The sequence below is a fragment of the Thermus tenuipuniceus genome, assembly GCF_002964845.1.
GTDB classification, from domain to species: Bacteria; Deinococcota; Deinococci; order Deinococcales; family Thermaceae; genus Thermus; species Thermus tenuipuniceus.
On sequence record NZ_KZ672967.1, the window covers coordinates 1 to 46,566 of the forward strand.

Consider the following 46,566-nt stretch of genomic DNA (forward strand, 5'->3'; position numbering starts at 1 on the left):
CCTCCACGTGGAACGCCTGCGCACCCTACCCCGCACCCACGACCTGCTGGCCCTGGCCGAGGCCCTGGGAGCCCCTGAAGGGGTGGTGGAAGGAGCCCGCCTCGTCACCCCGGACTACACGGTGAGCCGTTATCCGGACGCTGCCGGCACCCTGCCTGCCCGGCTTTACGGCAGGACCCAGGCGGAAGCCCGCCTGCGGGTGGCGGAGGAGGTGCTCACATGGGCGGAGAGGTCCATTGGGAAAAGCTGAGGGAAGCCCTGGCCCAGGCCCCTCTGCCCATCGCCCTGGCTCTGCTGTTTGGCTCCCGAGCCCGGGGAGAGGCCCTGCTGGAAAGCGACTGGGACCTTCTGGTGGTCTCCCCTGCCTTTCGGGGCATGGACTACCTGGAAAGACTCCTTCTCCTCCACCGTACTCTTCCCCTCCGCCACGTGGAGTATGTGGCCCTTACCCCGGAGGAATGGGCGGCCCGGCAAGGGGAGATCGGGGTGGTGGGGGAGGCGGCCCGGGAAGGGATCGTCCTGCTGCAAACCCCTTCCCCGGCCATCCTTCCCCAAGACCCAAACCCCTAGGCTAGAGGCATGCACGCCCTGGTCACCGGGGCCACGGGGTACGTGGGGGGCTCGTCCCCCGCCTCTTAGAGGCGGGGCACCGGGTGTGGGTCCTGGTGCGGGAGCTTACCCGCCTGGAAGGCCCCCCTTGAACGGGGCGGGTGGAGGTGGTCCAGGGGAGCCGCGAGAACCTTCTGGCCCTGCAGCGGGCCCTTGAGGGGGTGGAGGCGGGAAGGCTTCTGCGCCTCTGGCTGGAGATGCGCCTGCCCGGCAAGGCCTGGCTGGAGTGGCAGGCCCTCCCCAAGGGAGGAGGTTCCCGGCTGGTGCAGACCGCCTACTTTGACCCCAAGGGCCTCACCGGCCTCCTCTACTGGTGGCTCCTCTACCCCTTCTACCGGCGTATCTTCAGCGACCTGGCGCGGGCTATCGTGCGAGAGGCGGAGGCCGCCGCAGCCAAGCCTCCATGACCAAGGCGTGGGGCAGGGTAAGGGCAAAGACCGCCGCCATGTAGGGCGCCAGGGGGTTGCGGAAGAAGGGGTAAAGGGCCAAGGCCAGCTGGCTGCCCGGGGGGGCCACCCAGGAGGTGGCCATCCGGTTGGGGTACAGCTTGGCCGACCTAATCGCCAAGCCCATCTACGGCCTCCTGGTCTTCGCCATCGCCCGGGCCAAGAGCCTCGAGGAGGGCTTCGGAGCCGAAATTAAGGCCGCTTAGGCCTAGAGGGGCAGGCCTGCCCTTGGGCCCCTTGCGGGCCCACGTTTCTTTGGGCTACAAAGCCCCTCTTGGAAAGGGTGTAGTTTTCAGGCATGCGGGTTTTGGTGCTGGGCGCCACTGGGGGCCTGGGCACGGCCCTCTCTCGGCTCCTCCGGGGGGAGGAGCTGCTCCTTTCTGGGCGGCGGGCGGAGCCCCTCCAGGCCCTGGCAGCCGAGGTGGGAGGCAAGGCCCTCCCTGTGGACCTCGAGGACGAGCTGGAGACCAAGGCGCTCCTGGAGGAGGCGGGTCCCCTGGACCTCCTCCTCCACGCCGTGGGCCAGGTGGGCCGGGCAGGGGTGCGGGAAATAGGGCGGGACCTCTTGGAGAGGGCGCTCAGCTCCCACCTCCTCACCGCCGCCTTCGCCCTCAAGCACGCCCGCTTCCGCCCGGGGGCGAGGGCGGTCTTCTTTGGAGCTTATCCTGCCTACGTGCGGGTGCCGGGCTTCGCTGCTTACGCTGCGGCCAAGGGGGCCCTCGAGGCCTACCTGGAGGCCGCCCGCAAGGAACTGCGGCGGGAAGGGGTCCACCTGGTCCTGGTACGCCTCCCGGCGGTGGCCACGGGGCTTTGGGCTCCCCTGGGCGGCCCTCCTAAAGGGGCCCTAGCCCCCGAAGAGGCAGCAAGGCAGGTGTTGGAAGGTGTCTTCAGGGAACCTCCTCCAGAAATCCTGGAGCTTTAGGCCATGACAGAGGAAAGAAAATCCACGGGAAAAAGCGCCCCCTACCGGGCCTTCTTCTACCCCATGCACCTGGCCCTCTTGTGCGTGGGGAAGAACTTCATGCCCATGGCCTGGTGGACCCCCGTTTCCAAAGAGCCCTTCCGCTTCCTCTTCGCCATGGACCGGGAAAACCACACCCTTATCCTTCTGCGGGAGCTGGGGGAGGCCGCTCTCACCTTCCTTTCCTGGGAGGAACGGGACTGGGTGGTGCGCTCGGGTTACCTCTCGGGCCGTAGGGTGCGCAAGGCGGAAAGGCTCGGGGTGGACCTGCGCCCAGCCCGGAAGCTCCGGCACACCCAGGTGCCGGAAGGGGCTTTGGCGGTCTTTGAACTGGAGGTAATGGAGCTACCCCTGGAAGGGGACCGCGCCCTCTTCTTGGGGGACGTGGTCCACGCGGAGGGGTCCCCCCAGGCTAAAGAGCGGCCTATCCTCTTCCTGGGCTTCCGGGACTACGCCACCCTGGGGGAGCGCTGGAGGTTTCGGCCGTGAGGCGGCTTCTCCCCTTCCTCCTCCCCCTTTTGGCCCTGGCCCAAGCTCCTTACCGGGTAGAGGGAGAGGCCCGCTACCGGGGCTTCTACCCCCTAGGGAGCTGGGAGGGTCAGAACCTCACCGCCCGGGGAGAGATCCTGTGGGACGGCGAGCGGGCCTCGGGCCAGGTCTGCCTGGAACAGGCTGCCTGGGACTCAGGCATCCCTGAGTGGGACAAGAAAGCGCTGGAAATCCTTAAGGTCAAGGATCACCCTAAGGCCTGCTTCTATCCCCAGAGGACCCGTCATGAGGGAAACCGCTTCGTGGTGGAAGGGGAGCTGGAGCTGGCGGGAAAGCGGCGGCCTGTGCGGGTGGAGGGAGAGCTCTTGGGAGACCCGGCCAACGGGCTTTTCCGCGGGAGCTTCCGCACCCGTTTCCCCGAATGGGACCTGGAGCGCCCCCGCTTCCTCTTCCTGGAGGTACGGGACGAGGTGGAGGTCTACTTGGAGGCCAGGGTACGCCGATGATCCGCCTGGGCTACCCCTGCGAGAACCTGACCCTTAGGGCCAGCACCAACCACACCCTCCGCCTGGCCTCCCTTACGGAGGAGAGGGTCCAGGCCAAGGTAGCGGAGAACCTGAAGGACCTGGAGCGCATCCTCCGCTGGAACCGGGAGGCGGGCTTCGGCCTCTTCCGCATCGGCCAGCACCTGGTGCCCTTCGCCTCCCATCCCCACTTCCCCTACGACTGGGCCAAGGCCCACGGGGGGGAGCTCGGGCGGCTTGGGGCCCTGGCGCAAGCCCTAGGCCAGCGGCTCTCCCTCCACCCCGGGCAGTACGTGAACCCGGGAAGCCCAGACCCCCGGGTGGTGGAGCGCTCCCTAGCCGAGCTCCGCTACTCCGCGCGGGTGTTGACGCTCTTGGGGGTGGAAGACGGGGTACTGGTCCTGCACCTGGGCGGAACCTACGGGGATCGGGAAAAGGCCCTCCGGCGGTTCGTAGCCAACCTGCAAGGGGAGAGGGAGGTCCTGCGTTTCCTGGCCTTGGAAAACGACGAGCGCCTTTGGAGCGTAAAGGAGGTCCTAAGGGCCGCAGAAGCCTTAGGGGTGCCAGTGGTGGTGGACACCCTGCACCACGCCCTAAACCCTGGCCAGCTTTCCCTGGAAGAAGCCCTAGGCCTAGCCTTCCTCACCTGGGGGACTCGGCCCAAGGTGCACCTGGCGAGCCAGGATCCCAGGAAACGCCCCGGAGCCCACGCCTTCGCCGTGGCGGAGGAGGACTGGGAGGCCCTCCTCCAAGCCCTCCCCGGCCCGGCGGACGTGATGGTGGAGGTCAAGGGGAAGGAGCAGGGGCTTCCCGAGAAGGCAAGGGTTTACCTCAGCCCCCAGGCCACCCCCACCGCAGCCCACGCCACAGAAGGCCGCTCCTTCTGAGCTGCAGCCCCTCACGGTGAACCTCCACGAAAGCCGGGAAAGCCTTCGCCCCAAGGATGTCCCGCCGGGAGTCCCAGGAGACATCTTTCCCCTCTATACCTGTGTTAGCCTTATGGCAGGGGTAAGGAGGTGAGCAGTGATACCGGCCTTCCAAAGCGCGCGCAGCCAAACCCAGTGGGCCCTGGAGTTCATCCGCCTGGTCATGCTCCTTCTGTGCTTGGTGGGATGGGTGATGTATCCGGTGGAGCTCCTCCTCCTGGACCACTGGACAGAAAGCTGGCAGAGTAAGATTCCCTTCTTTGTAGCCATCCCAGGGTTTATTTTCACCCTGTGGGTGCTCTTCGACCGGAAAACACCCTGGGTGAGGTGGGCCTTCATCCTCACCATGTGGGCTTCGGTGTTCACCGGTATGCTCGGGGCCTACTTCCACTTGCTCTGGAACTTTGAGGGGGAGGTGGCCTGGGAGTTTGAGGCTGCCATGGAGGCCGTGGCGGGAAGCCGCCCCGTCTTGGCGGCCCTGGCCTTTACCCACATAGGGGTAACCGGGCTTCTGGCCATCTACCGGGCCAGGTAGGAGGTGAGGTATGATCGAAGCCCTCATCAAAGCCAAAACCGAGGAAGAAAGGCTTTTGGAGTTCTTGCGGTCCACCTTTCTCCTCATCGCCCTGGTGGGCTTTGCTTTCTACAGCATGGAGCACTGGGTGCTGGACCACTGGACGGAAAGTTGGCAGAGCAGGATCCCCTTTTATGTGTCCCTGGTGGGCTTTCCCCTCACCCTTCTCATGTTCTTCCACCGGGGCAAGTGGGTTCGCTACCCCTTTCTACTCTGGATGCTGGTAACCGTGGCCACAGGCATCCTAGGGGCTTACTATCACCTACTTTGGAATGCCCAGGATGCTGAAGTAAGCCTTTGGAGCCTTAAGGGGTTCCTGGAAGCTTTTGAGGGAAGCCGCCCGGTTCTTGCGGCTTTGGCCCACACCCATGTGGGGGCAGTGGCCTTCGTGGTGGGGATAACCGTACGCGACTAAAAGGGGGTAGGCGATGAGAAAAACTCTGGTCTGGCTTCTGGTCCTTGCCCTAGGCGCGGCGCTGGCGCAGGCACCCAAGGTGGACGGCAGGGTCGCAAGCGGCGAGTACGCCAAGAGCCTCAAGCACGAAAAAAGCGGCATCACCCTGCACTGGAGCATCGTGGGGGACACCCTGTATTTGGCCCTCGAGGGCAAGAGCAAGGGTTGGATCGGCATTGGCTTCCTGCCGGAGAAGACCGACAAGAAGAAGGGGGCGGACCTGTACCTCTTCTATATGGAAGGGGGCAAGCTGGTGGCCTTGGACACGTACCAGGTGAAGCGCACGGGAGCCCCGGTAGCCGACGAGAAGGAAGGAGGGAAAAACTCCATCCTGGCCGCTGCGGCCACCTACGAGAGCGATACCTGGGTGGTGGAGTTCAGCCGCAAGTTGAAAACCGGGGAAGCCACCGACGTGGAGATCACCCCGGGGAAAAAGCTAATCGTCCTCCTGGCCCATGCGTCCAAGATGGACCCCAAGGAGGAGCATAAGAAGACCGAGCGCTGGTACCTCGAGGACTTCGTCTTCTAATACCACCCCACCCCCCCCTNATGAGGAAGGGGTATAAGGACTCCACCCCTCGGGCCTGGAATCCCCTTCCAGGCCCAATGCTTTATCGCGGTATAGATACCCTTGACTTTTACAGGCTCATAGGTATCATAAAGGGCATGAACCGGCCGCAACCCACCCAACCCCTTTGTCTCGTTTATCTCGGTCTTTTTCTCCTGGCGACCCTGGGTCTTTCCTACGCCGTTTGGCTAGCTTCCGGTGTCAGGCTGGTCCTGGCCTTCTGGGTAGCCATCCTCCTAGGACTAGCCCTTTTTCACGCCAAGTTTGGCTTCGCCTCGGGGTTCCGGCGTTTCCTCCTCACGGGAGAAAGCCGCTTATTGAGGGTCCACTTTCTCCTCTTTGCCCTCACCAGCCTGCTTTTCTTCCCCTTCCTGGTCCAAGGGGAAGCCTTTGGCCAGGCGGTGCAGGGGTTTGTGGTACCCGTCGGGATCGCCCTCGCCGTGGGGGCTTTCCTTTTCGGTATCGGCATGCAGCTTGGGGACGGGTGCGCCTCCGGTACCCTCTACCACACGGGAAGCGGGGACAGCCGGGGGATTTTGGTCCTCTTGGGCTTCATGGTGGGCTCTTTGCTGGGGGTCTACCACCTTCCTTACTGGCAAGCCCTTCCCGCCTGGGACCCAGGTAGTGCCCTCACCTGGTTTTCCTCCCCCTACCCGGGCCTTCTCCTCTGGATAGGCCTTTTGGCCTTCCTCTACCTTCTGGTTTCCCGAGTGGAAAAAAGGCGCACGGGCCAGGTGGTACCTCTCTGGCAACGGGAAGCCACCCACCCCCTCCTCGGCCCTTGGAGCCTGGTGGGAGGTGCCGCAGTCTTAGCCTTAGGAAGCCTCCTTATCCTCCTATTACTGGGCCGCCCCTGGGGGGTAACAGCGGCCTTCGCCCTTTGGGGAGGCAAGCTGGCCCAACTTTTGGGGATCCCGGTGATGGATTGGGCCCTCTTCAACAACCCCGCCTTCGCTGAAAAGCTAGAGCAGAGCATCCTGAAAGACCCCACCAGCGTGACCAACTTCGGGGTCTTCCTGGGAGCCTTCCTGGGAGCCACCCTGGGCGGGGCCTTTAAGCTTCAGGACCTGCGCCGCATCCCCTGGACCACCCACCTGGGGGTCTTCCTGGGAGGGGTGCTCATGGGCTACGGAGCCCGGCTGGCAGGGGGTTGCAACATCGGAGCCTACCTAGGGGGCACTGCCTCCTTCAGCCTCCACGGTCCCCTTTGGGGGGTCTTCGCCCTCCTGGGCACAGCCCTGGGGGTGCGGTTTAGGCCCGCCTGCCGCCTGGAGAACGAAGGCAGGGCGGGAAAGGGCCTGCCTAGCACTTGAGGTAGGTGGGAAGGACCTCCTCCAGGGCCTTAGGCGCCGGGAGGAGGTCCTTTAGGGCTTCCGGAAAGGGAGCGGTGTTCCCCTCCTTCAGCATGAGGTACTGATCCTGGGTGATGGGGGCAAAGGGCAGGCGGGACAGGAGGGGTACGGCCAGGTCCATCAGCCGAAGGGGTATGGGGAGAAAGGGTTTCCTCCGGCCCACAACCCCCATGCAAAGCCCTAAAAGCTCCCGGAAGGTGTACTCCCTTGGCCCCACCAGGTCAAAGGTGCCCTCGAGGCCCCTCTCCAATGCCTGGGCGAAGACCTCGGCCACATCCCCCACGTAGACGGGGCGAAAGCGAAAGCTTCCATCCCCAATCAGGGGCACGAAAGGCCAGGGCCCGCAGACCAAGCCCCTCAGGACCTGGCCAAAGAACTCGTCCCCGGGGCCGAAGATGAGGCTAGGGCGGAAAATAGCGTAGCTCAGGCCGCTACCCCGCACCAGTTCCTCGGCCTCCGCCTTGGTTTCGTAGTAGCGGCTACCCGTGCCCCGTCTGGCCCCTAAGGCGGACATGTGAAGGATGCGGTTCACCCCGGCTTGCCTTAAACCTTGAAGGAGGTTTCCCACCCCTTCCACATGAACCTGGCGGAAGGTCTGGCCCCTTTCCCGGATGATCCCCGCCAGGTAGATGGCGGCCTCCACCCCCTCCAGGGCCGGCACCTCCCGGGTAATGTCCCCAGGGATATGGACCGCTCCCTGGGGAAGGTCCCTAGGGGTGCGGGAAAGGACCAAGGGGGTGTGGCCCCGTTGCACGAGCCGGGCCACCAGGTGCCGGCCCACGAACCCTGTTCCCCCCACCACCAAGACCCGCATCTAGGCCGCCTCGAGGATCCCCTGGGCCTCCTCCTCCAAGCCCTTCAGGTTCAGAAGGTAGACCTTGCGGTAGGCGGTGGCGATCAGGCCCTCGTACCGCAGGTCGGAAAGAATCTTGGACACCGACTCCCGGGTGGAGGCGGTGGCATCGGCAATTTCCTCGTGGGAAACGGTGACGAAAAGGCCCTGTTCATCCCTAAAGGAAGCAGGGGTGTCCGCCAGAAACAGAAGGTACCGGGCAATCCGGGCCCTGAGCTCCCCCGACTGGAGGTGGGCCTCATAGGCCTGCACCCGCCGCATCTGCCGGGCCAGGTTACGGGCCACCTGGTGCAGGGCCTCATGGTTCATCCCTTTGGGATCCAATCCCTCCACCACCGCCTCGGTCATGGCCTCGGCGGCATAGCGATAGCGCCGGCCCTCTAGGGCCTCCTCGCCGAAATAATCCCCGGGCAAGACGTGGCGCAAGGTGAGGGTGCGCCCATCAGGAAGGAGCTCCACAATGCGCACCAGGCCCGACTGCAATCGGTACAGGGTGTCCACCCGGTCACCGGCCAAGAAGACCGCCTCCTTGCGATTTAGCCTCTTCATGCCTCCTCCTCCAATGCCTGGGGCAAAGCCTCTAGGTCCGACGCGTAGGTCGCCCCTAGGCGCCGGGCCGTCTCCGGGTCCGCCCCTTGCCCCCCCAGGAACACCCTGGGGGCAAGGCCTTTTAGGGAACCCTCGGGAAGGGCCTTAAGGGTATCCGGGAGGAGGGCGGAAAGCACCACGGTCCGCGCCCCCAGTTCCCGGGCAAGGGCCTCGAGGTCGGAAAGGGGCGTGTCGGGCCCCAGGTACAAGGCGGGAAACCCCCGGCGGCGCAGGTAGTAGGCGGCGAGCATAGCCCCGAGCTCATGCCGTTCCCCCGGGGGGGTGGTGACCAGGATGGGCGCCCCCCGGGGGTAGCCGGCCAGGTCCAGGAGTTCCTGCAGGCGGGAGCGGAGAAACTGGGTGGCCAGGTGCTCTTGGGCCACACTGACCTCCCCCCGGTGCCAGCCCTCCCCCACCTCCCGCAAAACCGGCACCAAGACCCCGCGCAAAGCCCCTTCGGGCCCCAAAAGTTTCACGGATCGGCGGAATAAGGCTTCTGCACGGGAAAGGTCTGCCGCCAAAAGGGCGGCAAGGAGCTCCTGGGGAAGCTCCCCCGGCCGTGCCTCCTGGGACAGGAGACGGCGGATGGCTGCCTGGGGGGTAGCCCCCTCGTCCAACCAACGGCGGATGACCTTGAGGGCCTCCACGTCTTCCGCCCGGTACAGGCGATGGCCACCCGGGGTTCTCTCCGGCTTGGGGAAGCCGTAACGCCTCTCCCACTGCCTGAGCACCTCGGCGGAAAAACCGGTCAGGGCCTCCACCTCGGAGATGGTGTACACCCCGGAGCGGGTCATACCTCTAGGCTAGCCGGTCGGCCAACTTTTGTCAAGCTTATGTACAGGTTTAAAATGTGTGCGGGACAAAACTCCTTCACGGGCCAAGGGCTAGCCTGGTGTAAAGATGGATCCCGACTGGAAATCCCTATCGGGCCTTATCCGCCGGCACTCCACCACCTTTTACCTGGGAAGCCTCCTCTTCCCCCCCACGGAGCGCAAGGGCGCCTGGGCGGTGTACGCCGCCTGCCGCCTGGGCGACGAGGCGGTGGACGGGCCCCAAGGAGGCCAGGAGGCCCTGGAAGCCTGGTGGCGGGGGGTGGAACGGGCCTACCGGGGGCTTCCCAAGGAGGAATGGGAAAAAGGCCTGGCCTGGGCCCTGGAGCGCTGGCCCATTCCCCAGGAGGCTTTCTGGGACATGCGCCAGGGCTTTGAGCGGGACCTGGGCCCCGTGCGCCTGCAAACGGAGGCCGAGCTCCTCACCTACTGCTACCAGGTGGCGGGTACCGTGGGGCGGATGATCGCCCCCATCGCGGGAGGGAGCAAGGAGGTGGAGGAGAAGGCCATCCTCCTTGGCCAGGCCATGCAGCTCACCAACATCCTGCGGGACGTGGGGGAGGATCTGGGAAGGGACCGGGTCTACCTGCCCGGGGAACTCCTGGAGCGCTACGGTGTCCACCTGGCCCACCTGCACGCGGGGAGGATCACCCCGGAGTACCGGGCCCTCATGGCCCACCTGGAGGGCCGGGCCCGAAGGCTTTACCACGAGGGATTGCAGGGCCTCACAGGCCTGCGGGTGGGCCGGGCGGCCATCGCCCTCGCCGCCTTGCAGTACCAAGGCATTCTGGACAAGCTCAGGCTCATGGGCTACGACAACCTCAACCAACGGGCTCACCTCAAGGGTTGGGAGCGCCTGCGCCTCCTTCCGCGGGCCTTTCGCCTCTCCCAAAAGGGGCTTCCGGCTACGGAAGCCTGAGCCCTCTGCCCGTAGACTCGTTCCGTGTACCTGGTTTGGCACAAGGGGAATTTGCGGCTTGCCGACCACCCGGCCCTCCTCGAGGCCCTAGCCCAGGGCCCGGCGGTCGGCCTCGTGGTGCTGGACCCCAACAACCTTGCCCAAGCGAGCCCAAGGAGGCGGGCCTGGTTCCTGGCCAACGTGCGGGCCCTGAGGCGGGCCTACCGGGAGCGGGGCGGGGCCCTTTGGGTGCTCCAGGGCCCCCCCTGGGAAAAGGTGCCCGAGGCGGCCCAGGCCCTTAGGGCCAAGGGGGTCTACGCCCTTAGGAGCTACACCCCCTATGGGCGCTACCGGGACGAACGGGTGCGGGAATCCCTGCTTGTCCCCCTCCATCTCCTCCCCGCCCCCCACCTCGTCCCCCCCGACCTCCCCAAGGCCTACCGGGTCTACACCCCCTTTAGCCGCCACTTCCTGGGGGTGGATCCACCCCTACCCGCCCCAGACGCCCTGCCCCAAGCCCCGGAGGAAGGGGAGGTGCCGGGGGAGACTCCTGACATCCCCCTGCCCGAGCCGGGGGAGGAGGCGGCCTGGAGGCGTCTTGAACGCTTCTTGGAGGAAGGGCTTTCCCGCTACCACCGGGAGCGGGACCGGCTGGACGGGGCGGGGGGCTCACGGCTTTCCCCCTACTTCACCCTGGGGGTCCTCTCCCCCCGCCAGGCCGCCTGGGAGGCCCTCAAGCGGGGCGGGGAGGGGGCCAGGAAGTGGGTGGCGGAGCTCCTCTGGCGGGACTTTTCCTACCACCTCCTTTACCACTTCCCTAGGATGCGGGAACACCCCCTGGATCCGCGCTTCGCCTCGCTGCCCTGGCAGGAGGATGAGGAACTCCTTTCCGCCTGGTACTGGGGCAAGACGGGGGTGCCCCTGGTGGACGCCGCCATGCGGGAGCTCCACGCCACCGGCTTCCTCTCCAACCGGGCCCGAATGGCAGTGGCCCAGTTTGCGGTGAAGTACCTCCTCCTCCCTTGGCAGAAGGCGGAGGCCCTCTTCAAGAACCTCCTCCTGGACGGGGATACCCCGCAGAACCTCCAGGGCTGGCAGTGGGCGGGAGGCCTTGGGGTGGACGCCGCCCCCTACTTCCGGGTGTTCAACCTGGTGGAGCAGGGGCGGCGGCACGACCCCGAAGGGGACTGGCTCCGCCGCTGGGCGCCGGAGTACCCCTCCTATGAACCCCAGGATCCCGTGGTGGACCTCCTCGAGGCCCGCAGGCGCTACCTGGAGCTGGTCCAGCGGCTAACCCGAGGGTAGGCGGGGCTACACCTCTTGGGAATCTGGATAGAGTAGACTCAGCCCATGTTCCAGGTGCGCGATTCCCAAAAGGCCCTTCGGGCCATCGCCTTTGTGCGCCACGGCCTGGTGGCCCTCTTCCTCCTTCTGGCCCTTTTCCGGGAAGAAAAGATCCTCTTCCTGGGCCTAGCCCTCCTGGCCTTCCTCATGGCCCGCACGGGCTACTGCCCCCTCATCCGCCGCTAAGATGGCCCCATGACCGCCACCTTGAACCTCAAAAAAGCCCTGCCCGACCTAAGGCGGCTCCGGGAAGACCCCCTCTCTACCCTCTTGGCCTGGGGCCGGGCCCACCCCCGGCTGCACCTGCCCCTTCCAGGGATGCCCCTCCACCTGGTCTTCGACCCCCAAGGAGTGGAAAAGGTGCTCCACGCCACCGACCACAAGGCCACCTTCCAGTACCAGGAGCTTTCCCGGCTTACGGGGCGGGGCCTCCTCACCGACTGGGGGGAAGCCTACCAAAGGGCCCGCAAGGCCCTCAAAGACCCCTTCCTCCCCCGGAGCGTGGCGGGCTACCGGGGAGCCTTGGTGGAGGAGGCGGAGGCTTTTTTCTCCTCCTGGCGCCCCAGGGAACGGCGGGAGCTGGACCACGCCATGCTGGCCCTTTCCCTGCGCTTCCTGGGCCGGGCCCTTTGGGGAAAAGCCCTACCCGAGCGGATTGCCGAGTTGGCCCTCTCCGCCCTGGAGCGGATCGTGGAGCGGATGCAAAACCCCTTCTCCCGGCTGGACCTCCTGGCAGAGTGGCGCTTCCATCAACACAGAAGGGCCCTGGAGGAAGCGGCCCTCCCCCTACTTTCCGAGCCCCCCCTCTCCGCTCTCCCCCGGGAAAGGGCCCTGGCCGAGGCCAAAACCCTCCTGGTGGCGGGGCACGAAACCACCGCTAGCGCCCTCACCTGGAGCCTCTACCTCCTCTCCCACAGGCCGGACTGGCAGGAGAAGGTGGCGGAAAGCGAGGCCCACGCCCTGGCCGCCTTCCAGGAAGCTCTGAGGCTTTACCCCCCTGCCTGGATCCTCACCCGCAAGGCAGAGGCCCCCCTGAACCTGGGGAACGAAGAGGTCCCCCCGGGCACCACGGTGGTCCTCTCCCCCTACGTGACCCACCGGCTCCACTTTCCCCAGGGCGAGGCCTTCCGCCCCGAGCGTTTCCTGGAAGGACGGGGCACCCCTTCCGGGCACTACTTCCCCTTCGGCCTGGGAAGGCGGCTCTGCCTGGGGCGGGACTTCGCCCTCTTAGAAGGCCCCGTGGCTCTCATGGCCTTCTTCCGCCGCTTCCGGCTCTCTCCTTTGCCCACGCCTAAGGTTCACGCCGGAGTAACCTTACGGCCCGAGGGGGGGCTTTGGGCCACCCTGGAGGCCGCATGACCTACCTGGGGTTCCACCTCATCCTCCTCCTTCCCCCCTTGGCCCTGCTCCTCCTCTGGGCCCGGCCCAAAGCCCCAAGGCTTTGGGCCTACCTCCTCATGCCCCTCATCGCCCTCCTCTACACCACCCCCTGGGACAACTACCTGGTCTGGAAGGGGGTCTGGGGCTACCCCGAGGGGCGGGTGCTCCTCCGCATCGGGTACGTGCCCTTGGAGGAGTACCTTTTCTTCCTCCTCCAGCCCCTCCTCACCGGGGCCCTCCTCCTCCAGCCCCTCCTCACCGGGGCCCTCCTCCTCCGCCTCGCGGGGGAGCCCCCAAGCCCGGGCCCGGGCCTTGCCCGGGTGGTGGGGGGTGGGCTATGGCTCCTCCTGGCCGCCTTGGGCGTACTGCTCGTGGCCCTGGAGGGCCGCTACCTCTACCTGGGCCTCATCCTGGCCTACTTCGCCCCGGTCTTCGTCCTCCAGTGGGCCTTCGGGGGGGATCTGCTCTGGGCCTGGCGGAAGCCCTTCTTCCTTGGAACGGCTCTCCCCACCCTCTACCTCTGGCTCGCCGACTTCTGGGCCATCACCCTCGAAGAAATTTGGTGGATCTCCGAGGCCCATACCCTGGGGGTAAAGGCCTGGGGCCTGCCCCTGGAGGAGATGGCCTTCTTCCTCTTCACCAACCTGGCGGTGGTGCAGGGCCTGCTCCTGGCCTGGCACCCCGAGGCCCTGAGGCGCCTGCGATGAGGCTGGACCCAAAGCGCCCGTTCCCCTGTCTGCTTAAGGCCCTGGTGGAGGGAATGCTCCAGGCTTCCTTAAGGGGGAGCCTCCGGGGGGTCTATCTGCGGGGGGAGGTGCCGCCCGGTCCCCTGGTCCTGGCCATGAACCACCACAGCCACTTTGACGGCCACCTGGTCTGGTTTTTGGGAAAGCACCACCGCCGCCCCTTGAGCCTCTTGGTGGCGGAGGAAAACCTGAGGGCCTTCCCCGTCCTGGTCCTGGCAGGGGCCCTCGAGGCGGGACGGGTGCGGGAAGCCCTGCGGCGCCTCGCCAAGGGCGAGTGGGTGGCGGTCTTCCCCGAAGGGACCATGCGCTACCCCGGCCCCCTGGGCCCCTTACGCCCTGGGGCGGCCTGGCTCTCCGCCAAGGCCGGGGTACCCCTCCTCCCCGTGGCCTGCCGGGTAGCCCTGCGGGGCTTTGAGCACCCCGAAGCCTTCGTGTGGGTGGGAAAGCCCCTTCCCCCGGAGGGGGATCTGGAAAGGGCCCTGGCGGGCCTCCTGGCCGAGCTGGACCGCCTGCTGGCGCAAACCCACCCTAGGGCGCTCCCCGAGGGCTTCCGGGAGGTCCTCCGGGGGCGGCGGAGCCTGGAGGAGCGGGTACGCCCCCTGGTGGAGGCTGTGAAGCGGCTATGAACCCCCCAAGCGACTTTTTCTTCGGGGTGTTCCTCTTCCTGCTCCTCCGCCTCTTGTCCCTTTTCTACAACCTTTCGCGCTTTCCCCGGCTCACGCCCGCGCCTACCCCCAAGCGGCCCAGCGCCTCCCTCCTGGTCCCCGCCCGCAACGAGGCGGAAAACCTGAGGCGCACCCTCCCCAGCCTCCTGCAGCAGGGGGCCCTGGAGGTCCTGGTCCTGGACGACGGCTCGGAGGACGGCACCGCGGAGGTGGCCCTGGAGCTGGGAAGGGGCTACCCGGGCTTCCGCCTCCTAAAGGGCAAACCCCTTCCCTCAGGATGGACCGGGAAGAACTGGGCCTGCTGGCAACTGGCCCAGGAAGCCCGGGGAGAGGTCCTGGTCTTCACCGACGCGGACGTGCGCTGGGAAAAGGGGGCCCTAGGAGGGCTTTTGCAGGCCCTGGAGGGGGTAGACCTCCTCTCCGCCTTGCCCCAGCAGGAGGCCCGGGGGGCCTTGGTGACGGCTACGGTACCCTTTGTGATGGGGGGCTTTTTCTCCTTTCTGCCCCATCCCCTCCTCGAGGCCCTAAGGGTGGCCAACGGCCAGGTGCTGGCCTTCCGCCGGGAGGCCTACTTCGCCCTTGGAGGGCACCAGGCGGTGCGGGCAGAGGTGCTGGAGGACGTGGCCCTAGGCCGGAGGGCGGGGCGGTTCCGCCTGGCCCTGGGCACGAACCTCTTCGCCGCGGAGATGTACCGGGGCTACCGGGAGGTGGTGGAGGGCTTTGGCAAAAACTTTCTGGAGATTCACCTCAAGAACCCCGTAGTCCTTTTGGGAAGCGCCTTCTACCACCTCTCCCTCTACACCCTTCCCTGGCTTTTTGGCCGCTTGGAGCTGGGGCTTTTGGGCCTCGCGGAGAGGCTTCTGGTGCAAGCGGCCCTGGGGGGCCCCCTCTGGCCCGCCCTCCTCACCCCCCTTGCCCCAGTCGTCCTCCTCCCCGCGTACCTGCGGGCCCTCCTACCGGGCAAGCGCTGGAAGGGGCGGGTCCTTTAGCAGTGTGGGCCCGGCCCAACTTCTCCTTCCGCCCTTCCGGGTAAACTCCTGCCCATGCGGGCTATCGTCATCGGAAGCGGGGTGGGCGGGCTTTCCGTCGCCATACGCCTGGCGGCCATGGGCCTCGAGGTCCTGGTCTTGGAGAAACTGGACGACCCCGGGGGTAGGGCCCGGGTACACCGGGCGGAGGGCTTTACCTTTGACATGGGCCCTACGGTGATCACCGTGCCCCCTTTCCTGGAGGACCTCTTCGCCACCCGCCCGGGGGACCCTAGGCTTTACCCTGATTTCCCAGAGGAAGAGGGCCTCACCCACACCACCCGCTACGTGAGGCTTGTCCCCCTGGACCCCTTCTACCGCATTCACTTCCCCGACGGCACCCACTTTGACTACAAGGACGACCGGGAGCACCTCCTAGGGGAGATCCGCCGCCTGGCCCCGGAGGACCTGGAGGGCTACCTCCGTTTTGAAGAGGCGGCCCGGGCCATCTTCCAACGGGGCTTCTTGGAGCTGGGCTTCACCCACTTTGGAAGCCTCCTGGACCTTCTCAAGGTGGCCCCTGACCTCCTCAGGCTGGATGCGGTCCGCCCCCTTTTCACCTTCGTGAAGAAGTACTTCCAAAACCCCAAGATGCGCCGGGTCTTCTCCTTTGAAAGCCTCCTCATCGGCGGCAACCCCCTTGCGGTCCCCGCCATCTACGCCATGATCCACTTCGTGGAGCGGAACTGGGGGGTGCACTTCGCCATGGGGGGCACGGGGGCCCTGGTGCGGGGCTTGGTGCGCAAGCTGGAGGAGCTGGGGGGAAGGATCCGCTACGAGGCTCCCGTGCGCCGCATCCTCACCCGGAAGGGCAAGGCGGTGGGGGTGGTCCTGGAAAACGGCGAGCGCCTGGACGCTGACCTGGTGGTCTCCAACGCCGACTACGTGCACACCTACGGGGAGCTCCTGGCCCCGGAAGACCGCTTTTGGCATGGGGACTGGCGCCTAAAGCGCACCCGGCTTTCCATGAGCCTCTTCGTGGCCTACTTCGGCTTCCAGGCCCGGGGGGACGAGGGAGAGCGGCTCCGCCACCACAACGTCCTCCTCTCGGAGCGGTACGAGGACCTACTCAAGGACATCTTCGGGCGAAAGGTCCTCCCCGAGGACTTTGCCCACTACCTCCACCTGCCCACCCTCACCGACCCCTCCCTGGCCCCCCCAGGGCATCATGCCGCCTACACCCTGGTGCCCGTGCCCCACAACGGAAGCGGCCTGGACTGGCGGGCGCTAGGCCCCAGGTACCTGGAGAAGGCCCTTCGCTACCTGGACGAGGCGGGCTACCTGCCCGGGCTCATGGACCGCCTGGTCTACACCCACTTCGTCACCCCCGACTACTTCCAGTGGACCCTCAACAGCCACCTGGGCAACGCCTTTGGCCCCGAGCCCGTCCTTTGGCAGACCGCCTCCTTCCGGCCCAGGAACCGCTCGGAGGACGTCAGGGGCCTCTACCTAGTGGGCCAAAGCTACCAGCCAGGGGCGGGTCTGCCCAGCGTGATGATGTCCGCCAAGATGACCGCCAGGCTCATCGCCCACGACCTGGGCCTGGAGCGGGCCCCAAGGGCCCTCCTGGAGGCCCGGGCGTGAGCACCCTGGCAAGGAAGCGGAAGCACCTCGAGGCCTGCCTCCACGGGGAGGTGGCCTACCAGCGGACCACCACCGGCCTGGAGCGCTACCGCCTCCGCTACCAGGCCCTGGCGGGCCTGGCCCTTGCCGAGGTGGACCTCACCACCCCCTTTTTGGGCAAGGTCCTGAAGGCCCCCTTCCTGATCGGGGCCATGACCGGGGGGGAGGCTATGGGCGAGAGGATCAACCTGGCCCTGGCCGAGGCGGCCGAGGCCCTGGGGGTGGGGATGATGCTGGGCTCAGGGCGCATCGTCCTGGAAAGGCCCGAGGCCCTAAGGAGCTTCCGGGTGCGCAAGGTGGCCCCGAAGGTACTCCTCATCGCCAACCTGGGCCTGGCCCAGCTCCGGTGCTACGGGCGGGACAACCTTCTGCGGCTGGTGGAGATGCTGGAAGCCGACGCCCTGGCCCTGCACGTGAACCCCCTGCAGGAGGCGGTGCAAGGGGGGGACACGGACTTCCGGGGGCTTCTGGAACGCCTGCAAGCCCTCCTTCCCCTCCCCTTCCCCGTGCTGGTGAAGGAGGTAGGGCACGGCCTTTCCCGGGAAGCCGCCTTAGCCCTAAGGGGGCTTCCCCTGGCGGCGGTGGACGTGGCCGGGGCTGGGGGGACGAGCTGGGCAAGGGTGGAGGAATGGGTCCGCTATGGGGAAGTGCGCCACCCGGAGCTTTGCGAGATCGGCCTTCCCACAGCAAGGGCCATCCTGGAGGTGCGGGAGGTCCTCCACGAGGTACCCCTCATCGCCTCCGGGGGGATCTACACGGGCACGGAGGCGGTGAAGGCCCTGGCCCTGGGGGCCGACCTGGTGGCGGTGGCAAGGCCTCTCCTGAAGCCGGCCCTGGAGGGCCCAAAGGCCGTGGCCGCCTTCCTGGAGGATTACCTGAAGGAGATGCGCACCGCCCTCTTCGCCATCGGGGCCAAGACCCCTAAGGAGGCCCGGGGGCGGATTGAGCCCGACTACCCCCTGGGGGCTCCGGGCCCAACGGGGACCACCCGAGGAGGGTGATCCGCTCGGCCTCGAGGGTGCAGCGGGGTTCATGCATAACCGCTCAAGTACCCCGTTGGGGCTTGCGCGCCAACGAGGCCCAAAAAGCCATGGGCAAGCCGCATCCGCCCTTGCCGGTAGGGCACCCCCTATGCACGGGCACTTGTCAGGAGCTTCTAGCCTCCATGAGGCCCCTGGGGTAGGGCTCAAAGAGGGCCTGGCCCTCCAGGTACTCCTCCCCCTGCCGCAGGGCCCAGGACCGGAGGAGGGCCAGGGGGGCCTCGAGGGGCACCCTTTCCTCCCGGAAATCCGCGAGAAGGTCCAGGAAATGGGCCTTTTCCTTAGGCGAAAGAACCCCTTTAAAGTGGCCAAAGGCGTGGAGGAGGGCATCCGCCATGGAGGGCAGGCGGAAGGGAAGGCGGGTGGCCTGCAAGAACCCCTCCTCGTACGCCCGGCGCAACGCCACAAAGGGCCTGCCCTTCCCCTCCGCCAGGAGCCGGCCCAAAGCCCGAGCCGCCGCCTGATGGTGGGCGTGTAGGAGAAGTTTGTAGCGGGCGTGGAAGGCCATAAGGCCAGGGAGGTCCTCCACCGCCCTAAGCCGGGCCAAGGCGAAGATGCGGGTGAGGAAGTGGGCCCGGAGGCGGGCGTTGGTCAGCCTGCCCTCATCCTCCTTGGGGAGGAGGGGGAAGGCCCTTTCCACCGCTTGGGCGAAGAGGCCAGCCCCTTTGCCTACCACCCCGCCGCCCACAGCGTGAGCGTAGACCTTGGCGTCTTTGAGGGCGCAGGAGGGGGAACGGTTTTTCAGGATGAACCCCTCCACCTGGCCCAAGGAGGCGAGAAACCTCTGGCTGAATGCCTGCATTCTCCCCGTGAGGTCCTCGCCCGTCTGGGGCTGAACCATGCGCACCCCCTCCCCCACCCGCACCAGGCGCACCGTGGGCCTCGGCACCCCTAGGCCGATCTCCACTTCCGGGCACACGGGGATGAAGTCCACATGCTCCCGCAAGGCAGCCACAATCCGATCTGGTATCAGTTCCCCCGAGTAGCGCACGGCGGCAAAGCCCAAGCAGGCGCTCACCACCACTTTAGGCCTTGGCCAAAGGGGCTCCATGGGCTCATTTTCCCATGGCTTCCCTAGACAAAGCTTGCTCCCTTTAACCTTCTTCCCCCCGTCGACAAGGTAGCCCGCTGGGCTGACGTCCCCGGGGCCCCCTTTTTCCCGTCTTCACCGACTGGCTATCCATCGCCAGGGCGCTTGGAGAGGCATACCGCCCCTCCCGCTCCCGGTCAAGGCGGACCAGGGTCTGGGCCACCCGCTCCCAGACCCCCTCCTTCTGCCACTTGCGAAAGTAGGGGTAGACCGTGGACCGGTGGGGTAAGTCATGAGGCATGGCCCGCCACTGGATGCCGTTGTTCAGGACGTAGAGGTTGAAGCCCGGGGCCTTAGAAGCCCTAGCCCACGAGCTCCTTCCCCTGGCCCGCCAAGCGGAGAGGGCCGCAGCCAAGGCGGGGTAAGCGCTTGTCTAAAACCCCCACCCCTGCCACCATGAGGGCATGGGAGAGATCCGGGTGGGTACCGCCAGCTGGACGGACGAAACCCTCCTCGCCTCCGGGTGGTATCCTCCCGAGGTACGCCACCATCCCGAGAAGCGCCTCCGCTACTACGCGGAGCACTTTGACACCGTGGAGGTGGACAGCACCTTCTACGCCCTACCCCGGCGGGAGGTGGTGGCGAAATGGGCAGAGAGGACCCCAGCGGGCTTTCTCTTCCACGTGAAGGCATTTTCCGCCTTCACCGGGCACGGCCTCGAGGCCACCACCCTTCCCAAGGACCTTCGCTCCCTTCTCCCCAAAACCGAAGGCCACCTGGCCCAGCGGGAAATCCCCCAAGAGGTTCTAGAGGAAGCCTGGAACCGCTTCTTCGCCGCCATCACCCCCTTAAGGGAGGCCGGCAAGCTGGGGTACCTGCACTTCGGCCTTCCGCCCTGGACTGAACCCAAGCCCCGAAGCTTCCAGTACCTGGAGCACCTAGCGGAAAGGACAAGGGGCTACTTTGTAGCGGTGGAGTTCCGCAACCCCAGGTGGTATGTGGCCTGGGGGTTTGTGAAGAAGGAGCTTGAGCGGCTTGGCCTCATCCACGTGAGCGTGGATGCCCCACCCCATCCCGAGGCCCCACCCCGGGTCCTGGAACCCACCCACCCCGTGGCGGTGCTCCGATGCCACGGAAGAAACGCAGAGTCCTGGAAAGGCCCGCACCAAAAGCCCTACGAGCGCTTCAACTGGCGTTACTCGGAAGAGGAGCTTCAGGACCTGGCCCAGGCCACCCTGACCCTTGCGGAGAAGGCCGAGACGGTTTTCGTCATTTTCAACAATAACTACGGCACCCAGGGCGTGGAGGCAGCCCTGGGACTTAAAGGCCTCCTGGGCCTAGGGCCTCCTCCCTGGACCAAGAAGCTCCTTTAACCCCTAGGGTTTCATGCTACCTTGAGGGGGATGGCGCGCCCTCCCCTGTCCGAGGCCCAGGAGGACTACCTGAAGCAGCTCTTCCTCCTGGAGGCGGAGAGGCAAGGTCCGGTGCCCACCCAGGCGCTTGCCGAGCGCTTGGGGGTTAAACCCCCCTCGGTGACGGAGATGCTCAAGAAGCTCACCGCCTTGGGCCTGGTGGAGCATGCCCCCTACCAGGGAGCCCGGCTCACCGAGCCCGGGCGGCGGATCGCCCTGGAGGTCCTAAGGCACCACCGGCTCCTCGAGGCCTACCTCCACCAGGCCCTTGGTTACGGTTGGGAAGAGGTCCACCAGGAAGCGGAACGGCTGGAGCACGTGATCAGCGAGGCCTTTGAGGAAAGGATCGCCGAGCTCTTAGGCCACCCTCCCTTTGACCCCCACGGGGACCCCATCCCCACCAAGGACCTGGCCCTCCCGGAAGCCCCTGCCCTCCCCCTTTCCGAGGCCCCCCTGGGGGAGGCCCGGGTGGTGCGGGCCTTGGCCCAGGACCGGGGCACCCTCAACCTCCTGGCCAAGCTGGGCCTGGTTCCCGGAAAGGTCCTTAGGGTGGTGGAGAAGGAAAATGGGGTGGGCATCGAAATGGCAGGGGAGGTATTGCGCCTTCCCGAGGAACTGGCCCAGGCTGTTGGGGTAGAGTCCCTTCAGGAAAGGGCCCCGTAAACCAGGGTACGGAAGGCCAGGCCAAGCCGCTGCCCAAGCCGGGAGTGAAGGGCCTTTTCCGGCTCCAGCACGGAAAGGAGATTGGGGGCCTGGGTGAAAAGCAAGGCGCTCAGTTCCAGGGCGGGATCCACCAGGAAATAGGTGCCGGCAAACCCCCACCAGTAGAAGTCCCCGGGGCTTCCCGGAGCCAGACCCCCATGGCCCAAACGCACCGCCACCCCCAGGCCAAAGCCGTAACCCGGACCTGGGGTGTACTCCAAGCCCCGCCGCAACCCGGCCTCGTAAAGGGGACCCAGGTGGTCCTGGGTCATGAGGCGGCACAGGCTCGGGTGCAGCACACCCCGGCCCGTGCGCAGGGCCTCCAGGAACCGCAGGTAGTCCCAGGCCGTGCTCACCCCGCCCAGGCCCCCCGCATACCGGGGGGGCTCCGCCTCCAGGGGGATCAGGCGGATGGACCTGCCCGTTTCCGGGTCTTGGGGGAAGGACTTTGCCAAACGGGCAGGATCCTTGGCCCGAAAACCCGAGTCCCGCATCCCCAAGGGGGCGAATACCCGTTCCTTCAAGAGCTCCGCCAGGCTTTTCCCCGAAAGCACCTCCAAAAGATGTCCAAGCACATCGGTGGAAAGCCCGTACTCAAAGGCCTCTCCCGGCTGAAAGCGCAGGGGCAAAGCGGCCAGGCGCCCAAGAAACTCCTCCCGGGAAAGGTCAAACCGGTCCACCCCCGCCTCTAGGTAGAGCCTCTTCAGCGGGGAGCGGAAGAAGACCCCATAGGTAAAGCCCGCCGTGTGGCGCAGGAGGTCGTAGACGGTGAGGGGCCGCCTAAGGTCCTCGAGGGCCACCTCCTCCCCCACTTCCCGCCCCACCTTGACCCCGGCGAACCCCGGCAGGTACTTTTCCACAGGGTCCAGAAGGGAAAGGCTGCCCTCCTCCACGAAGGTGAGGGCCAGGGCGGAAACCCAGGGCTTGGTCATGGAGTAGATGCGGAAAAGAGCGTCTTCCCGCATGGGAAGAGCCCTTTCCGGATCCAGATACCCCCCCACCCCCTGATAGACCACCTCTCCCCCCCGGGCCACCAGGGCCACGTACCCGGGAAGAAGGCCCTCAGCCACCTGCCTCTTCAAAAAACCATCCAGCCAGGAAAAATCCATGGTTCCCCCCTGGGGACCTAGCCTCCCTACCCTCAGGCGGGAGCAGCTCCCACCGTTCTACCCCCATCCACGAAGAGGACCTGGCCGGTAATGAAGCTGGATTCATCCGAAACCAGGAAAAGGGCGGCGTAGGCCACCTCTATGGGCTGGCCGGCCCGACCCAAGGGTGTGGCGGCGATGGCCTTCTCCCGCACCTTCTCCGGCACCTTAGCCGTCATCCGAGTTTCAATGAACCCAGGGGCCAGGGCGTTCACCCGGATCCCATACCGCCCCAGCTCCAGGGCCAGGGTACGGGTAAGCCCCACCACCCCCGCCTTGGAAGCCGCATAGTTGGCCTGCCCCAGGTTACCCAGGTACACCCGGGAACTGGTGAGCACGATGGAACCGGGGTTCCGCTCCCGCATGGCCTCGGAGGCCGCTTTGGCCACCAGGAAGCTTCCCGTAAGGTTCACCCTCAACACCGCCTCCCAGTCCTCCAGGGGCATCTTCCAGTGGAAGTTGTCCCGGGTGATGCCGGCATAGTGCACCAACCCGTCCAGGCGGCCCATGGCCTGAAGGGCCTCCCGGAATCCCCTCTCCACGGAAAGCGGGTCGGCCACGTTCATGGGAAGGGCCAAGGCCCCCGTGGCCGCCGCCGCCTCCCTTAGGGGCTCCTCCTCCAGATCGCAGGCCACCAGCCTGGCCCCCTCCCGGGCAAACAGCTCCAAGGTAGCCCGGCCGATCCCGTGGGCCGCCCCCGTGATCAGCACCACCTTGTCCTTTAGCCGCATCCCCCACCTCCTGCGTGTGGCGACCGAACGGTCGGTAAGTTCACCCTACCCCGTGGCGGGGTTTCCGTCAAGGGCTTCTTCGCCTCACCCCAGCCGCCAGGCATAGTAAGGGGTTTCCACAAAGGCCGGAGGCCCTCCCAAATACACCCTGAGCCCCGGAAGGATCAGGGTCTCCCCCTCCCACTCAAAGGCTAGGGGGTCCACCGGCAAAGGGTAGTGGAGAACCCCCGCCCGGGGCAGGCCAAGCCGCAAGCGCTCGGGCAGGGAAAGCTTACCCACCAGGAGGTAACGGGCCCTCTTGGGTCCGGATTCCGTGTAAAAGGCCACCTCCTCCCCAAGGTCCAGGAGGAAAGCCCGGCCCCGGATGTAGAGCCTGGCCCTATCCGTCCAGGTAGACATGGGGCCTCCCCATGAGGTGGGCTACCCGCACCCCTGGGCCGTAGAGGTTTTGCAGAAGGGTTTCCGTGAGCACCGCCTCCGGTCTTCCTTCCGCCAAAAGCCGTCCCCCTTTCAACACCGCCACCCGTCCAGCCAAAGCCGCCTGGTTGGGGTCGTGAAGGATGGAAAGAATCCCCATCCCCTTAGCAACCAGGTTTTGGAAGAGGGCCAGAAGCCCACCCTGGTATTCCAGGTCCAGGAAGGTGGTGGGTTCGTCCAGAAGGAGGTAGCGGGGCCTAGCCGCCAGGGCCCGGGCTAGAAGAACCCGCTGGCGCTCCCCGCCAGAAAGGCTACCCAGGTACCGGCCCCGGAAACGGGAAGCCCCCGTAACCTCCAAAGCCCACTCCACCACTTCCCCATCCTCCCGCCCTTCCCGCCCCCAAAGGCCCAGGTGGGGAAGCCTTCCTAAGCGCACCACCTCCTCCACCAAGAGCCCCTCCGGGTAGGGGCCTCCCTGGGGCAGGTAGGCGAGGAGCCGGCCCCGGGCATAGCTTCCATAGGCCGGAAGGGGCTTTCCCTCCAGAAAGACCCCCCCTGCCCTGGGCCGGAGGAGCCCCGCCATAACCCTTAGAAGGGTGCTCTTCCCCGATCCATTGGGGCCCAAAAGAGCCACCCACTCCCCTGGCCTTACGGCCAGGTCCACCCCTAAGAGGGCGTAGGGCCCCACGATCCCCTTGGCCTCAAGCCCTTCCACGCCGCCTCCACATCAGGTACAGGAAGAATGGCCCCCCAAGAAGGGTGGTGACCACCCCCACAGGAAGCTCCGCCGGCCGGGTAAGGGTGCGGGCCAGGAGGTCCGCCAACGTTAGGAGGACCGCCCCGCCCAGGGCAGAAGCAGGCAGAAGCAAGCGGTAATCCTCATCCAAGAGGCGCCGGAGGAGATGGGGGGTAATCAGGCCCACGAAACCGATGATCCCCGCCTGGGCCACGGCAGCAGCCACCAACAGGCTTGCGGCAAGGAGGAGGAGGAGTTTCAGGCCCTCGAGGGGTAGCCCCATACTCCGGGCCACCTCCTCCCCTAGCTGGAGAGCGTTCAACACCCGGCCCAGAAGCAACAGCGGGGGAAGGGCCAGAAGGAAAAAAAGGACCATGGCCTTCACCGAAGGCCAGCCCATGAAGGCCAGGTTGCCCAGGGTGTAGGCGAAGACCGCCCGCACCCGGTCGGCGTCCTGCATCATCAGGTAGGTGGTGGCCCCGGTCAGAACGCTCCCCACCACCACCCCTGCCAGAACCAGCTCCCCCGTCCGGGCCGCCCCCCCTGCCAGAACCAGGGTGAGGAAGGTGGCGGAGAGGGCCCCGAGGAACCCGAAGAGGGTGGCGGGAAGGGGCAGGCTTTGGAAGATGGCGTGCTGGGCAAAGGCGGGGGCCAGGCCCCCCAGCAGGCTGGCCAGAAGGGTCACGGCGAAGGCCGCCCCCGCCGCCGAGCCCATGAGGTAGGGGTCGGCCAGGGGATTGCGGAAAAGCCCCTGGAAGCTGGCCCCCGCCACCCCCAAGGCCGCCCCCACCAGCATCCCCCCCAGGACCCGGGGGAGGCGCATCTCCGTGACGATGGGATTCTCCGTTAGGCCCAAAAGGGCCTGGAACACCTCGCCCGGCGGCAGGCTCACCGCCCCCATGGCTACCCCCAGCACCAGGGCCAGGAGGAGCAGGAGGAGGAGCCAGAAAAAGACCAGGCTCCGCCTAAGGGCCAGGGGGAGGGCCCGGGTCATGGCCTAACGCCCGTGGAAGCAATCCACCAAGAGCCTAAGCCCTTGGGCCACCCGGGGGCCTGGGCGGGAGAGGAGGCTATCCTGACCCCCGGTAAACACGCAGATGCGCCCCGTCTGCACCGCCTTCACCCGGCTCCAGCCAGGCCTGGCCCGGATGGTTTCCAGGGCGCCCGGGTAGGTGGCCACGATTACCTCGGGGTTCTTCTCCACCACGAACTCGGGGGCAATCTTGGGGAAAAGGCCCAGCTCCTTGGGGATGACGTTCACCCCCCGGGCCTTTTGAATCAGGACCCCGATGAAGCTCTCCGGACCCACGGTGTAGGGGGTGGGGTCGATCTCATAGTAAACCCGGGGCCGGGTCGTGGCCTTGGCCGCACGGGACTCCTCCTGGTACACCTCCCGCTGAATCTGGGCCACCAGGCGCTCCGCCTGGGCCTCGAGGCCAAGAAGCTTCCCCAGGGTGCGGGTGGTGCGGAAGATGTCCTCGTAGGTCTCCGTGCGCACCGCATACACCGTTAGGCCCGCCCGCTCCAGGGTTTCGTACAGACGCCCGTACTTGGAAACCAAAACCAGATCTGGCTTCAGGGAGACGATGAACTCGGGGTTGGGGTTGTAAAGCCCTCCCGCCTTGGGCAGGGCCTTCACCCTCTCGGGCCAGTCGGAGTAGTCGTCGGTGGCCACGATGCGGTCGCAGGCCCCTAGGGCGCAAACCGTCTCCGTCACCGAGGGCAACATGGTGACGATCCGTTTGGGCGGTGCCTTGACGGTAACCGTGCGCCCTAGGTCGTCGGTGAGGGTAAGGGGAAAGGCAAAGGCCAGAGCCAAAAGAACCGAAAGAACCGAAATAACTCTCCTCATGCCTACCTCCCTAAGACCGCTAGGGCCAGGCCCGGGGGAGGTAGGGAAAACCCCTGCCGGAAAGCGGCAGGGGCGCAAATGGCTTTGCAAACCCCCATCGCTCCCCCATCCGCGTGAGGTGCCCGCCTCGGGGTCTAGCGGGCGGCCCTGGCAGGTATTCGGGCTTCCGGCCTGCGAAGCTTAAGCCCAAAGCGTGGCCGGTTACCGTTGCGGGACAGCGCCGGACTTGCACCGGACTTCCCCACTTTAAGCCTGGACTACGCGCCCAGGCACCAGGGCAACGGACCTGGCTTTGAGGCCCTAGCGGGCCTTAAGGCAAGGCTAAGCCTAACGGGGCAAAAAGGCAAGGGCTTGACACATCCGGGGACGGGTGATTTACTTAGTCCCGAGAACGAACTAAAGGGGCAAGGGGAAGGAGCGAGGATGCGCAAAGGGGACACGCAGGAAATCCGCAGGCTCAACCGCCGGGCTATCCTGGCCCACCTGAGGCGGGGCCCCCTTACCCGCGCAGACCTTTCCCGGCTTACCGGTTTGGCCAAAAGCGCAGTAAGCCGCCTGGTGGACGAGCTATTACAAGAAGGCCTCCTGGAGGAAGGGACCCTTACCTCTCCCCCCGTGGGCCGGCCCGGCACCCTCTTGCACCTGCGCCCTGGCGCTCGCTTTGCCCTAGGCGCGGAACTGGGGGTGGAGGGAACCGTCCTTCTGGCCCTGGACTGGCGGGGGGAGGTCCTATGGGCCAAGGAATGGAGCCACCCCCGGGAGGCTGGTCCCAAGAAACGTCTGGAACGGCTTTTGCATGAAGTACTGCCCCATGTGCCCGGTCCCTTAGGCCTGGGGTTCACCCTGCCAGGGGTGGTGGTGGAAGACCGCCTCCTCCTAGCCCCCAATCTGGGTTGGAGAAATCTGGACCTCCGGCCCTTGCTTGCCGACTTCCCCTTGCCCACAGCCCTGGAAAACGACGCCAAAGCCTCGGCCCTGTCCGAGGTCTTCTTCCACGGGGAGGCCAATCTGGCCTACCTGGTGCTGAGCACGGGCCTTGGGGTTGGGGTGGTGTCGGAAAGCCGGCTTTTGCGCGGGGCCAGCGGGGCCGCAGGGGAACTGGGCCACTGGCTAAGCCAGGGGCACCAGCTCTGCGCCTGCGGCCGGGTGGGGTGCCTGGAAACCGAACTGGGCCTTGGTGCCCTCTTGGAGCATCACCGTTCCCTCGGCGGAAAGGCAGGGGACCTCGAGGCCCTGCTCCAGCAGGCCAAGCAGGGGGAGGCTTTGGCCCTCGAGGCCATCCGCCACCTAGGCGAGGCCCTGGGCCGCTTCCTGGCTAACCTGGCCGTGGCCTACGACCCCGCCTTGGTGGTGGTGGGGGGAAAGGCAGCGGAGTTCTTTCCCTTCCTGGAGACTCCCCTGCGCCAATCCCTCCGGGCACACGCCTTCTTGGAAGCCCACCGGGACCTCCCCGTGCGCCCCTCGGTCTACGGCCACCTGGCCCCGGCGGTGGGGGGAGCCAGCCTCTTTCTGGCGCGATTCTTTGAGCTGGGCGGCCTGTGGGCGGAACGCCCACGTCGCAATGGAGGTAGGTATGAGGAAGTGGTTTTTGGCGATCGGCGTGGCCTTGGGGCTTAGCGCCCTGGCCCAGACGGGCAAGCTGGAGATCTTCTCCTGGTGGGCAGGGGACGAAGGGCCGGCCCTCGAGGCCCTCATACGGCTCTACAAGCAGAGGTACCCCGGGGTGGAGGTGATCAACGCCACCGTTACGGGCGGCGCCGGGGTCAACGCCAAGGCGGTCCTGAAGACCCGCATGCTGGGCGGCGACCCCCCAGACACCTTCCAGGTGCACGCGGGGCAGGAACTCATCGGCACCTGGGTGGTGGCCGAGCGCATGGAGGACCTCACCAGCCTCTTCCGGCAGGAGGGTTGGCTCCAGGCCTTCCCCAAGGGCCTCGTTGACCTCCTCTCCTACAAGGGAGGCATCTGGAGCGTGCCCGTTAACATCCACCGCTCCAACGTCATGTGGTACATCCCCGCCAAGCTGAAGGAATGGGGGGTGACCCCGCCCAAGACCTGGGCGGAGTTCCTCGCCACCTGCCAGACCTTGAAGCGGAAGGGCCTTGAAGCACCCTTGGCCCTGGGCGAGAACTGGACCCAGCAGCACCTTTGGGAAAGCGTGGCCCTGGCCACCCTGGGAGCCGACGGCTGGAATAACCTCTGGAGCGGCAAGCTGAAGTTCACCGACCCCAAGGTGGTGGCCGTATGGGAAACCTTTGGCAAGGTGCTGGATTGCGCCAACAAGGACGCCGCTGGGCTTTCCTGGCAGCAGGCGGTGGACCGGGTAGTCCAGGGCAAGGCCGCTTTCAACATCATGGGCGACTGGGCCGCCGGCTACATAAGCACCACCTTGAAGCTCAAGCCCGGCACCGACTTCGCCTGGGCCCCGTCGCCCGGCACCTCCGGGATCTTCATGATGCTTTCCGACTCCTTTGGCCTGCCCAAGGGAGCCAAGAACCGGCAAAACGCCATCAACTGGCTCAAGCTGGTGGGCTCCAAGGAGGGCCAGGACACCTTTAACCCCCTGAAGGGCTCCATCGCCGCAAGGCTGGACTCCGACCCCGCCAAGTACAACGCCTACGGCCAGTCGGCCATGAAGGACTGGAAGTCCAACCGCATCGTGGGCTCTTTGGTGCACGGGGCGGTGGCACCCGAAAGCTTCATGAGCCAGTTCGGCACGGTGATGGAGATCTTCTTGCAGAGCAGGAACCCGCAAGCGGCGGCCAACGCTGCCCAGGCCATCGCCAACCAGGTGGGCTTGGGCCGCTAGAACCCCTCGGCCCGTGGGGGCAAAAGCCCCCACGGGCTTTTCCCGGAGGCCTCATGCGCGACCGGATCACGGCCTTTTTGGTCCTCCTCCCCTCCTTGGCGGCGGTGGCCATCTTCGTCTATGGCTTCATCGGGCAAAACCTCTGGGTTTCCCTCACCGACTGGGGAAAGAATCCAGCCCAGGCCCTGGCCCTGAGGCCAGAGCTCCACTTCGTGGGCCTGGAAAACTACCTTGAGCTCTTCACCGGCTTCGTGGACGTGCGTTTCCGCCAAAGCGTGGTCAACCTCATCTTCTTCACCCTCTTCTTCATGGGGGGAAGCCTGGGCCTAGGCCTCCTCCTGGCCATGGCCCTGGACCGCGGGCCCAAGGGGGAGGGCTTTTTCCGCACCGTCTTCCTCTTTCCCATGGCCCTCTCCTTCGTGGTCACCGGCACCATCTGGCGCTGGCTCCTGCAGCCCCAGGGCGGGGTCAACGTCCTGCCCACCCTCTTTGGCCTACCCCCCTTCCACTTCCCCTGGCTCACCACCAGGCAGCAGACCTGGGTCTTTGACTGGAACCAACTGCCCTTTTACACCGCCTTGGCGGTGGGCCTAACCCTCTTGTACGTGGCTTGGAAAGCCCACAGGGAAGGGGAAAGGAAGCGACTTTTCTGGAGCCTGTTGTCCAGTGGAGTCCTCCTGGTTTGGGCCTTCACCCTGGGCAGGACCACCCACCTTCTCCCCTACCCCGAGCCCCACGGCTTCAGCCTGGCCCTGGTGGGGGTGATCCTGGCGGCGGTCTGGCAGATGTCCGGCTACACCATGGCCCTTTATCTGGCGGGTCTAAGGGGAATCCCCGTGGAGGTGCTGGAAGCGGCCAAGGTGGACGGGGCCAGCGAGTGGCAGACCTACCGTCACGTGATCCTCCCCCTCCTTGCCCCTATCACCCTCTCGGCCATGATCGTCCTGGGGCACATCGCCCTGAAGATCTTCGACCTTATCTTCGCCATGGCCGGGTTGGATTACGCCCCCACCGATGTACCCGCCATCTACATGTACCTCCTCGCCTTCCGCGGCAACCAGTTCGCCAAGGGGGCGGCCATCGGCATACTCCTCCTGCTTTTGGTGGCCTTGGTGGTCATCCCCTACCTGGTAAGCCAGCTTCGGAAGGAGGTCAGGCGCTGATGGGCCGGTTCTTCCTGCACGCCTTCTTACTCCTCGCCACCCTCTTCTTCCTTCTCCCCGTCTATCTGGTGATCCTCACCGCTCTGAAGGAACCCGCCAAGATTACCCTGGACACGGTCTGGCACTGGCCGGAACCCGTCTACTGGGAAAGCTTCCACATCGCTTGGGAGGCCTTCCGGCCCAAGTTTCAAAACAGCGTGGTCCTGGCCCTCTCGGCCACGGCCCTCTCCGCCTTGGTAGGGGCCCTCAACGGCTACGTCCTGGCCAAGTGGCCCTTTAGGGGTTCCAACCTCTTGTTTGCCCTCATGCTCTTCGGGATGTTCATCCCCTACCAGAGCATCCTCATCCCCCTTTTCCAGTTCGTAAAGGCCATAGGCCTTTACGGCACCCTATGGGGCCTCATCCTGGTCCACGTGGTCTACGGCATCCCCATTGTCACCCTTATCTTCAAGAACTACTACAGTGAAATCCCCGATGAGCTGGTGGAGGCTGCCCGCATAGACGGGGCAGGCTTCTTCGGCATTTTCCGCCACGTAATCCTGCCCCTTTCTGCCCCCGCCTTCGTGGTGGTGGCCATCTGGCAGTTCACCCAGATCTGGAACGAGTTCCTCTTCGCCGTCACCCTGACCCGGCCGGAGAGCCAGCCCATCACCGTGGCCCTGGCCCAGCTGGCCGGAGGCGAGGCGGTGAAGTGGAACCTGCCCATGGCCGGGGCCATTCTGGCCGCCTTACCCACCCTTCTGGTCTACATCTTCCTGGGGCGGTACTTCCTGCGGGGGCTCCTGGCTGGCTCCGTCAAGGGGTAGACTCCAGCCATGCGCGCCTGGGTACAAGAACGCTTGCGGGAACCCCTGGTCCTTAAAGAACTTCCCGACCCCACCCCGGGCCCGGGAGAGGTGGTGCTGGAGGTGGAGGCGGTGGGCCTGAACTTTGCCGACCACCTCATGCGGCTTGGCGGGTACCTTACCCGGATTCATCCGCCCTTCGTGCCGGGCATGGAGGCGGTGGGGCGGGTGGGGGGAGAGCGCTTCGCCGCCTTGGTGGGGCATGGGGCCCTGGCGGAGCAGGTGGCCGTGCCCAGGGAAGCCCTCCTTCCCGTGCCCGAGGGGCTTTCTCCCGAAGAGGCCGCCGCCTACCCGGTTTCCTTCCTCACCACCTACCTGGCCCTTAGGCGGGCAGGGGCGAGGCCCGGGGAGAGGGTCTTGGTGCAGGCGGCGGGCGGGGCCCTGGGCACAGCGGCGGTACAGGTGGCAAGGGCCCTGGGCTTAAGGGTGCTAGCGGCGGCCTCGAGGCCCGAAAACCTCCCCTTGGCCCAAACCTTGGGCGCTGAGGAGGTGGCCACCTACGAGGCCCTTCCCGAAAAGGCCAAGGCCCTGGGCGGGGTGGACGTGGTCTTGGAGGTGCGGGGGAAGGACCTGGAAGGAAGCCTCTCCTTGCTGCGGCCAGGGGGTAGGCTGGTCTATATCGGGGCCGCCGAGGGAGAGGTGACGCCCCTGAATCCCTTGCGCCTCATGCGCAGAAACCTCACGGTAATGGGTTTTTGGCTGGCTCCCCTCCTCAGGGAAGAGGCCCTGGTACAAGAGGCCTTGAAATTTCTCCTGCCCCGGTTGGGCCAGGAACTCAAGCCCGTGGTGGGGGCGGTCTTCCCCTTCCTCGAGGCTGAAGCCGCCTTCCAAGCCCTCCTGGACCGGGGCCATGTGGGCAAGATCGTCGTCCGCCTTTAGTCCAAGCCCAGGAGGTGCCGCACCGCTGCCAGGTCAAAAAGGGCTTGGCCCACGCTCTTGAAAAGCACGGGGTCCCCTTCCGACCGTCTACCCAAAAGGGCTTCCCTTAAGGTCACCACCGGTTTAGAAAGGCCCTGAAGCTCCCCGGCCTCCACCAGGGCATCCTCCGTATCGCAATAAACCGCCGCCCGCTCCACCAAGGCCCTTGGCACCTCGCGCATCTCCGGGCGGAAGCTCCCCACGGCGGCGATGAAGGTGCCTTCCGGTACCCTCTCGGGCAACACCGGGGTAGGGCTCGAGGTGGCCGTGACGATGAAGGCCACCTCCTCAGGCACCTCAGGGGCCACCCACTCCTCTGCCTCGAGGCCCATACCCCTGGCCTTGGCCAAAAGGGCCTCGGTCCGCTCCCTGCTCCTTCCCCGGATCCACACCCGGCGCAGGGTAAATCCCTCGGCGAAGGCCTCGAGGTGGGCTTCCCCTTGAACCCCAGGCCCCACCAGAAGAAGTGCCCCCTCTTGCCTTGGAGCAAGAAGCTTAGCCGCCAGAAGAGAAAGGGCGGCGGTGCGTTTTTTCGTGATCTCCTCCCCCGGCAGGTGCAAGACCTCCCCGGTATCCAGCCTCCTGGCCCAGATCTCCGCCTGCACCGAAGGCTGGCGCCGAGGCCCCTCCTCTTCTCCTCGAGAAACCCCCACCGTGACCAGCTTGCAAAGGGCCACCTCTTGGTCTGCGGCGGGCATCACCAAAAACTGCCCTCCCGGGATGGGAAGAACCTGCCTTCTCGGAACCTCCGCCTTCCGGAGGAGCACCTTCTCTATAGCCTCAGAAAGCGCCAGATAGCCTGCCATGCCTTTAGAATGCCTCACATGCAGGCCCTCCTCAACACGGTTCTTCCCGTGGCCCTGGTGGTCTTCTCCGGGTATCTGTTGGGAAAGCGCATTCCCATGGACCTCACCACCTTAAGCCGCCTCACCCTCTACCTCCTGGTGCCCGCCCTCATCTTCGACGCCATGTACCGGGCAGAGTACTCCCGGGAAGGCCTAGTGGGCCTTGCCCTGGGCTTTGCCCTCACCTACCTCCTCCTCTTTCTGGCCATCACCGGGATGGCCAGACTCCTTGGCCTCTCCCCCGAGACCGCCAAGTCCCTTCTCGTCTGCAGCCTGTTCCCCAACTCCGGCAACATGGGGCTTTCCCTGGTCTACTTCGCCCTGGGAGAAGAGGGCCTGAGGCAGGCCGTGGTGTACTTCATCCTCTCCAGCGTGGTCATGTTCGGCCTGGGGCCGGCCTTCATAAGGGGAGGCGGCCTAAAGGAAGGGCTCCTTTTTACCCTGCGCCTGCCCCTCTTTTACGCCCTCCTTCTGGGCCTGCTGCTGAAGACCCTGGGGGTAAGCCTTCCCTTCCGCCTGGACGAGGGCCTACGCCTCATGGGCCAGGCGGCCATCCCCGTCCTCCTCCTCACCCTGGGAATGCAGATGAGCCAGACCCGCTTCCAGGTGGGGGCCTTTGAGGGAGTGGCCAGCAGCCTGCGGCTCCTTGTGGCCCCCCTCCTGGCCTACGGGGTGGGGTTCATCCTGGGCCTTGCCCGTCTGGAGCACCAAGTCCTGGTCCTGCAGTCGGCCACCCCCGTGGCGGTGAATGCCTTTCTCCTCACCCGGGAGTTTGGGGGGGAAGCCCTACGGGTGGCCAGGAGCGTGGTGGTTTCCACCTTCCTAGCCTTCTTGACCATTCCCCTTTTTCTCCTCCTCATCGGGGTCCGGTAGGCTGGGCGTCCCCAGGTCCAGCTGGAAAAGAACCCCACCCGCCCAAAGCCCCACCAGGCGGTGGTAGCCCTGGCTCAAGGGAAAGGAAACCCGGTAGGAGCCCGGCTCCTCTAGAAAGAGGACTTTCTCCTGGAGCAAGGCCTCCTCCCGGAACCACTTGAGGTGAAGGTAGCCCGGGGAAGGAAGGCGCTCCACCCTGAGGACCAGGACGGCCTCCTCCGCGCCCTTCTCCAGGCGGGCCACCACAAAAGGCCTTTCCAGGGGCAGGGGCTTGCCCGGGTCCAGGGGGAGGAAGGTGTAGCGGCAGCCCGCAAGGAAGAGGAGGAGCGCCGCACCCCCAAGCCAGCCCAAGATCTTCATCTCCCCTCCCCGGCGGTGCACAGGGCGAGGAGGGCGATGGCCGCCGTTTCCGCCCGCAGAATCCTCCGGCCCAGGAAGACCGGGGTAAAGCCCTTTTCCTGCAAAAGCTCCACCTCCTCTTCCGTAAATCCCCCTTCCGGTCCCACGGCCAAGGCCAGGGACTTCCCAAGGTCCAGCACCTCCCGAACCAGGCTTCTTGCTCCCACATGGGCCACCATACCCTGCTCCACCTTCGGAAGGGCGTTCATGGGAATGGGAGGTAGGACCTCTGGCACCCTTAGCCTTCCCGACTGTTTGGCCGCCTCTACGGCTATGGCCTGAAGCCTTTTCAGCTTCCCCTCCCCCATCTCCTTGGGCACGGAGTGCCGGGTGACGAGGGGTTGGATGCGGGTGGCCCCGAGCTCCGTGGCCGCGCGCACCACCTCGGAAAGCTTGTCCCCCTTTAAAAGAGCGGGGTAAAGGGCCACCTCCACCCCCACCTCCCGCTCCGGGCGCCGCTCCTCCAGGATGCGGTAGCGCACCGGCGGCCCCAGCTCCACCACCTCCGCCACGGCCTCCCGGTCCACGTCAAAAACGGTGAACCGGTCTCCCACCTTGGCCCGCAACACCTCCAGGAGGTGCCGGCTTTCCCTTAAGGGAAGCACTCCGGTAAGGCCTGGACTATAGGCGCGGTGCGGGCGCATGGCTCAGATCCCGTAGGCCAGCAACACCCACTCCCCTTCCCTCTCCTTCTCCAGGAGGGAGAAGCCTTCCCTGGCCATGGCCTCCCTCACCAGGGTGGCCTTTTCCGCCAGGATCCCCGTGAGGAGAAGCCTTCCCCCAGGAGCTAAGGCCTTTTGGTACCGGGGGGCCAGCTCCTGGTGAAGCTCCGCAAACAGGTTGGCCACCAAGAGGTCAAAGGGGCCATAGGGAAGGGCTTCCTCCAGGCTTCCCAAGAAGAAACGCACCGTCACCCCATTCCTTCTGGCGTTTTCCCCCGCCTGGGGGAGGACGGCCTCGTCAATGTCCACCCCCACGGCCTCTCCGCCCAGCTTGGCGGCGGCGATGGCCAGGATGCCCGAGCCCGTGCCCAGGTCCAGCACCCTTTCCCCAGGACGCAGGTGGCGGGCCAGGGCGGAGAGGGCCAGACGGGTGGTCTCGTGGTGCCCGGTGCCAAAGGCCATCCCGGGCTCGATCACCAAAGGAATCCCCTCCCCCTCCCAGGGGTGCCAGGGAGCCAGCACCACGAAGGGCCCAGCCCACACGGGCTTAAGATCCCGCCGCCAGGCCTCTAGCCAGTCCTCGTCGGGGAGCTCCTCCCACGCCCCCCCAAAGGGAAGGTCCACGGGAGCGGGGAAATAGGCCCATACCTCGCCTTCCTGCTCCTCGAGGCCCCGCGCCCCCCGATCGAAGAGTTCCGGGATCAGGGGGTCCAGCTCTGCCGCCGTGCCCTTGAGGCGGTAAACCCACACCCCGCTATTCTACCCGGTAACGGCAACAGTTCCCCCCCTCCGCCAGCCTCTCCTCCCGCATCAGGGGCAACGCTTCTGGCAGAGGTACAGCTTCCCCTCTTCCTCCACCACCTCCGCCTCGTAGCCCTGCTCCCGCAGGAACTGGGCCAGGCGGGTAAGCCGCTCCCGTAAAGGTAAGGCCGCCAGATTCAGGGGGGCAAACAGGCTCCGGTTCCTTTCCAAGAGAAGGCGCACCACCCCTTCCCGGCCCAGAACCCTTTCCACCCCTTTAAGCACATCCCCGCACAGGGCGGCGTAAGGGGCCTCCCGGTCCTGGGCCACGTAGAGGCGGTAGGGCCGGCCCCGGCCCAGGCACTTCCTCACCTCCGAGCGCACCAGGCCCCGAGCCTCGAGGTCCTGCAGGTGCTTCAGAACCGCCACCCGGCTCACCCCCAGGGCTTCGGCTAGCTCCTTGGCGGTATAGGGCCTGAGCCTCAGGAGGTCCAGAACCCGTTCCTTGGTGCCTTCCAGAACTAGGGCCATATCAAGCCATGGGCAAGGCGATGAAGGCTTGCACGCTCAAGGCAGCGGCCAGCTCCCGGGCCGCCCTTCTAAAGGCCTCCGCCTCGGGACCCTCCGGGCTTTCCACCAGGATGGGCCTTCCCCGGTCCCCGCTTTCCCGCAAGGGTAGGGTGAGGGGAATCTCCCCCAGGAAACGGGTCTTGAGCCGTTCCGCAAGCCGCTTTCCGCCGCCTTCCCCGAAGATGGGGGTGGGCTTGCCGCAGTGGGGGCAGAGGAAGTGGCTCATGTTCTCCAAAACCCCCAGGACGGGCACCTGCACCTTCTTGAACATGTCCGCAGCCCTTTCCGCATCGATCAGGGCCACCTCCTGCGGGGTGGTCACGATCACCCCGCCGGAAACCCGGGTGAGCTGGGCCAGGCTGAGCTGCACATCCCCGGTACCTGGGGGTAGGTCCACCACCAGGTAGTCCAGCTCCCCCCAGTTCACCTCCTCCAGGAATTGCTTGATGGTGCCGTGGAGGATGGGCCCCCGCCAGATCATGGCCTGGCCAGGGGGAACGATGTTGGCGATGGAGAGGACCTTGAGGCCAAAGGCCTCGAGGGGAAGGATCTTCCGGTGTTGGTCCACCTTGAGCCTCTCCCCCTCCAGGCCGAACATCTTGGCCTGGCTGGGCCCGTAAAGATCCGCGTCCAAGAGGCCCACCCTGGCCCCTTCTGACACCAGGGCCAACGCCAGGTTGGCGGCCACGGTGCTCTTCCCCACCCCACCCTTGCCTGAGCCCACCGCCACCACATGCTTCACCCCGGGAATGGGGTACTGCTCGGGAGCCTTAACCCCACCGCCGAAACGCACCCGCACCTCCTCCACCCCCAAAGGATGAAGGGCCCGCTTGATGTCCGCTTCGATTTGGCCCTTTAAGGGACAGGCGGGGGTGGTGAGGTTGATGAGAAGGTCCACCCAGCCTCCCTCTAGCCTCACCTCCCCCACCATGCCCAAGGAAACCAGGTCCTTACCCAGCTCGGGGTCCATCACCGTGCGCAGGGCCTCGAGGACCCGCTCTTCCGTAAGCGCCATACCGGGCTCAGGGTATACCCGGACATGGTTTTGGGCAAGGGGGGGACTCACAGTTTTCATCCAAACCCTCCCGGTGTCTGGGCTAATATGGGTTCGCATGTACCCCGAGTGGCAAAAGCGACCCTTCTTTGAGCTCCACCTGGCCTGGCTGGTTCAGGGACCCAGGGGCTACGACCTCCTCTTCAAGGTGAACCCCTATAGCCTTTACCAAACCCGCGAGGAGGCCCTGGAGGCCGCCAAAGCCCTCCTAAGGGGAGAAAGGCTGGACCAGGACCCCAAGGTGGGAAGGAATAAGGCCCCTGTGCTCCTTTCCCCGGAGGACCGCACCCGCTTCCTGGTCCTCTTGGAAAGCGGCAAGGCCCTTTTGCCCCTGGACCGCTACGCCCTCTTGGGGGAGATCGTCCAAGTGGAGGAACGCCTCCTCCACCGGGCTCCCTTCCGGGACCCCAGCAACGTGCTCCATAGCCTCGAGGGGCTTCCCGTCCGGCTCCTCCACACACCCGTCAACGACCCCGAGGCGGATTCCAAGGAGGTATCCCAGGGAATCCTCCAGCTGGAACCGGAGGGGATCCGGGTGGGGGAAACCTTCCTGGCCATCCCCGGGGAAACCCCGATAGAGGGCCTAGCCTACGAGGATGCCTTTTTCGACCTGGGGGAGGGCCACTACTACCTCTATGCCCTTTCCAGCTCCACGCCCTCGTAAAGGGCCTCGAGGTCCAAGGCTCCCCCTGGGAAGAGCTACCGGGCCTTTCCTGCGCTAGCGTTCCCTGAACGCACCCCACCCGGCTTGGGTAAACTATCGGACAGCATGGACCTACCCAAGGCCTACGACCCCAAGACCGTGGAACCCAAGTGGGCGGAGAAGTGGGCGAACAACCCCTTCGTGGCCAACCCCAAAAACGGCAAAACCCCCTTCGTCATCTTCATGCCGCCTCCCAACGTGACGGGAAGCCTGCACATGGGCCACGCCCTGGACAATTCCCTACAGGATGCCCTCATCCGCTATAAGCGCATGCAGGGGTATGAAGCCGTGTGGCTTCCCGGCACCGACCATGCGGGCATCGCCACCCAGGTGGTGGTGGAAAGGCTTCTCCTAAAAGAGGGCAAGACCCGGCACGACCTGGGACGGGAGGCCTTCCTGAAGCGGGTTTGGGAGTGGAAGGAGGAATCGGGGGGCACCATCCTAAAGCAGCTCAAACGCCTTGGGGCCAGCGCCGACTGGAGCCGGGAGGCCTTCACCATGGACGAAGCTCGCTCCAAGGCGGTGCGCTACGCCTTCAGCCGCTACTACCACGAGGGCCTGGCCTACCGGGCCCCCCGGCTGGTCAACTGGTGCCCCCGGTGCGAGACCACGCTTTCGGACCTGGAGGTGGAAACGGAGCCCACCCCGGGCAGGCTCTACACCCTGACCTACGAGGTGGAAGGTGGCGACCGCATCGCCATCGCCACCGTGAGGCCGGAAACCGTCTTCGCTGACCAGGCCATCGCCGTCCACCCCGAGGACGAGCGCTACCGGCACCTTATTGGCAAAAAAGCCCGCATTCCCCTCACGAACATCTGGATCCCCATCCTGGCGGACAGTGCCGTGGAGCGGGAGTTCGGCACCGGGGCCCTCAAGGTGACCCCCGCTCACGACCCCTTGGACTACGAAATCGGGGAACGGCACGGACTGGAGGCGGTGTCCGTCATCAACCTGGAAGGCCGGATGGAAGGGGAAAGGGTGCCGGAGCCCTTGCGGGGCCTGGACCGGTTCGAAGCCCGGAAGAAGGCCGTGGAGCTCTTCCGGGAGGCTGGCCACCTCCTGAGGGAGGAGGACTACACCATCCAGATGGCCACCTGCTCCCGCTGCGGCACCCCCTTGGAGTACGCCATCTTCCCCCAGTGGTGGCTTTCCATGAAGCCCCTGGCGGAAAAGGTGATAAGGGGCCTGGAACGGGATGAGATCGCCTTCGTGCCCGAGCGCTGGAAGAAGGTAAACCTGGACTGGCTAAGGAACGTCCGGGACTGGAACATTTCCCGCCAGCTCTGGTGGGGGCACCAGATCCCCGCCTGGTACTGCCAGGACTGCCAGGCGGTGAACGTGCCCCACCCCGAGCACTACCTGGAAGACCCCAGCACCTGCGAGGCCTGCGGAAGCCCCAACCTCAAGCGGGATGAGGACGTCTTCGACACCTGGTTCTCCTCGGCCCTTTGGCCCCTTTCCACCCTGGGCTGGCCTGAGGAAACGGAAGACCTCAAGGCCTTCTACCCCGGGGACGTCCTGGTCACGGGCTACGACATCCTCTTCCTGTGGGTGAGCCGCATGGAGGTCTCCGGTTACCACTTCCGGGGGGAAAGGCCCTTTAAGACCGTGCTCCTCCACGGTCTCGTCCTGGACGAGAAGGGGCAAAAGATGTCCAAATCCAAGGGGAACGTCATAGATCCCCTGGAGATGGTGGAGCGATATGGAGCGGACGCCCTCCGCTTTGCCCTCACCTATCTGGCCACCGGAGGCCAAGACATCAGGCTGGACCTCCGCTGGCTGGAAATGGCCCGGAACTTCGCCAACAAGCTCTATAATGCCGCTCGCTTTGTGCTCCTGAGCCGGGAGGCCTTCCAGGCCAAGGCGGAAGAGCCCACCCTGGCCGACCGCTTTATGCAAAGCCGTTTAAGCCGGGGCGTGGCGGAAATCACCCGCCTCTATGAGGCCCTGGACCTGGCCCAGGCGGCCCGGGAGGTGTACGAGCTGGTCTGGAGCGAGTTCTGCGACTGGTACCTGGAGGCCAGCAAGCCAGCCCTCAAGGCAGGGAATGCCTTTACCCTACGCACCCTCGAGGAAACCCTCGCCACCCTCCTGAAGCTCCTCCATCCCATCATGCCCTTCCTCACCAGCGAGCTCTACCAGGCCCTCACGGGCAAGGAGGAACTGGCCCTCGAGGCCTGGCCCCAACCCAAGGCCACGGACGAGGAAGCCGAAGCCCGGTTTGAAGCCCTCAAGCAGGCGGTAACGGCGGTGCGGGCCCTAAAGGCCGAGGCCGGGCTTCCCTTGGCCCAGGAGGTACGGGTCTACCTGGAAGGGGAAGCTACGCCCGTGGTGGAAAACCAGGAGGTCTTCCGCTTCCTGGCCCGGGCCGAAGTCCTTGACGTAAGGCCAGAAAAGGCCCTAGTGAAGGCCATGCCCAAGGTGACGGTGCGCATGCCCCTAGAGGGCCTTCTCGACGTGTGGGAGTGGAGGCGTCGGCAGGAGAAGCGCCTGCAAGAACTTCAGGCCCTGGTAGAAAGAAGCCAGAAAAAGCTTTCCGCCCCCGGCTTCCGGGAGAAGGCCCCCAAGGAGGTGGTGGAGGCCGAGGAGGAAAGGCTTAAGGAAAACCTGGCCCAGATCGAGCGCATCCGGGAGGCCCTCAGCCAAATAGGGTAAGCCGGGGATCTTGGGCCTCCCCCGGAGCCTCGGCCACCGCCTCGGCCCGGCGCAGGTTCAGGGTGACGAAGGGAAAAGTTTCCAAAGGTTCCAGGTCCACGATGGGTTTGTTGGGGGTGAGGACGTAAAGCTTGGCTTCGAGGAGGGTCTGGAAGGGTTTGGCCTGGGAAAGGTGGTCGGAAAGCCGTACCCCCCGGGGAAGTAAGAGCTCGCCCGCAAGAAGGTAGTCCCCAAAGAGGAAGGCCAGCTTGCGCCGCTCCAAAAGGCTTGGGCTGGTGCGGGGCTCGCTGGGTTTCCCCCCCACCATCCACTGGATCCGCTCCTTGCGCAGAGCCAGGAAGCTGGTGCTAGCCTTGAGGTCCTTGGCCTCCGGGGGATGGGTGTAGCCCGGGGTGTAAAGGAGGGCACCAGTGACCGGAAGATAGGGCCTCTCCTGGTTCAAAAGGTCGGCAGTGCCCGCCCCGGGCACCAGGTAGATGAGCCCGTAGACCCGGTAAGCCTGGGTGTAGATCCTGGCCTCATGTACCTCTCGGGGCTGCTTGTACATCCCTCACCCCCTCTTCGGCAATGCATGTGCCCTATCGGAGAAAACCGCCCAGTAGGCCAAAAGAGCCTCGCTGAAAAGGGGGGCATGCCCTCGCTGATAGGCGAAGAGGAGCCTCTGCCCCACCAGGGCCCTAAGCCGCTCCTCGTCCGTGGGGAGCATGGGCGAAGCCAGGAGCTTGGCCCGGGCACCCGCCCCCAGGGCCACGTACACCGGACCGCGGGAAATCTCCACGGGGGTGGGGGGTATCCCTAGCCAAAGCGTAGCCTCCCCAGGGCTTAATAGGCGAAACCCCGCCCTCTTCGCATACTCCAGGCCCTCGGGGTTATCCTCGGGAACGTATACCCCCTCCCCCATCCTGGCTCGGGCCAAGGCCTCGGGCAAAGGAATGGGATAGGCAAAGGGCTCCACCCCTCCCTCAAGCTCCCCGGGCTCGCGGAAGTCCAGGGCCTGGGCCTCATAGGACACGGTACCGTTCCAGCGGTTTTCCACCAGTAAGACGGCGGCTTCCAACTCCGAGGGCATAGCGGCCGCCCGCTCCCCCATGCGCCAGGCCACCACTCTAACCCCCTGCAGGCGGAAGGCGAGGTGCTTTCCCTCCCCCATGGAGCGGGCCTCCTCCGGGGAGCCTTGGAGAAGGAAAAGGGGCTCGGGATTCCCTTCCCCAAAGGGCTCTAAGGCCAGCAAGGCTTGGTGAAGGTCCGGAAGTGACGTCAAAGGGGGTAAAAGCCCTACAAGGGGCACCTCTCGCACGGGGTCGGGGAAGGAGGAGGCAAAGGCCTCCACCCGCTCCTTAAACCGGGGGAAATGGGCCTCATCCACGGCAAAGCCCGCAGCCTCCCGGTGGCCTCCATAGCGGAGAAGAAGGTCCTCGGCACTCCTTAAGGCCTCCACGGCGCTGATGGGGGGGAGGCTTCGCACCGTGCCCTTCCCCTGGGCCACGATGAAGACCGGGCGCAAGGTGGCCTCGAGGATCCGGCTCGCCACGATGCCCATCACCCCCGGGTGCCCCTCGGGATCGTGCAGAACGATGGCCTTGGCCTCGGGATCCGCCTGGGGAAGGAGCCTTTTAAGCATCTCCTCCTCTATGGCTTGGCGGCGGGCGTTCAGCCGGTTCAGCTCCTCCACCAAACCCTTGGCCTCCTCCTCGTCCTCCGTGAGGAGAAGCCTAAGGGCTTTCTCCGCCTCCCCCAGGCGGCTTGCCGCATTGATGCGGGGAGCGATGCGGAAGGCCACCTCCACCGCCTTCCCCGTGTAACCCACGCTTTCCGCAAGGAGGCGAAGCCCCAAGAGGCGGGAGTCCTTAAGGCGCTCAAGCCCTTCCCGCACCAACGCCCGGTTCCACCCCCAAAGGGGAGCCACGTCGGCGATGGTGCCCACCGCCGCCAGGTCGGCATACTCCAGGGGCGGGGGCAGGCCCAGCCGCTCATGGAGGGCCCAAAGAAGCAGGAAGGCCACCCCGGCCCCCGTGGGGTGCTCCTTAAGGTCCGGGGTGTAGGCGGGATGGAGAACGACACCCGGCGGCGGGGTATCGCGGGGCGTGTGGTGGTCGGTCACCAGAACCTCCACCCCGTTTTCCACCAGCTCCCGAAGCTCGGCATGGTTGGCGATGCCGCAGTCCACCGTCAGGAACAGATCGGCGGCTTCCAGGTGCTCGGGGATGCGCTTGGGGTGGACTCCATACCCCTCCTCGAGGCGATGAGGGATAAAGGGATGCACCTCCGCCCCCAAGGCCCTGAGGCCCCGCACCAGGATGGCGGTTCCGTTGAGGCCATCCGCATCGTAGTCCCCGTGGATGCGGATGCGCTTCTTCCCCTCTAGCGCCCAAAGGAGAAGCTCCACCGCCCCCTTGAGGCCCCTGAGGGGAAGAAGGCCCAGGGAAGGCTTCAGGTCCTCCGGGCGGCGTACCCCCCGGTGCCAGTAGGCTAAGGCAGTCTCCGGCCCCACCCCAAAGGCCCCCATCACCTCCCACCACTCCTTCAAGGGCGGCAAGGGAAGAAGGCGCCAGCGCACCCGGTCCTTCATACAGCTCCTCCCCTATCCCCCAGAGGGGGGATCGCTACACCTCTTCCCGATCGGGGATTCTGGGAATCTCCTCAATGCGTTCCCGCTTTAAGGCGTTGACCTCGCCCTGAAGCCGCCGCACTTCCCTGAGAAGGGCGCGCCTTTCCCCCACGCCCCAAAGCCAAAGAACCAGGGCATACACTCCCCCCACCAAGAAACCCAAGGTATAGGCCCCCGGAAGAAGGTAGTAAAGGGGCCAGGAACCTAAGGGCGTGGGCACCTCCAGGAAGGGGAAGGCCAGGTAGAGGTAAAACCCCGCTCCCGCCACCCCCAGGGTGACGAGGAGAAACACCCAGTGGGCCAGCTTCATGGCCTTAGAATACCCCCTCTTTGTAGTCGGAAAGGCGCACGCGCCCCTCGTATAGGGCCTTGCCCAAAAGGGCACCCTCCACCCCCAGGCGCTTTAAGCCCAGAAGGTCCTCCGGGCCAGCGATCCCCCCGCCCGCAATGAGCTCATGGGGCCAAGCCTCCCGCACCCGGGCCACCACCTCCAGGTCCAAACCCTTCAGGGTCCCATCCCGCCGCACATCGGTGTAGATCACCGTGCGCACCCCCATGGTTTTCCAACGCCCAAGGAGGTCCAGGGCGGAAAGGGAAGCGGCCTCCTGCCAACCTGAGACCACCACCTCGAGGCCCCGGGCATCCAAAGCCACCGCCAGCCTGGCAGGCCCCACCTCCGCCAACATGTCCTCCAAGAGGGCAGGATTCTTTACCGCCACCGTGCCCACCACCACCCGCGAAGCCCCCAGCAGGAGGATCTCCCGCAGAACCTCCAGGGAACGCACCCCACCCCCCACCTCAAAGGGAATGCATATCCCCTGGGCGATCCGTCGGAGGGCCTCGAGGTTATCCCCCTTTCCCAAGGCCCGGTCCAGGTCCACCAGGTGCAGGAGCCTGGCCCCCTCTTCCTGCCAGCGCAAGGCGGCCGCCACCGGATCCCCGTACTGGGTTTCCCGCCCCGGGTCCCCCTCGTAAAGCCGGACCGCTTTGCTCCCCTTCAGGTCCACGGCGGGAATCAGCAACATGGAGCTATCCTACCAGCGCCCTCAGGGCTTCCTCCAGATCGGGGCTTTTCATGAGGCTGGTGCCGATGAGCACGGCGTCGAAAAGCCCTTCCAAGGGTTTCAGCTCCTCCCGGTGGGAATAGCCCGACTCCGCCACCAAAACCCCGCCAAAGCCAGCCTCCCGGGCCAAGCGGCCAAGCCTCGGGGCCGTGGTGAGGTCTATCTGCAGGGTGGAGAGGTTCCGGTTGTTGATGCCCACCATCTCCGCTCCCGCCTCGAGGGCCAGCTCCAGCTCCCTTTCCGTGTGCACCTCCACCAGGGCATCCAGGCCAAGGCGCCTCGCCTCCTCCAGGTAGACCCCGGTGAGTTCCCCCAAAAGGGCCACGATGAGGAGAACCGCGCTGGCCCCGTAGGCCCTGGCCTCCTTGAGCATGAAGGGATCCACCACGAAGTCCTTGCGCAGCAGGGGTAGGTCCACCGCCTGGCGGACCCTAAGAAGATCCTCCAGGCTGCCCCCAAAGTAATGGGGCTCGGTGAGGACGCTGATGGCCCTGGCCCCGCCCCGCTGGTAGGCCCGGGCGGCCGCCACGGTATCCAGCGCCCTTATGGCCCCTTCCGAGGGGCTTGACTTCTTCACCTCGGCGATGACGGAAAGCCCGGGGCGGAGGAGGGCTTCCCGGAAGGAGGGGACGGGTTCGGGCTCGGAGAGGGGGTAAGGGGCCACCTCGAGGGCCCTCTGCCGGGCGATCTCCCCCAAAACCCCCGGCACCCGGGAAAGGTCGGGCCTCATAGGAGGCATTGTAAGCATATCGGCCCACCCCAGAATAGCCCCCACCAGACGGGTGCCTCCTGACCTTAGGCGAGGCCCAGGTCCACGCTCGCGGCCTATCCCAGCCCCTGCTAGGCCTATTGCAAACACACCGCTTCAAGCTCACCCGCCCTCCCCTAAGTCCAGAGGCGTTTCTCGGTGCCTCGGAGAAAACGGGGCTAAAAGGATTCGCTCGGTGGCTCCAGAGCTTTCGTTCCCGCCTCCAGGGGTTGCGTTTGTTTCGTTTATCTGCTATCCTGAACCCGCATGGAAACCATGGCCTTTGCCCGCAAGGAAGAGCGGGAATCCCTAAAGGCCTTCTTGGCCCACTTGCGGCCAGGAACGCGCTTGCGTCTGGGAGAAACCGCCTTGGAGCTAACCCCCGAGCTCGCCCACCTCTTGCGCAACCTGCTGGAGCCTTTGGCCCGGGGCGAGCCGGTTAGGGTGGTCCCTCTGGAGGCGGAACTCACCACACAGGAGGCCGCGGAGCTCCTGGGGGTTTCCCGGCCTCATTTGGTGCGGCTTCTGGAGGAAGGCAAGATCCCCTTCCGCAAGGTGGGGAGCCACCGACGGGTACGCGCCAAGGACCTTCTCGCCTATCTAGAAACCTCCCGGAAAGAATGGGGGAAGCTCTTGGGCCAGCCCTTTGCGGAAGGTCAAGAGCTGGGCCTTGGGTACTGAATGCGCGGGGTAGCCTTGGCCTTGGGAGGCGGTGGGGTGCGGGGGTACGGCCACTTGGGCCTCCTTTCCGTCTTGGAAGAGACGGGGGTGCCCATCCGGGGCCTTGCGGGGAGCTCTGCGGGGGCTTTGGCGGCCTGTGCCTACGCCTTCGGCCACAAGGACCCTTGGAAGGTGCACGAGGCCATCTTCGACGAGGAGGTGGCCAGCCTACGGAAAACGGGAAGCCTGCGCACCCTGGCCCGGCTCTTCTCCGCCTTCCGCCGCCCTGCCCTGGTGGAAACGAAGCGGGTAGCGGAAGGGCTTAAGCGTCTTTTCGGGGAGGCCCGCCTCGAGGAAAGCCCCATTCCCTTGGCCGTCCAGGCCGCAGACCTCCTCAGCGGGGAAGCCGTGGTCCTGCGCCAAGGCCCGGTGTGGCGGGCAGTCTTAGCCAGCATGGCCATCCCTGGCCTCTTTCCCCCCGTGGACTGGGAGGGGCGGCTTCTGGTGGACGGAGACGTGGCGGAGAAGGTGCCGGTGCGGGCGGCCAAGGCCCTCTTCCCCAAGGTGGTGGCGATGGACGTGTCCAACCCCCCGCCCCAAGAGGGGCCGAAGACGGCCCTCGAGGCCGCCCTCCTGGCCGGGGAAGCCAGCCGCAGACGGCTCAAGGAACTGGCCCTCCAGGAGGCTGACCTGGTCATCTTCCTGGAACCACCCTTCCCCATAGACACCTTTGACCACGAAAAGCTACCTCTGGTCTACGACCTGGGGAGGAAGCGGGCGCAAGAGCACCTGAAGGACATCCAAGCCCTCTCCCGGGTGCGCCTCAAGGACCTCCTTTGGGCGCTTCCTCTCCCCGGACGAGGACCCCTTCCGCCCGCCTGAAGAGGTGGTAAAACCCCACCGCCCCCGCGAGGAGCAGGAACAGCCCCGGGGGACGGAGGAGCAATCCCATCACTCCCAGGAAGAAGAAAAGCCCCCCTCCAAACCCCACCGCCACCAACGCCCCCCAGGGAGCCTCTTGCCGTAAGGACCAGAGGCCCTGGAGGAAAAGCCACCCCCCACCCAAGAGGGCCAGGAGGAAGAGCCCAGGGTGTCCGGCGCCGGGCAGGAAGGGGGAAAGCGCGAGAAGGGCCATCCCCTGGAAGGCTGCGAGAAAGGCGGCGTAAAGGCGAAGCCCCCGCCGCCTCCTCTTTGGGCCCGCCTTGGGGTCCAGCAGGGCACGGAGCTCGGCCCAAGGTTTCTCTCCCAAAGGCTTCATGGCCTAGTGGTGCAGGACCCGTTGCAGGAAGGCCCGGGTCCTCTCCTCCCTGGGGGAGGAAAAGA

Annotated in this window: 54 protein-coding genes, 2 pseudogenes and 1 riboswitch; of the genes and pseudogenes, 33 read left to right on the forward strand and 23 right to left on the reverse strand. The window is 65.9% G+C overall.

Annotated elements, in window-relative coordinates:
- From C2847_RS03915 to C2847_RS03975, 12 genes are all read left to right on the forward strand, one after another.
- Positions 1–250: HEPN domain-containing protein (locus C2847_RS03915; RefSeq protein WP_128415153.1), on the forward strand; the 250-nt coding region annotated here is incomplete at its 5' end.
- A complete protein-coding gene (locus C2847_RS03920; RefSeq protein WP_105317169.1) occupies positions 220–570 on the forward strand; it encodes a nucleotidyltransferase domain-containing protein in 351 nt (116 codons plus the stop codon). The genes C2847_RS03915 and C2847_RS03920, both read left to right, overlap by 31 nt.
- 140 nt (positions 571–710) lie before the next feature.
- On the forward strand, positions 711–1,016 hold the full coding sequence (locus C2847_RS03925) for a DUF2867 domain-containing protein (RefSeq protein WP_244187346.1): 306 nt from the start codon (positions 711–713) through the stop codon (positions 1,014–1,016).
- 116 nt (positions 1,017–1,132) lie between these two features.
- A complete protein-coding gene (locus C2847_RS03935; protein ID WP_244187347.1) occupies positions 1,133–1,261 on the forward strand; it encodes a bacteriorhodopsin-like in 129 nt (42 codons plus the stop codon).
- Between the two features lie 92 nt (positions 1,262–1,353).
- Positions 1,354–1,977, forward strand: a complete 624-nt coding sequence (locus C2847_RS03940) for an SDR family NAD(P)-dependent oxidoreductase (RefSeq protein ID WP_105317170.1) — start codon at positions 1,354–1,356, stop codon at positions 1,975–1,977.
- 3 nt (positions 1,978–1,980) lie between these two features.
- Entirely contained in the window at positions 1,981–2,505 is a 525-nt protein-coding gene (locus tag C2847_RS03945; RefSeq protein WP_105317171.1) for a flavin reductase family protein, read from the forward strand.
- On the forward strand, positions 2,502–3,011 hold the full coding sequence (locus C2847_RS03950) for a YceI family protein (protein ID WP_105317172.1): 510 nt from the start codon (positions 2,502–2,504) through the stop codon (positions 3,009–3,011). Before C2847_RS03945 ends, C2847_RS03950 begins: the two co-directional genes overlap by 4 nt.
- Positions 3,008–3,916, forward strand: a complete 909-nt coding sequence (gene uvsE, locus C2847_RS03955; RefSeq protein WP_105317173.1) for a UV DNA damage repair endonuclease UvsE — start codon at positions 3,008–3,010, stop codon at positions 3,914–3,916. The genes C2847_RS03950 and uvsE overlap by 4 nt, the downstream gene beginning before the upstream one ends.
- A gap of 232 nt (positions 3,917–4,148) precedes the next feature.
- Positions 4,149–4,490 (forward strand): hypothetical protein, encoded by a 342-nt coding sequence (locus C2847_RS03960; protein WP_244187348.1) that lies wholly within the window; start codon positions 4,149–4,151, stop codon positions 4,488–4,490.
- Between the two features lie 10 nt (positions 4,491–4,500).
- A complete protein-coding gene (locus C2847_RS03965) occupies positions 4,501–4,944 on the forward strand; it encodes a hypothetical protein (protein ID WP_105317175.1) in 444 nt (147 codons plus the stop codon).
- A gap of 13 nt (positions 4,945–4,957) precedes the next feature.
- Complete coding sequence (locus C2847_RS03970) at positions 4,958–5,512, forward strand: DOMON domain-containing protein (RefSeq protein ID WP_105317176.1); 555 nt, start codon at positions 4,958–4,960, stop codon at positions 5,510–5,512.
- A gap of 137 nt (positions 5,513–5,649) precedes the next feature.
- On the forward strand, positions 5,650–6,864 hold the full coding sequence (locus tag C2847_RS03975) for a YeeE/YedE family protein (RefSeq protein ID WP_105317219.1): 1,215 nt from the start codon (positions 5,650–5,652) through the stop codon (positions 6,862–6,864).
- Here C2847_RS03975 and C2847_RS03980 read toward each other — a convergent pair.
- From C2847_RS03980 to carH, 3 genes are read right to left on the reverse strand one after another with little or no spacing between them, the layout of a single operon-like run.
- On the reverse strand, positions 6,854–7,717 hold the full coding sequence (locus tag C2847_RS03980) for a complex I NDUFA9 subunit family protein (protein ID WP_105317177.1): 864 nt from the start codon (positions 7,715–7,717) through the stop codon (positions 6,854–6,856). The genes C2847_RS03975 and C2847_RS03980 overlap by 11 nt on opposite strands.
- On the reverse strand, positions 7,718–8,305 hold the full coding sequence (gene ldrP, locus C2847_RS03985; RefSeq protein WP_105317178.1) for a transcriptional regulator LdrP: 588 nt from the start codon (positions 8,303–8,305) through the stop codon (positions 7,718–7,720).
- Complete coding sequence (carH, locus tag C2847_RS03990) at positions 8,302–9,138, reverse strand: HTH-type transcriptional repressor CarH (RefSeq protein WP_105317179.1); 837 nt, start codon at positions 9,136–9,138, stop codon at positions 8,302–8,304. Before carH ends, ldrP begins: the two co-directional genes overlap by 4 nt.
- A 106-nt stretch (positions 9,139–9,244) precedes the next feature.
- On the opposite strand from carH, the gene C2847_RS03995 reads away from it, so the two are divergent.
- The 9 genes from C2847_RS03995 to fni are packed head-to-tail and all read left to right on the forward strand — an operon-like array spanning position 9,245 to position 17,859.
- The gene (locus tag C2847_RS03995; RefSeq protein WP_105317180.1) at positions 9,245–10,093 is read left to right on the forward strand and encodes a phytoene/squalene synthase family protein; all 849 of its coding nucleotides are present in this window, start codon (positions 9,245–9,247) and stop codon (positions 10,091–10,093) included.
- Between the two features lie 24 nt (positions 10,094–10,117).
- On the forward strand, positions 10,118–11,377 hold the full coding sequence (locus C2847_RS04000) for a cryptochrome/photolyase family protein (protein WP_105317181.1): 1,260 nt from the start codon (positions 10,118–10,120) through the stop codon (positions 11,375–11,377).
- A 45-nt stretch (positions 11,378–11,422) separates the two neighbouring features.
- A complete protein-coding gene (locus C2847_RS04005) occupies positions 11,423–11,602 on the forward strand; it encodes a hypothetical protein (protein WP_105317182.1) in 180 nt (59 codons plus the stop codon).
- Between the two features lie 9 nt (positions 11,603–11,611).
- Positions 11,612–12,775, forward strand: coding sequence for a cytochrome P450 (locus tag C2847_RS04010; RefSeq protein ID WP_105317183.1), 1,164 nt, complete (start codon positions 11,612–11,614; stop codon positions 12,773–12,775).
- The gene (locus C2847_RS04015) at positions 12,772–13,503 is read left to right on the forward strand and encodes a lycopene cyclase domain-containing protein (RefSeq protein WP_105317184.1); all 732 of its coding nucleotides are present in this window, start codon (positions 12,772–12,774) and stop codon (positions 13,501–13,503) included. Before C2847_RS04010 ends, C2847_RS04015 begins: the two co-directional genes overlap by 4 nt.
- On the forward strand, positions 13,500–14,168 hold the full coding sequence (locus C2847_RS04020; protein WP_105317185.1) for a lysophospholipid acyltransferase family protein: 669 nt from the start codon (positions 13,500–13,502) through the stop codon (positions 14,166–14,168). Before C2847_RS04015 ends, C2847_RS04020 begins: the two co-directional genes overlap by 4 nt.
- Positions 14,165–15,196, forward strand: coding sequence for a glycosyltransferase family 2 protein (locus tag C2847_RS04025; protein WP_105317186.1), 1,032 nt, complete (start codon positions 14,165–14,167; stop codon positions 15,194–15,196). The genes C2847_RS04020 and C2847_RS04025 overlap by 4 nt, the downstream gene beginning before the upstream one ends.
- A gap of 54 nt (positions 15,197–15,250) precedes the next feature.
- Positions 15,251–16,819 carry a phytoene desaturase family protein gene (gene crtI, locus C2847_RS04030; protein ID WP_105317187.1) on the forward strand — a complete coding sequence of 523 codons (1,569 nt, stop codon included), beginning with the start codon at positions 15,251–15,253 and terminating at the stop codon, positions 16,817–16,819.
- Positions 16,816–17,859, forward strand: a complete 1,044-nt coding sequence (fni, locus tag C2847_RS04035) for a type 2 isopentenyl-diphosphate Delta-isomerase (RefSeq protein WP_105317188.1) — start codon at positions 16,816–16,818, stop codon at positions 17,857–17,859. Before crtI ends, fni begins: the two co-directional genes overlap by 4 nt.
- A gap of 145 nt (positions 17,860–18,004) precedes the next feature.
- Here fni and C2847_RS04040 read toward each other — a convergent pair whose 3' ends face one another.
- Together C2847_RS04040 and C2847_RS04045 are read right to left on the reverse strand one after the other, a co-directional pair.
- Positions 18,005–18,949: a YbgA family protein gene (locus C2847_RS04040; protein ID WP_105317189.1), complete on the reverse strand. Its 945-nt coding sequence runs from the start codon at positions 18,947–18,949 to the stop codon at positions 18,005–18,007.
- A gap of 33 nt (positions 18,950–18,982) precedes the next feature.
- Positions 18,983–19,262, reverse strand: a pseudogene (locus tag C2847_RS04045) (transposase); the annotation flags it as partial.
- Between the two features lie 130 nt (positions 19,263–19,392).
- On the opposite strand from C2847_RS04045, the gene C2847_RS04050 reads away from it, so the two are divergent.
- Positions 19,393–20,301 (forward strand): DUF72 domain-containing protein, encoded by a 909-nt coding sequence (locus C2847_RS04050; RefSeq protein WP_105317191.1) that lies wholly within the window; start codon positions 19,393–19,395, stop codon positions 20,299–20,301.
- Positions 20,302–20,331: 30 nt separating this feature from the next.
- Positions 20,332–21,003: a manganese-dependent transcriptional regulator MntR gene (gene mntR, locus C2847_RS04055; RefSeq protein WP_105317192.1), complete on the forward strand. Its 672-nt coding sequence runs from the start codon at positions 20,332–20,334 to the stop codon at positions 21,001–21,003.
- Here the strand turns inward: mntR and C2847_RS04060 are convergent.
- The 6 genes from C2847_RS04060 to C2847_RS04085 form a co-directional block, all read right to left on the reverse strand.
- The gene (locus tag C2847_RS04060) at positions 20,985–22,151 is read right to left on the reverse strand and encodes a serine hydrolase domain-containing protein (protein ID WP_105317193.1); all 1,167 of its coding nucleotides are present in this window, start codon (positions 22,149–22,151) and stop codon (positions 20,985–20,987) included. The two genes, mntR and C2847_RS04060, sit on opposite strands and share 19 nt — an antisense overlap.
- Before the next feature lie 32 nt (positions 22,152–22,183).
- Positions 22,184–22,921: an SDR family oxidoreductase gene (locus C2847_RS04065; protein ID WP_105317194.1), complete on the reverse strand. Its 738-nt coding sequence runs from the start codon at positions 22,919–22,921 to the stop codon at positions 22,184–22,186.
- Between the two features lie 84 nt (positions 22,922–23,005).
- Positions 23,006–23,320: a hypothetical protein gene (locus tag C2847_RS04070; protein ID WP_105317195.1), complete on the reverse strand. Its 315-nt coding sequence runs from the start codon at positions 23,318–23,320 to the stop codon at positions 23,006–23,008.
- Positions 23,301–24,053 (reverse strand): ABC transporter ATP-binding protein, encoded by a 753-nt coding sequence (locus C2847_RS04075; RefSeq protein ID WP_105317196.1) that lies wholly within the window; start codon positions 24,051–24,053, stop codon positions 23,301–23,303. Before C2847_RS04075 ends, C2847_RS04070 begins: the two co-directional genes overlap by 20 nt.
- Positions 24,040–25,068, reverse strand: a complete 1,029-nt coding sequence (locus tag C2847_RS04080; RefSeq protein WP_105317197.1) for a FecCD family ABC transporter permease — start codon at positions 25,066–25,068, stop codon at positions 24,040–24,042. The genes C2847_RS04075 and C2847_RS04080 overlap by 14 nt, the downstream gene beginning before the upstream one ends.
- Before the next feature lie 3 nt (positions 25,069–25,071).
- Positions 25,072–25,926: an ABC transporter substrate-binding protein gene (locus C2847_RS04085; protein ID WP_105317198.1), complete on the reverse strand. Its 855-nt coding sequence runs from the start codon at positions 25,924–25,926 to the stop codon at positions 25,072–25,074.
- 132 nt (positions 25,927–26,058) lie between these two features.
- A riboswitch (cobalamin riboswitch) is annotated at positions 26,059–26,218 on the reverse strand.
- 131 nt (positions 26,219–26,349) lie between these two features.
- On the opposite strand from C2847_RS04085, the gene C2847_RS04090 reads away from it, so the two are divergent.
- The 5 genes from C2847_RS04090 to C2847_RS04110 are packed head-to-tail and all read left to right on the forward strand — an operon-like array spanning position 26,350 to position 31,622.
- Positions 26,350–27,543: an ROK family transcriptional regulator gene (locus C2847_RS04090; RefSeq protein ID WP_105317199.1), complete on the forward strand. Its 1,194-nt coding sequence runs from the start codon at positions 26,350–26,352 to the stop codon at positions 27,541–27,543.
- Positions 27,500–28,735 (forward strand): ABC transporter substrate-binding protein, encoded by a 1,236-nt coding sequence (locus C2847_RS04095; RefSeq protein ID WP_164835630.1) that lies wholly within the window; start codon positions 27,500–27,502, stop codon positions 28,733–28,735. Before C2847_RS04090 ends, C2847_RS04095 begins: the two co-directional genes overlap by 44 nt.
- Positions 28,736–28,788: 53 nt before the next feature.
- A complete protein-coding gene (locus C2847_RS04100) occupies positions 28,789–29,898 on the forward strand; it encodes a carbohydrate ABC transporter permease (RefSeq protein WP_105317201.1) in 1,110 nt (369 codons plus the stop codon).
- Positions 29,898–30,704 carry a carbohydrate ABC transporter permease gene (locus tag C2847_RS04105; protein ID WP_105317202.1) on the forward strand — a complete coding sequence of 269 codons (807 nt, stop codon included), beginning with the start codon at positions 29,898–29,900 and terminating at the stop codon, positions 30,702–30,704. The genes C2847_RS04100 and C2847_RS04105 overlap by 1 nt, the downstream gene beginning before the upstream one ends.
- A gap of 9 nt (positions 30,705–30,713) precedes the next feature.
- Positions 30,714–31,622, forward strand: coding sequence for an NADPH:quinone oxidoreductase family protein (locus C2847_RS04110; RefSeq protein ID WP_105317203.1), 909 nt, complete (start codon positions 30,714–30,716; stop codon positions 31,620–31,622).
- Here the strand turns inward: C2847_RS04110 and C2847_RS04115 are convergent.
- Positions 31,619–32,467, reverse strand: coding sequence for a Rossmann-fold NAD(P)-binding domain-containing protein (locus C2847_RS04115; protein WP_105317204.1), 849 nt, complete (start codon positions 32,465–32,467; stop codon positions 31,619–31,621). The two genes, C2847_RS04110 and C2847_RS04115, sit on opposite strands and share 4 nt — an antisense overlap.
- A gap of 9 nt (positions 32,468–32,476) precedes the next feature.
- Here C2847_RS04115 and C2847_RS04120 point away from each other — a divergent pair, with 9 nt between their 5' ends.
- A complete protein-coding gene (locus C2847_RS04120) occupies positions 32,477–33,379 on the forward strand; it encodes an AEC family transporter (RefSeq protein ID WP_105317205.1) in 903 nt (300 codons plus the stop codon).
- On the opposite strand, the gene C2847_RS04125 is transcribed toward C2847_RS04120, so the two are convergent.
- The 5 genes and pseudogenes from C2847_RS04125 to C2847_RS04145 all read right to left on the reverse strand — a co-directional run bounded on the left by C2847_RS04125 (position 33,329) and on the right by C2847_RS04145 (position 36,766).
- The gene (locus C2847_RS04125; RefSeq protein ID WP_105317206.1) at positions 33,329–33,739 is read right to left on the reverse strand and encodes a hypothetical protein; all 411 of its coding nucleotides are present in this window, start codon (positions 33,737–33,739) and stop codon (positions 33,329–33,331) included. The two genes, C2847_RS04120 and C2847_RS04125, sit on opposite strands and share 51 nt — an antisense overlap.
- The gene (locus tag C2847_RS04130; RefSeq protein WP_105317207.1) at positions 33,736–34,422 is read right to left on the reverse strand and encodes a 16S rRNA (uracil(1498)-N(3))-methyltransferase; all 687 of its coding nucleotides are present in this window, start codon (positions 34,420–34,422) and stop codon (positions 33,736–33,738) included. Before C2847_RS04130 ends, C2847_RS04125 begins: the two co-directional genes overlap by 4 nt.
- 3 nt (positions 34,423–34,425) lie before the next feature.
- The gene (locus C2847_RS04135; protein ID WP_105317208.1) at positions 34,426–35,190 is read right to left on the reverse strand and encodes a 50S ribosomal protein L11 methyltransferase; all 765 of its coding nucleotides are present in this window, start codon (positions 35,188–35,190) and stop codon (positions 34,426–34,428) included.
- A gap of 63 nt (positions 35,191–35,253) precedes the next feature.
- Positions 35,254–35,712: pseudogene (locus tag C2847_RS04140) on the reverse strand (helix-turn-helix transcriptional regulator); the annotation flags it as partial.
- 1 nt (position 35,713) lies between these two features.
- Positions 35,714–36,766 (reverse strand): Mrp/NBP35 family ATP-binding protein, encoded by a 1,053-nt coding sequence (locus C2847_RS04145; RefSeq protein WP_105317220.1) that lies wholly within the window; start codon positions 36,764–36,766, stop codon positions 35,714–35,716.
- Between the two features lie 97 nt (positions 36,767–36,863).
- On the opposite strand from C2847_RS04145, the gene C2847_RS04150 reads away from it, so the two are divergent.
- Positions 36,864–37,469 carry a hypothetical protein gene (locus C2847_RS04150; RefSeq protein WP_105317209.1) on the forward strand — a complete coding sequence of 202 codons (606 nt, stop codon included), beginning with the start codon at positions 36,864–36,866 and terminating at the stop codon, positions 37,467–37,469.
- A gap of 105 nt (positions 37,470–37,574) precedes the next feature.
- Positions 37,575–40,163, forward strand: coding sequence for a valine--tRNA ligase (locus tag C2847_RS04155; protein ID WP_105317210.1), 2,589 nt, complete (start codon positions 37,575–37,577; stop codon positions 40,161–40,163).
- Here C2847_RS04155 and C2847_RS04160 read toward each other — a convergent pair.
- The 5 genes from C2847_RS04160 to trpC are packed head-to-tail and all read right to left on the reverse strand — an operon-like array spanning position 40,147 to position 44,565.
- Positions 40,147–40,710: a DUF6812 domain-containing protein gene (locus tag C2847_RS04160; RefSeq protein ID WP_105317211.1), complete on the reverse strand. Its 564-nt coding sequence runs from the start codon at positions 40,708–40,710 to the stop codon at positions 40,147–40,149. The two genes, C2847_RS04155 and C2847_RS04160, sit on opposite strands and share 17 nt — an antisense overlap.
- Positions 40,711–40,713: 3 nt before the next feature.
- The gene (locus C2847_RS04165) at positions 40,714–42,732 is read right to left on the reverse strand and encodes a single-stranded-DNA-specific exonuclease RecJ (RefSeq protein ID WP_105317212.1); all 2,019 of its coding nucleotides are present in this window, start codon (positions 42,730–42,732) and stop codon (positions 40,714–40,716) included.
- 34 nt (positions 42,733–42,766) lie between these two features.
- The gene (locus tag C2847_RS04170) at positions 42,767–43,081 is read right to left on the reverse strand and encodes a hypothetical protein (RefSeq protein WP_105317213.1); all 315 of its coding nucleotides are present in this window, start codon (positions 43,079–43,081) and stop codon (positions 42,767–42,769) included.
- A 4-nt stretch (positions 43,082–43,085) separates the two neighbouring features.
- On the reverse strand, positions 43,086–43,796 hold the full coding sequence (hisA, locus tag C2847_RS04175) for a 1-(5-phosphoribosyl)-5-[(5-phosphoribosylamino)methylideneamino]imidazole-4-carboxamide isomerase (protein ID WP_105317214.1): 711 nt from the start codon (positions 43,794–43,796) through the stop codon (positions 43,086–43,088).
- 4 nt (positions 43,797–43,800) lie between these two features.
- Complete coding sequence (gene trpC / locus C2847_RS04180) at positions 43,801–44,565, reverse strand: indole-3-glycerol phosphate synthase TrpC (protein ID WP_105317215.1); 765 nt, start codon at positions 44,563–44,565, stop codon at positions 43,801–43,803.
- A 285-nt stretch (positions 44,566–44,850) separates the two neighbouring features.
- Between trpC and C2847_RS04185 the strand changes: the two genes are divergently transcribed.
- Positions 44,851–45,264: a helix-turn-helix domain-containing protein gene (locus C2847_RS04185; RefSeq protein ID WP_105317216.1), complete on the forward strand. Its 414-nt coding sequence runs from the start codon at positions 44,851–44,853 to the stop codon at positions 45,262–45,264.
- A complete protein-coding gene (locus C2847_RS04190) occupies positions 45,265–46,125 on the forward strand; it encodes a patatin-like phospholipase family protein (RefSeq protein WP_105317217.1) in 861 nt (286 codons plus the stop codon).
- Here the strand turns inward: C2847_RS04190 and C2847_RS04195 are convergent.
- Positions 46,067–46,501: a hypothetical protein gene (locus tag C2847_RS04195; protein ID WP_105317218.1), complete on the reverse strand. Its 435-nt coding sequence runs from the start codon at positions 46,499–46,501 to the stop codon at positions 46,067–46,069. The two genes, C2847_RS04190 and C2847_RS04195, sit on opposite strands and share 59 nt — an antisense overlap.
- Between the last annotated feature and the right edge of the window lie 65 nt (positions 46,502–46,566).

What these genes read in the sequence shown, in the direction of transcription:
- C2847_RS04095 (WP_164835630.1), top strand. Translation starts at nt 27,500, where the DNA reads ATGAGGAAGTGGTTTTTGGCGATCGGCGTGGCCTTGGGGCTTAGCGCC.
- C2847_RS04040 (WP_105317189.1), bottom strand. Translation starts at nt 18,949, where the DNA reads ATGGAGCCCCTTTGGCCAAGGCCTAAAGTGGTGGTGAGCGCCTGCTTG.
- C2847_RS04100 (WP_105317201.1), top strand. Translation starts at nt 28,789, where the DNA reads ATGCGCGACCGGATCACGGCCTTTTTGGTCCTCCTCCCCTCCTTGGCG.
- crtI (WP_105317187.1), top strand. Translation starts at nt 15,251, where the DNA reads ATGCGGGCTATCGTCATCGGAAGCGGGGTGGGCGGGCTTTCCGTCGCC.
- C2847_RS04085 (WP_105317198.1), bottom strand. Translation starts at nt 25,926, where the DNA reads ATGAGGAGAGTTATTTCGGTTCTTTCGGTTCTTTTGGCTCTGGCCTTT.
- C2847_RS03945 (WP_105317171.1), top strand. Translation starts at nt 1,981, where the DNA reads ATGACAGAGGAAAGAAAATCCACGGGAAAAAGCGCCCCCTACCGGGCC.
- C2847_RS03940 (WP_105317170.1), top strand. Translation starts at nt 1,354, where the DNA reads ATGCGGGTTTTGGTGCTGGGCGCCACTGGGGGCCTGGGCACGGCCCTC.
- C2847_RS04020 (WP_105317185.1), top strand. Translation starts at nt 13,500, where the DNA reads ATGAGGCTGGACCCAAAGCGCCCGTTCCCCTGTCTGCTTAAGGCCCTG.
- mntR (WP_105317192.1), top strand. Translation starts at nt 20,332, where the DNA reads ATGGCGCGCCCTCCCCTGTCCGAGGCCCAGGAGGACTACCTGAAGCAG.
- C2847_RS04150 (WP_105317209.1), top strand. Translation starts at nt 36,864, where the DNA reads ATGTACCCCGAGTGGCAAAAGCGACCCTTCTTTGAGCTCCACCTGGCC.
- C2847_RS04025 (WP_105317186.1), top strand. Translation starts at nt 14,165, where the DNA reads ATGAACCCCCCAAGCGACTTTTTCTTCGGGGTGTTCCTCTTCCTGCTC.
- C2847_RS03960 (WP_244187348.1), top strand. Translation starts at nt 4,149, where the DNA reads ATGTATCCGGTGGAGCTCCTCCTCCTGGACCACTGGACAGAAAGCTGG.
- hisA (WP_105317214.1), bottom strand. Translation starts at nt 43,796, where the DNA reads ATGTTGCTGATTCCCGCCGTGGACCTGAAGGGGAGCAAAGCGGTCCGG.
- C2847_RS04155 (WP_105317210.1), top strand. Translation starts at nt 37,575, where the DNA reads ATGGACCTACCCAAGGCCTACGACCCCAAGACCGTGGAACCCAAGTGG.
- C2847_RS04195 (WP_105317218.1), bottom strand. Translation starts at nt 46,501, where the DNA reads ATGAAGCCTTTGGGAGAGAAACCTTGGGCCGAGCTCCGTGCCCTGCTG.
- C2847_RS04170 (WP_105317213.1), bottom strand. Translation starts at nt 43,081, where the DNA reads ATGAAGCTGGCCCACTGGGTGTTTCTCCTCGTCACCCTGGGGGTGGCG.
- C2847_RS04080 (WP_105317197.1), bottom strand. Translation starts at nt 25,068, where the DNA reads ATGACCCGGGCCCTCCCCCTGGCCCTTAGGCGGAGCCTGGTCTTTTTC.
- carH (WP_105317179.1), bottom strand. Translation starts at nt 9,138, where the DNA reads ATGACCCGCTCCGGGGTGTACACCATCTCCGAGGTGGAGGCCCTGACC.
- trpC (WP_105317215.1), bottom strand. Translation starts at nt 44,565, where the DNA reads ATGAGGCCCGACCTTTCCCGGGTGCCGGGGGTTTTGGGGGAGATCGCC.
- C2847_RS03920 (WP_105317169.1), top strand. Translation starts at nt 220, where the DNA reads ATGGGCGGAGAGGTCCATTGGGAAAAGCTGAGGGAAGCCCTGGCCCAG.
- C2847_RS04145 (WP_105317220.1), bottom strand. Translation starts at nt 36,766, where the DNA reads ATGGCGCTTACGGAAGAGCGGGTCCTCGAGGCCCTGCGCACGGTGATG.
- C2847_RS04105 (WP_105317202.1), top strand. Translation starts at nt 29,898, where the DNA reads ATGGGCCGGTTCTTCCTGCACGCCTTCTTACTCCTCGCCACCCTCTTC.
- C2847_RS04125 (WP_105317206.1), bottom strand. Translation starts at nt 33,739, where the DNA reads ATGAAGATCTTGGGCTGGCTTGGGGGTGCGGCGCTCCTCCTCTTCCTT.
- C2847_RS04115 (WP_105317204.1), bottom strand. Translation starts at nt 32,467, where the DNA reads ATGGCAGGCTATCTGGCGCTTTCTGAGGCTATAGAGAAGGTGCTCCTC.
- C2847_RS04065 (WP_105317194.1), bottom strand. Translation starts at nt 22,921, where the DNA reads ATGCGGCTAAAGGACAAGGTGGTGCTGATCACGGGGGCGGCCCACGGG.
- C2847_RS04165 (WP_105317212.1), bottom strand. Translation starts at nt 42,732, where the DNA reads ATGAAGGACCGGGTGCGCTGGCGCCTTCTTCCCTTGCCGCCCTTGAAG.
- C2847_RS04160 (WP_105317211.1), bottom strand. Translation starts at nt 40,710, where the DNA reads ATGTACAAGCAGCCCCGAGAGGTACATGAGGCCAGGATCTACACCCAG.
- C2847_RS03975 (WP_105317219.1), top strand. Translation starts at nt 5,650, where the DNA reads ATGAACCGGCCGCAACCCACCCAACCCCTTTGTCTCGTTTATCTCGGT.
- C2847_RS04015 (WP_105317184.1), top strand. Translation starts at nt 12,772, where the DNA reads ATGACCTACCTGGGGTTCCACCTCATCCTCCTCCTTCCCCCCTTGGCC.
- C2847_RS04190 (WP_105317217.1), top strand. Translation starts at nt 45,265, where the DNA reads ATGCGCGGGGTAGCCTTGGCCTTGGGAGGCGGTGGGGTGCGGGGGTAC.
- C2847_RS04130 (WP_105317207.1), bottom strand. Translation starts at nt 34,422, where the DNA reads ATGCGCCCGCACCGCGCCTATAGTCCAGGCCTTACCGGAGTGCTTCCC.
- ldrP (WP_105317178.1), bottom strand. Translation starts at nt 8,305, where the DNA reads ATGAAGAGGCTAAATCGCAAGGAGGCGGTCTTCTTGGCCGGTGACCGG.
- uvsE (WP_105317173.1), top strand. Translation starts at nt 3,008, where the DNA reads ATGATCCGCCTGGGCTACCCCTGCGAGAACCTGACCCTTAGGGCCAGC.
- C2847_RS04090 (WP_105317199.1), top strand. Translation starts at nt 26,350, where the DNA reads ATGCGCAAAGGGGACACGCAGGAAATCCGCAGGCTCAACCGCCGGGCT.
- C2847_RS03970 (WP_105317176.1), top strand. Translation starts at nt 4,958, where the DNA reads ATGAGAAAAACTCTGGTCTGGCTTCTGGTCCTTGCCCTAGGCGCGGCG.
- C2847_RS03980 (WP_105317177.1), bottom strand. Translation starts at nt 7,717, where the DNA reads ATGCGGGTCTTGGTGGTGGGGGGAACAGGGTTCGTGGGCCGGCACCTG.
- C2847_RS04070 (WP_105317195.1), bottom strand. Translation starts at nt 23,320, where the DNA reads ATGTCTACCTGGACGGATAGGGCCAGGCTCTACATCCGGGGCCGGGCT.
- C2847_RS03965 (WP_105317175.1), top strand. Translation starts at nt 4,501, where the DNA reads ATGATCGAAGCCCTCATCAAAGCCAAAACCGAGGAAGAAAGGCTTTTG.
- C2847_RS04005 (WP_105317182.1), top strand. Translation starts at nt 11,423, where the DNA reads ATGTTCCAGGTGCGCGATTCCCAAAAGGCCCTTCGGGCCATCGCCTTT.
- C2847_RS04050 (WP_105317191.1), top strand. Translation starts at nt 19,393, where the DNA reads ATGGGAGAGATCCGGGTGGGTACCGCCAGCTGGACGGACGAAACCCTC.
- C2847_RS03995 (WP_105317180.1), top strand. Translation starts at nt 9,245, where the DNA reads ATGGATCCCGACTGGAAATCCCTATCGGGCCTTATCCGCCGGCACTCC.
- C2847_RS04185 (WP_105317216.1), top strand. Translation starts at nt 44,851, where the DNA reads ATGGAAACCATGGCCTTTGCCCGCAAGGAAGAGCGGGAATCCCTAAAG.
- C2847_RS04010 (WP_105317183.1), top strand. Translation starts at nt 11,612, where the DNA reads ATGACCGCCACCTTGAACCTCAAAAAAGCCCTGCCCGACCTAAGGCGG.
- C2847_RS04120 (WP_105317205.1), top strand. Translation starts at nt 32,477, where the DNA reads ATGCCTCACATGCAGGCCCTCCTCAACACGGTTCTTCCCGTGGCCCTG.
- C2847_RS04060 (WP_105317193.1), bottom strand. Translation starts at nt 22,151, where the DNA reads ATGGATTTTTCCTGGCTGGATGGTTTTTTGAAGAGGCAGGTGGCTGAG.
- C2847_RS04110 (WP_105317203.1), top strand. Translation starts at nt 30,714, where the DNA reads ATGCGCGCCTGGGTACAAGAACGCTTGCGGGAACCCCTGGTCCTTAAA.